This is a genomic window from Pseudomonas sp. BIGb0558 (genome assembly GCF_024807515.1).
Classification (GTDB): Bacteria; Pseudomonadota; Gammaproteobacteria; order Pseudomonadales; family Pseudomonadaceae; genus Aquipseudomonas; species Aquipseudomonas yamanorum_A.
The window spans coordinates 170,799-226,337 of the sequence record NZ_JANUEW010000001.1 but is presented as its reverse complement, the minus strand read 5'-3'; the positions used below and the strand labels follow the sequence as shown (position 1 = coordinate 226,337).

Here is a 55,539-nt window from a genome sequence, read left to right as displayed (position 1 = left end):
CGCCGGGCAGCCCGCCAAGGGCCGTGCGCTGGTGGGTTGCGTCGGCTCCGGCGACCTGGAAGTGCTGCTGGAACCGGGCACTGCCGGCACCCTGACGATCCAGGTGCAGACCTCGGTCAATGGTGCGCAGCTGCGTTGGCAGCACCTGTTTGAACGGATCTTCCAGGAACAGACGCCGCCCGCACTGAACATCGATATCCACGACTTCGGCGCCACCCCCGGCGTGGTGCGCCTGCGCCTGGAACAAGGCTTCGAGGAGATCGGTCATGACTGACTTGCTCAACACCCACAGCTTCGTCGAACTCGGCGCCCGGCAGCGGGCCAAGGCCTTGCTCGACGCGGGCAGCTATCGCGAATTGATCGATCCGTTTCAGCGTGTCATGTCGCCCTGGCTGAGCCGCCAGGGCGTGGTGCCTCAGGCCGACGACGGCGTGGTGATCGCCAAGGGCAGCATCGCCGGTTTGCCGGTGGTGATCGCGGCTATCGAAGGCAATTTCCAGGGCGGCAGCCTCGGTGAAGTCGGCGGCGCAAAGATGGCCGGCGCACTGGAACTGGCCGCTGAAGACAACCGCAACGGCATCCCGACCCGCGCCATCCTGCTGCTGGAAACCGGCGGCGTGCGTTTGCAGGAAGCCAACCTCGGCCTGGCCGCGATTGCCGATATCCACGCCGCGATTGTCGACCTGCGCCAGTACCAGCCGGTGATCGGCGTGGTGGCGGGCAGCGTCGGTTGTTTTGGTGGCATGTCCATCGCGGCGGGCTTGTGCAGTTATCTGCTGGTGACCCGCGAGGCACGCCTGGGTTTGAACGGCCCGCAGGTGATCGAACAGGAAGCCGGCCTTGAAGAATACGACTCCCGCGATCGGCCTTTCATCTGGAGCCTGACCGGCGGTGAACAGCGCTTTAACAGCGACTTGGCCGACCGTTATGTGGCCGACGATGTGGCGCAGATTCAGCAGCAAGTCACTGAACTGCTGCATCAAGGCTTGCCGGAAAAACAACGCAGCCGTCAGGTCGAACATTATCTGGAACGCCTGGCTGCACTGAACGCCGAACCGCAAATCGACCCGGCGACGGTTCGCGATCTGTATCAGGGAGAACGCTCATGAGAGGTTTGCAGTGGTTCAACGCATTGAGCGGCGATGCTACGCCGGTGAGCGGTTTGCCGAACTCGCTGAAAGTCGCTGACGGTGTACTCGGTGATCAACCCGTGCGGTTTATCGCGGTGGTCACTGACCCGGAAAACCGCTTCCCCCGCGCGCGCAATGGTGAAGTTGGTTTGCTCGAAGGCTGGGGCTTGGCCAAGGCGGTTGATGAAGCGATCAATACGGGCGACAAGCGCCCGCTGATTGCCATCGTCGATGTGCCGAGCCAGGCCTATGGGCGTCGCGAAGAAGCCCTGGGCATCCATCAAGCCCTGGCCGCCGCCGCCGACAGCTATGCCCGTGCCCGTTTGGCCGGTCACCCGGTGATCGCGCTGTTGGTAGGCAAGGCGATGTCCGGTGCATTCCTCGCCCATGGTTACCAGGCCAACCGCCTGATTGCCCTGCGCGACCCCGGCGTAATGGTGCATGCCATGGGCAAGGCCTCGGCGGCGCGGGTGACCCTGCGCAGTGTCGAAGAGCTGGAAGCCCTGGCCGCCAGCGTGCCGCCGATGGCTTACGACATCGACAGCTATGCCAGCCTCGGTTTGCTCTGGGAGACCTTGTCGGTCAGCCAGATCGAGCAGCCAACCGCCGAAGACGTAGCGCGGGTCAGCGATTGCCTGGTGCACGCGATCAAGGACGTAGAGGCGGGCGGCCGTGACTTGAGTGGTCGCCTGGGCGCCACCAATCGCGCCGCCTCCAGCCACGTGCGCCAACTGCTGCGGGAGCAATGGTGAACGCTCACGACTTGCTCTGGGGCATGACCCCGGCGCATGCGCCCGCCGATGCGCCGGCCTGGGTGCTGGAAGCGTTGGCCGCCGGGCATCCGGTGGTGGTGCGGCGTGCCATTGCGCCGCCGGGCCAGGTGGCGGTGGGTGTACGCGGGCGCTTGCGCGAGCAGCGCTTCGCCGGCGTGATGCCGATGACTGCCGTGCAACGATGCGTGGTGCCGGAAGACCTGCGTGACGTGATTTCGCCACGGGATTTGCCGGCGTTGCAGGCCCTCGCTCAACTGCGCCCGGTGTTGGCGAAGGAGAGCTGGGGCGTCACCGGCAGCGCGGGTTTCGAGCTGGCCAGCGGTATTGAAGCGCTGCACGCCAAGAGTGATCTGGATTTGATTTTGCGCACACCCGAGCCGCTTGATCGCGGTGATGCAGAGGACCTGCTGGCGATACTGGACACCGCGGTGTGCGCCGTGGACCTGCAACTGCAAACGCCTTTTGGCGCGGTCGCCTTGCGTGAGTGGGCCGGTGGTTCACGTCGCGTACTGCTGAAAAATGCCAGCGGCGCGCAGTTGGTGATCGACCCATGGCAGGCCGTGGCATGAGCAGCCTGCTGGCGTTCCCGGGGCAGGGCGCCCAGCGTGTGGGCATGCTCCAGCAGCTGTCGCGCGCGGTGCTGGACGAAGCCAGTGCAGCCTTGAACGAGGACGTGTTGAAGCTTGATTCCGCCGAAGCGCTGGCCTCGACCCGCGCTGTGCAACTCTGCCTGTTGATTGCCGGCGTCGCCAGTGCGCGCTTGCTGGAACACACACCCGATTACGTAGCTGGCCTGTCCATCGGCGCCTATCCGGCTGCCGTGATTGCCGGCTCACTGGACTTTGCCGACGCGCTGAAACTCGTCGGCCTGCGCGGCGAATTGATGCAACAGGCGTATCCCCACGGCTATGGCATGACCGCCCTTATCGGCCCGGACCTGTCCACCGTCGAAGCCTTGCTCGCCCAGGTCCACAGCCCGCAAACCCCGGTGTACCTGGCCAATATCAATGCCGACAACCAGACGGTCATTGCCGGCAGCGACGAAGCGATGAAAGCAGTTGCCATTCTGGTGCGCGGCAACGGCGTCGCCAAACGCTTGGCCGTCAGCGTGCCGTCCCATTGCGCGCTGCTGGAAAAACCCGCCGAGGCCCTGGCCGAAGCATTCGCCCAAGTGACGCTGAAAACGCCGGCCATTACCTACCTGAGCAGCACCCGCGCCCGGCCGATCCATAACACCGAACACCTGAGGGACGACCTGGCTTTCAACATGTGCCGCGTCGTCGACTGGCGCGGCACCGTGCAAAGCGCCTACGAGCGTGGGGTGCGCCTGCACATCGAACTGCCTCCCGGCGCCGTGCTCACGGGCCTGGCGCGCCGGGTGTTCGAGCAAGGCACCGTCATCGCCTTCGAAGGCGCCCGCCTGGACACCTTGCAGGCCTTGCTGCGAGAGGAGGGAAACCATCACCGATAGAGCTCCACCAAGGCTGATGCTGGTCGGTCAAGAGATAGAGCGGGTCACCAATGACCTGTGGCGAGGGAGCTTGCTCCCGTTGGAGTGCGCAGCGCTCCCAGGATTTCAGGGCCGCTACGCAGCCCGACGGGAGCAAGCTCCCTCGCCACAGGTACGGTATTCATCTTTATCGGATCGGCATTGCCGCCCAAGGCTTTCGAAGCACAAAAACAACAATTTCGATGAAGCACTTTGAGGACAACCATCATGATTATTTACGGTGTGGCGTTGCTGGCGATCTGCATGTTGGCAGGCGTGATTCTGGGAGACATGCTCGGCGTTCTGCTAGGCGTCAAATCCAACGTGGGCGGGGTGGGGATCGCGATGATCCTGCTGATCTGCGCCCGGCTGTGGATGCACAGGCACGGCGGCATGACCAAGGAATGCGAGATGGGCGTGGGCTTCTGGGGTGCCATGTACATCCCGGTGGTGGTGGCGATGGCGGCCCAGCAAAACGTGGTGACCGCACTGCACGGCGGCCCGGTGGCGGTGCTGGCGGCGATTGGTTCGGTGGTGGTGTGCGGTTGCACGATTGCCTTGATCAGCCGTACGCACAAGGGCGAACCGTTGCCCGATGAAGAGCCGCTGATTGCGGCTGCACCTGTCGCGGGAGGTCGCTGATATGTGGGAACTCATTGAGAAAGGCCTGGCCAATAACGGGCTGGTGACGGCGTTTGCATTTGTTGGCGTGGTGATGTGGATTTCGGTGGTGTTGTCCAAGCGCCTGACGTTCGGACGCATCCATGGGTCGGCCATCGCGATTGTGATCGGGCTGGTGCTGGCGTGGGTCGGCGGTACGCTCACCGGTGGGCAGAAAGGCCTGGCGGACGTGGCGCTGTTTTCCGGGATCGGGTTGATGGGCGGTGCCATGCTGCGGGACTTTGCCATTGTGGCCACGGCGTTTGAAGTGCAGGCCACCGAGGCGCGCAAGGCCGGCCTGATCGGGGCGATTGCGCTGCTGTTGGGCACGGTGTTGCCGTTCATTGTGGGCGCGAGTATCGCCTGGGCATTTGGTTATCGCGATGCGATCAGCATGACCACCATCGGTGCGGGCGCGGTGACTTACATCGTCGGGCCGGTGACCGGGGCGGCGTTGGGTGCAAGCTCGGATGTGGTGGCGTTGTCCATTGCCACCGGGTTGATCAAGGCGATCCTGGTGATGGTCGGCACGCCCATGGCGGCACGCTGGATGGGCCTGGATAACCCGCGCTCGGCCATGGTGTTTGGTGGTCTGGCCGGCACGGTGAGCGGCGTGACGGCGGGCCTGGCGGCGACGGACCGGCGGTTGGTGCCGTATGGCGCGTTGACGGCCACCTTCCACACCGGGCTTGGGTGCCTGTTGGGGCCGTCGGTGCTCTACTTCATCGTGCGCGGAATTGTCGGCTAGATCCAATGGCCTCATCGCAGGCAAGCCAGCTCCTACAGTTGACCGAGTACTCCCAGGCAACTCGGTCAACTGTGGGAGCCGGGCTTGCCCGCGATAGCGGTCTCAAGCCTGGCGGTTCGCGTACATCCGGCACTCTGCCAACAGCGCGAGCAAGTTCGGGTCGCGCTCCTTGGCTTTCAGAAACACCACGCCAATGTGCTGCTGCAAGCGGTAGCGCGGTTGCAGGGGAATCAGCTTTACCCGGTTCTCGTACACCGCCGCAATCCGTCCCGGCAGCAGCGCATACCCCACGCCCGAGCTGACCATGCTCAGCAGGGTGAAGATGTCGTTGACCTGCATCGCCACTTTCGGCTCGAACCCTGCCTGCTTGAACACGCGGTTGCCATCCTGGTGGGTGGCGAATCCTTGGGTGAGGGTGATGAAGGTGGCGTCGCGCACGTCCGCCAGGTCGATTTCCTGTTCGCGGTCGAAAGGCGAATCTGCCGGCGTGGCGAGGAAGATATCGTCGGAGAACAGGGCGATCTGCTCGCAGTCCGGGTCGTTGGCGTGCTCGTCGAGGGAGATCAGGATCGCGTCGACTTCCATGTTCTTCAGCTTGTACAGCAAGTCGAAATTGGAGCCGAGGATCAGGTCGATATTGAGTTCGCTGCGGCGGATCTTCAGGCCCATGATCAGCTGCGGCACGGTCTTCACCGTCAACGAGTACAGCGAACCCAGCTTGAAGCGCTCGGCGGAGAAACCGGCGGCCTCGCGGGTCACCCGCACGCTGTCCACCACATCCTGCACCAGCTTCTGCGCGCGCTCTTCCAGCACATAGGCGCTTTCCAGTGGCGTGAGGTTGCGCCCTTCGTGCTTGAACAGCGGGCAGCGCAGGGCGTTTTCCAGGGAGTGGATCGCCCGGTGCACGCTGACGTTGCTGGTCTGCAATTCAGCCGCCGCCCGCGCCAGGTTACCGGTGCGCATGAACGCCAGGAAGATCTCCAGTTTCTTGAGGGTGAATTCTTCGTCGATCAGCATGGCCGTGACTCTTGTTCGAATGCCGTCGATTGTGCCCCTAAAACCAGTTCACTCCCAGCCATGCACTGCACAGGCCCAACACCACGCCGAGGATGATCAGCCAGATCGCATTGAGCCGCGTGTAATACACCACGGCGGCGCTGGCGAGGGTCAGTACCAGGCTGGTGGCGTTGTTTTCCAGGCTGTTCATCAGGATGTAGCTGGCGGCCAGGATCAGCCCGATGGAGATCGGCAACAGGCTGCCTTTGACCCGCTGCACCCACGGCGTGTTGGTGTGTTTCTCCAGCCAGCCGGCGCCGACGTAGGTCAGCACCGAGCAGGGCACCAGCTTGGCGGTCAGCGCCACCAGCGCCCCCGGCAACCCGGCGGCTTGCTGGCCGATAAATACCAGGAACATGCCGTTGGGCCCGGGCAAAGCCTGGGACAAGGCGAAGAAGGCGACGAACTGGGCGTCGGTGATCCAGTTCATGTCGGTGACGGTGTAGCGGTGGATATCGCTCAGGGCCACGGTGTTGCCGCCAATCGCCATCAGCGACCACAGCGCGCATTGGATCATCAGGTGGAACAGTACGCTCTGCATCAGCCGGCCACCTTCTGCTTGCCCATGAAACTCAAGGCCAGGGAGCTTGGGATGCAAATCAGCAAGACCATCCACAACGGCAGCACCAGCACCGCCATCAACACGAAGGTCAGGACGAACGCGCTGTAATTTGCCAGGGTGCGCGGCATGGCCTTGAGCAGGCGCAAGGTGGTGCCGAGCATCAGCCCGGTGGCGATCGGCATGACCGCACCGAAGATCTGTTGCACCACGTCATGGCTCCACCATTTGGCATAGGCGAAGCCGGCCAGCACGGTGATCAGCGAGGGGAACAGATACAGGCCGACTACGGTCACAACCGCACCCGGCAAGCCGTGCAGGCGCCGGCCGTAGATGATGCCGACGTTGGCGATGTTCGGGCCTGGGAAGAACTGGCCGGTGGTCAGCAGCTCGTTGAAGCCTTGCTCGCTGACCCACTGCCGGCGGTCGACCATCATCTGCCGCGCCCAGGGCATCACGCCGCCGAAGCCGAACAGGCCGACCATGGCGAAGTTGTAAAACAACTGCCACAGATTGGGATGAGGCTGGGCAGGTTCGAGGTCAGGCATGGGGATTACCGATGAGGTGCTTTTATGTAGGAGCTGGCTTGCCGGCGATAGCGGTATATCAGCAGCAGATGTAGGGCTGACCCACCGCTATCGCCGGCAAGCCAGCTCCTACAGGATGAAGCGAATCATCCATCGGCGTGTGCATTTGGGCAAATGAAGAAAGGTTGTTACCTGATATTGACCGGGTGACGTCAGAATGGTCTGGGTGATAACGGTTATTCGAGGTGAGTGACACATGTATCACGGGGAACGATTCAACGCCTGGAGCCATTTGCTCGGGGCGGTTGCGGCTTTTATTGGCGCAGTGTGGATGTTGGTGGTGGCCGGTATGGACGGCAGTCCCTGGAAGATTGTCAGCGTGGCCATTTACGGTTTCACGTTATTGGTGCTGTACAGCGCGTCCACCGTGTACCACAGCGTGCGCGGGCGCAAAAAAGCGATCATGCAGAAGGTTGATCACTTTTCGATCTACCTGCTGATCGCCGGCAGCTACACCCCGTTTTGCCTGGTGACGCTGCGCGGGCCGTGGGGCTGGACGCTGTTCGGGATTGTGTGGGGGCTGGCGGTGATCGGCATCCTGCAAGAGATCAAGCCCCGCTCCGAGGCGCGGATCCTGTCGATTGTGATCTATGCCGTGATGGGCTGGATCGTGCTGGTGGCGGTCAAGCCGCTGATTGCTGCGCTGGGGCCTACCGGGTTTGCCTGGCTGGCGTCGGGCGGGGTGCTGTACACCGTGGGCATTATTTTCTTTGCCCTGGAGGACCGCCTGCGGCACTCCCACGGGATCTGGCATTTGTTCGTGATCGGCGGCAGCCTGCTGCATTTTGTGGCGATCATGGGGTACGTTTTATAGCCGGTCCAGTTGCTCCTGGGCGCGGCTGCCGAAAATCTCCAGCAGGCTCGCCAGCATGTGTGGCGGCGGTTCGTCGGCGCGGGTCAGCGCATACAAGGTGATGGGCAGCGGCGGCGCCAGCGGGCGAATGCAGGTGGTGGCCGGGGACGCGCCGAGGGCGGTGAACGGGTCGATCACTGCCAGCCCGGCGCCCGACTCGACCATGGCCCTGGCAAGTGAATAGGTCTGCACCGCGATGCTGACCCGGGGCGGCGGATCCACTGCCTCCAGGTAGCTGTCCAGCTTCGCCGACAACGGGTCGGCGCTGGACAGGCCAATCAACGGCGCGCCCGCCAAAGCCATCAGCGGCAGCGGCTTGCCCAATTCGTTTTCCCTCCAGTAACCCAGCGGCGCCAGCGCCACCAATACGCCGTGGGCCAACGCCTGGGCGCTCAGCCCCGGGTGATCGGGCGGCTGCAGGGTCAACGCCACATCCACTTCACGCATCAACAGGTTTTGCACCAGCTCGCGGCTGTGGGCGCTGGACAGCTCGCAGGCGATGTCCGGGTAGCGTTGGGTCCATTCGCGAATGGCCGGCGGCAGCAACGATAAGGCCAGCGCCGGTGTTGCGCCGATACGCAAGCTCTGGCCCGGCTCGCGGCGCAGGTTTTGCGCCAGGCGCCGCACGCCTTGCAGGCTCTCGGTCACCTTGTCGACTTCCCGCTCCAGCGCCAACGCTTCCGGCGTCGGTTGCAGCTTGCCGCGGATGCGCAGGAACAGCGGGAACCCCAACTGCAACTCGGCGTGTTGCAGCACCTTGCTCACCGCCGGTTGCGAGACATGTAGCAGCTGGGCAGCGGCGCTGATGGAGCCGGTCTGGCGGATGGCCTGGAAGATTTCGATATGACGCAAGCGCATGGGCAGTCCATAACCTTTGTTTATGGGTGACCCATCTTTATTCATTGTCCCGCCGCTGTCACCTGCCCCTAACCTTCAACCCAGACAACACAGGGTTAAGGAACGGACATGGCTCAGCAGGTTTGCATCATCGGTGGTGGGGTTATCGGCCTGGCGAGTGCCTACGCCCTGGTGCGTGCCGGTATGCAAGTGACGGTGGTCGAGGCCCGGGAAACCCTGGGCAGCGAGACCAGTTTCGCCAACGGCGGGCAGTTGTCCTATCGCTATGTCGCGCCCCTGGCCGACAAGGGCGTGCCGCTGCAAGCCATCGGCTGGATGATGCGCGGTGACTCGCCGCTGAAGCTGCGCCCACGCATGGACCCGGCCCAGTGGCGCTGGATGGCGTCATTCCTGGGGGCCTGCCGTGGCTCGGTGAACCAGCGCAATGCGGCCCATCTGCTGCGCCTGGCGTCCCTGAGCCAGAACACCCTGCAACGCTGGCGTGAAGAAGACCAACTGGGTGACTTCCACTGGCGGCGCAATGGCAAGTTGGTGACCTTTCGCACACTCGACAGCTATGAGCGCGCACTGAATAAAGTGACCGACCCGTTGCAACAGCAAGTGCTCTCGGCGGCGGACTGTGAACGGCTGGAGCCGACCCTGGACGGCGGCAGCTTTTTTGGCGGCATCTACACGCCCAACGAAGAGGTGGGCGACTGTCATGCCTTCTGCCAGCAGTTGGCGGCGCGGCTTGAAGCGTCGGGGCGCTGTACGTTCCTGCTGGGGCGCAAGGTGACGCGCATCCATCATCACGCAGGCCGTGTGCACTCGATTGAAATGGGCGATGAGGCGATGTCTGTCGAACACCTGGTGCTGGCCGCCGGGCACCGCAGCCCCGAGCTGGCCTTGCCTGGCATGTCGTTGCCGTTGTATCCCCTCAAGGGCTACAGCCTGAGTGTGCCGATCGGCGCGCAGCATCGGGCACCGAACATCAGCATCACCGACTACGACCGCAAGATCGTCTACGCGCGCATCGGCGAGCAGTTGCGAGTGGCGGCGATGGTGGACATCGTCGGCTTCGACACCCGCCTGGAGCCCAAGCGCCTGGCGCTGATTAAACGCCAGGCCCTTGAGACTTTCCCGCTGGCTGGTGATTACCAGCATGCGGTCGAATGGGCCGGCATGCGCCCGGCCACACCCACCGGCGTGCCGCTGATTGGCGCCAGCGCCTGCAGCAACCTGTGGCTTAACCTTGGCCACGGTGCACTCGGATTTACCCTGGCCTGCGGCAGCGGGCAGGTGCTGGCCGAGCTGATCGGCCGGCACACCCCTTCCATTGACATGCAGGGCTTCGCGCCCCGCGCCGCTTGAGGATGCCTCGATGACCATCACCCGAATCAACAGTAATAGCCGCCTGTCTGGCGCCGTGGTTTTCCAGGAACTGGTGTTCCTTTCCGGCCAGGTGCCGGGCGAAGGGCGGGACGTGAAGACCCAGACCGAGGAGGTGCTGGCCAAGATTGATGCGCTGCTGGCAGAGGCGGGCAGTGACAAGGATCATCTGCTGAACGCGACCATCTACCTGAACAATATCGAGGACGGGTTTGCGCCGATGAATGAAGTCTGGTCCGCCTGGCTGTCGCCGGGGCAGGCGCCGACGCGGACCACGTTGCAGGCACAACTGGCCCGGCCCGATGTGCTGGTTGAGATCAGCGTCATTGCTGCCCGCCGTCCATAAACAACTGGAAAAACCAACGGAGAATAACAATGCAAAAAATCCTGTTGATGAGCTTCACCTTGTTGATGTGCATTCAGGCCCATGCTTCTGAAGCCCCACTGGAAGGCACGCTAAGCAAGATCGCCAACGCCAAGAGCATCACCCTCGGCTACCGCGATGCCTCCGTGCCTTTCTCCTACGTCGGTGACCACAGCGGCAAGCCCATGGGCTACTCGGTGGAACTGGCGAACAAGATCGTCGAACGCATCCAGCAGAAAACCGGGGTGCCGAAGCTCAACGTGAAATACAACCTGGTGACCTCCCAGACCCGCATCGCCCTGGTGCAAAACGGAACGGTGGACCTCGAGTGCGGCTCCACCGGCGTGACCGCCGAGCGGCAGAAGCAGGTGGCGTTTTCCTACGGGTTTATCTATGTGAAGGGCCAGTTGCTGACCGCCAACGACAGCGGCATCAAAAGCTTCGCCGACCTGCGGGGCAAGAACGTGGTGACCACCGCCGGCACCACCAACGAGCGTTTCCTCAAGAGCTACAACGTTGATCACAAACTGAACATGTCAGTGATCAGCGCCAAGGACCATGGTGAAGCCTTCCAGATGCTGCAATCGGGCCGGGCGGCGGCGTTCTACATGGACGACGCGTTGCTCTACGGCGAGCGCGCCAAGGCCAGGGACCCGCATAAGTGGGTGGTGGTCGGGGAAGAACAGTCGCGGGAAATCTACAGCTGCATGGTCCGCAAGGACGACCCGCAGTTTCTCGCGGTGGTCAACGAAACCCTGGCCGGGCTTTACAGCTCGGGGGAGATCAACGGGATTTACCAGCGCTGGTTTGAACAGCCGATTCCGCCCAAGGGCTTGAACCTGGAGTTCCCGATGACCAGCGAGTTGAAGGCGATTATTGCCAAGCCGGTGAGTGACCCGGTGGAATAGTGGAGTGGAAACCCGATCAAAATGTGGGAGCTGGCTTGCCGGCGATAGCGGTGCATCAGCAACAAATGTATGGCTGACCCACCGCTATCGCAGGCAAGCCAGCTCCCACATTTGATTGGGTTTGCAAAGCCTAGTTAGAAGTCGCCCCACAATTGCTGGGCTACCGACAGTGCCACGACTGGCGCTGTTTCGGTACGCAGCACACGTGGGCCCAGGCGTGCCGAATGGAAACCCGCCCCTTGTGCCGTCTCGACCTCTGCGTCGGTCAAGCCACCTTCCGGCCCGATCAGGAAGGCCAGGCTCCCAGGCTTGGCATGGCTCACCAGCGGCTCGGCCACCGGGTGCAGCACCAGCTTCAAATCCGCCTCGGCCTGTTTCAGCCAATCCGCCAGCAACAGCGGTGGATGAATCACCGGCACCCGCGAACGACCGCATTGCTCGCACGCGCTGATCGCCACCTGGCGCCAGTGCTGCAAGCGCTTGTCGGCGCGTTCGTCCTTGAGGCGCACTTCGCAGCGGTCGCTGAAGATCGGGGTGATTTCATTCACTCCCAGCTCGGTGGCTTTCTGGATCGCCCAGTCCATCCGCTCGCCACGGGACAGGCCCTGGCCAAGGTGAATCTGCAACGGCGATTCGACCTGCCCGGCGAAAGCTTCGATGACTTGCACCACCACGCGTTTTTTACCGACTTCCAGCAAGCTGGCGCGAAACTCCTGGCCGGAGCCGTCGAACAGTTGCACGGCGTCGCCTTCGCTCATGCGCAATACGCGGCTGATGTAATGCGCCTGGGCCTCCGGCAACTCATGGTCGCCAAGGCTCAGGGGGGCGTCGACAAAAAAGCGGGACAGTCTCATTTCTGTTCTCGGAAGAAATACAAAACCTGTGGGAGCCGAGCTTGCTCGCGATGACGCAAGCCTTGGCACCCGATTAATCAAGTGAACTCAATCAACCCGGATCACGAAACCCCGGGTGGAAATCCTTGGGCACCGCCACGCTGACCTTGCTGTTGGTGGCGATATCGATCCCTTCGCTGGCCACTTCAGCCAGGAAGTCGATCTGCTCCGGGGTGATCACGTACGGCGGCAGGAAGTACACCACGCTGCCCAACGGCCGCAGCAACGCGCCGCGCTCCAGGGCATGTTCAAACACCTTCAGGCCACGGCGTTCCTGCCACGGGTAGGCGGTCTTGGTGGCCTTGTCCTGCACCATCTCGATGGCCAGTACCATGCCGGTCTGGCGTACCTCAGACACGTGAGGATGGTCCACCAGGTGCGCGGTGGCGGTCGCCATGCGCCGGGCCAGGGCCTTGTTGTTCTCGATGACGTTGTCTTCTTCGAAGATATCCAGGGTCGCCAGGGCCGCCGCACACGCCAGCGGGTTGCCGGTGTAGCTGTGGGAATGCAGGAAGGCGCGCAGGGTCGGGTAGTCGTCGTAGAAGGCGTCGTACACATCGTCGGTGGTGACCACGGCGGCGAGCGGCAGGTAGCCACCCGTCAGCGCCTTGGACAGGCACAGGAAGTCCGGGCGGATGCCGGCCTGTTCACAGGCGAACATCGTGCCGGTGCGGCCGAAGCCCACGGCGATTTCGTCGTGGATCAGGTGCACGCCGTAGCGGTCGCAGGCCTCGCGCAGCAGCTTGAGGTACACCGGGTGGTACATGCGCATGCCGCCGGCGCCCTGGATCAGCGGTTCGACGATCACGGCCGCCACGGTGTCGTGGTTTTCGGCGAGGGTCTGCTCCATGGCCAGGAACATGGTCCGGGAGTGTTCTTCCCAGCTCATGCCGTCGGGGCGCAGGTAGCAGTCCGGGCTCGGCACCTTGATGGTGTCCAGCAGCAAGGCCTTGTAGGTTTCGGTGAACAGCGGCACATCGCCCACCGACATCGCGGCGATGGTTTCGCCGTGGTAGCTGTTGGTCAGGGTGACAAAGCGCTTTTTGTTCGGCAGGCCGCGGTTGAGCCAATAGTGAAAGCTCATCTTCAGCGCGACTTCGATGCACGACGAACCATTGTCGGCGTAGAAGCAGCGGGTCAGGCCTTCGGGCGTCATCTTCACCAGGCGCTCGGACAGCTCGATCACCGGCTGGTGGCTGAAGCCGGCGAGGATCACGTGCTCCAGCTGGTCCACCTGGTCCTTGATGCGCTGGTTGATGCGCGGGTTGGCGTGGCCAAACACGTTGACCCACCAGGAACTGACGGCATCGAGGTAGCGTTTGCCTTCGAAGTCTTCCAGCCAGACGCCTTCACCGCGCTTGATCGGGATCAGCGGCAGTTGCTGGTGGTCTTTCATCTGGGTGCAGGGATGCCACAGCACGGCGAGATCGCGTTGCATCCACTGATTATTCAAACCCATGTTCATTCTCCTCGAAGCGGCTCGCGGCAGGCGCGGGCGAAACAATCGCGCAAGCCTATGCAATGCAGGGCTGTGTCACAACCCAATTGCATGCTTGTAGGGCAAATCGCAGTAAACACAGGACGGTCTGTCACGTTTCTTGGGAATAGTCCTTAATCTCTTGTTAACTTACTGTGCATAGGCTCTTGATCGTATTTCTCGATATTTCAAAGCGAAAATTTCCGCTTTAATTCGATAGGTAAATCGATAGTCTTGGCCATAGCTCTTACGGGATTTGGGACATGCAACTACGTAATTCACCGGCCCGCTACGGCTGGGTCAGTATTGTTTTGCACTGGGGTGTGGCCCTGGTGGTGTTCGGTCTGTTCGCGTTGGGCCTGTGGATGGTCGGTCTCGACTACTACAGCACCTGGCGCAAAGACGCCCCGGACCTGCACAAGAGCATCGGCATCACGCTGTTCGCCATCATGCTCGTGCGCATCGTCTGGCGTCTGGTCAGCCCGCCGCCGCCACCGCTTGCCAGCTATAGCCGTATGACACGCCTGGGGGCTGCGTTTGGCCACGCATTCCTGTATCTGGGGCTGTTTGCCGTGATGATCGCCGGTTACCTGATTTCCACCGCAGACGGTGTCGGGATCCCGGTGTTTGGCCTGTTTGAGATTCCTGCACTGGTTTCCGGGCTACCGGACCAGGCAGACACTGCAGGCGTGGTGCATTTGTACCTGGCCTGGGTATTGGTGGTGTTCGCCGGCCTCCATGGTGTGGCAGCGTTGAAACACCATTTCATTGATCGTGATGTGACCCTGGTTCGTATGCTGGGGCGCAAAGCCTGATGTTCAACCTCGACTCACAAGGAATAGAAAGCATGTTGAAAAAGACTCTCGCCGCTCTGGCCATTGGTTCTGCTCTGCTGACTGCCGGTCAGGCGATGGCAGCTGACTACGTTGTCGACAAGGAAGGCCAGCACGCCTTCGTTGACTTCAAGATCAGCCACTTGGGCTACAGCTTCATCACCGGTACCTTCAAGGACCTGGACGGCAAGTTCAGCTTCGATGCCGCCAAGCCTGAAGACAGCAAGATTGAGTTCAACGTCCGCACCGCCAGCGTGTTCACCAACCACGCCGAACGTGACAAGCACATCGCCAGCAAAGACTTCCTGGACGTTGGCAAGTTTGCCGATGCCAAGTTCGTCTCCACCAGCGTCAAGACCACCGGCAAGAATGCCGCTGGCCAAGTCACTGCTGACGTGACCGGCGACCTGACCTTCCACGGCGTGACCAAGCCAATCGTCGTCAAGGCCACCTTCCTGGGTGAAGGCAAGGATCCATGGGGCGGCTACCGTGCCGGCTTTGAAGGCACTACCTCCTTCAATCGCCAGGACTTCGGCAAGCAGATGGACCTGGGCCCAGCGTCCAACACGGTTGAGCTGTACGTGACGTTTGAAGGTGTGAAAGCGAAGTAATGCTTCGTATGTAGGAGCCGGCTTGCCGGCGATGGGGCCGCACCGTATGTGACGTTCTCAAGATCGTCATCGCCGGCAAGCCGGCTCCTACAGTTTTCAAGCTTCAATGAAAAATGCCCCGGATCTCGCGATCCGGGGCATTTTTTATGCAGCGCTGAAAATCAGCGGTTGCGGGTCAGCAACGCCGGTTTCTCCCCACGTGGACGGCCCGGCAGTTGATCCAACTGCTCAGGTGTCAGCGTGCGATCACTTTTCGACTCTTTGTGGATGATCTTCGGTGCCGGGCCGCCGCGCGGGTTTTGCACCGCTGGCTCCGACAAACGAGGTTGATCATCACGGGCCGGGCGACGGTTGCGCGACTCTTCGCGACGGGCCTGGCCGTCACGGGGTGCACCGTTGCGCGGGCCGCTGCGCTTGGCCGGCGGGGTGCCGGTGGTAGCGCCGTTGCTGCTGCGCGGACCGTTCTGGCGACCTTGTGGCTGGCCACCGGTGCGTGGTGCGGAACCTGCGCCTGCGCCCTGGGCTGGAGCGCCTGGACGACGACCACGACCCTGGGCCGGCTTGGCCTGGGGCACGTAGTCAACGCGGTTACCGAAGTTGTCCACGTCGTCGTCCAGAAACTCGTCCGGGGCACGGTCGGCGGCAGCACGTGGCGGCTGGCTCGGCTGGCGCTGTTCGCGGGCCGGGGTGCCTTCACGGGGCTTTTGCTCACGGGCCGGGCGTTCGCCACGGCCATTGGTCGCAGCCTTGTCCTTGCCGCCCTTGTCCTTGCCCTTGTCTTTACGACCGCCACCACCACCGCCGCCGTTCGGGCCATCGCCCTTAGGACCGCGTGGGTTGTTGCGCGGGTTACGCACGTCCGGACGCTCGCGCACTTCAGGCTTCTCGGCCTCAACGGCGCTGGAGTCGAAGCCCATCAGGTCGCCGTCGGCGATTTTCTGCTTGGTCATGCGCTCGATGCTTTTCAGCAGTTTTTCTTCGTCCGGTGCGACCAGGGAAATGGCCTCGCCCGAACGACCGGCACGGCCAGTACGGCCGATACGGTGCACGTAGTCTTCGTCGACGTTTGGCAGCTCGAAGTTGACCACGTGTGGCAACTGGTCGATGTCCAGGCCGCGAGCGGCGATGTCGGTGGCCACCAGGATGCGCACTTCACCGGCCTTGAAGTCGGCCAGGGCTTTGGTGCGGGCGTTCTGGCTCTTGTTGCCGTGGATCGCGACGGCGGTGAGGCCGTGCTTGTCCAGGTACTCGGCCAGGCGGTTGGCGCCGTGCTTGGTACGGGTGAACACCAGCACCTGTTCCCACGCGCCGGCGGTGATCAGGTGGGCCAGCAGGGAACGCTTGTGGGCAGCGGGCAGGCGGAACACGCGCTGCTCGATACGCTCCACCGTAGTGTTCGGCGGCGTGACTTCAATGCGCTCGGGGTTATGCAACAACTTGCCCGCCAAAGCGGTGATGTCGTTGGAGAACGTGGCCGAGAACAGCAGGTTCTGGCGTTTGGCCGGCAGGCGGGCGAGGACCTTTTTCACGTCATGGACAAAGCCCATGTCGAGCATGCGGTCGGCTTCGTCCAGCACGAGGATTTCCACGTGGGACAAATCGACGCTGCCTTGGCCGCACAGGTCGAGCAAACGACCCGGGCAGGCAACCAGTACGTCGACACCACGGGACATGGCCTGAACCTGTGGGTTCATGCCGACGCCGCCGAAGATGCAGGCACTGACGAACTTCAAGTCGCGGGCATACAGCTTGAAGCTGTCATGCACTTGGGCGGCGAGTTCGCGGGTAGGGGTCAGGACCAGTACGCGCGGTTGGCGCGGGCCATGACGCTGGGATTTGTCCGGGTGACCGTTGGGGAACAACCGCTCCAGGATCGGAAGGGCGAAACCGCCGGTTTTACCAGTACCTGTCTGAGCCGCAACCATCAGGTCGCGACCTTGCAACACGGCGGGAATGGCCCGCTGTTGCACCGGAGTAGGCTCGGTATAGCCCGCTGCCTCGATGGCGCGGACTAAAGCCTCGGAGAGACCGAGGGAAGCAAAGGACATGAGTAATCCTGTTTTAGTTAGGGCTTGGCCCAGAGGGATAGTCTTGCCTGGCGTGAATGGCGTTTAGATGAACGCAATCCCGTCCGGTCCTGCTGGGGCTGGCGGGCACTCAGACGGCTCGCGCGGGCTTGAAAGCTGCGCTGTAGCGGGGTCGGGTGCCTTTTGCAAGACCGAAGCGTCCGGGCGTAAGCCTGGCGGAAAGGCCGGAGTATAACAGAGCAATCACTCTGCGCTGCTTTCCTGCTGCTCAACGGTGCTCGCGGGCAGGGCCAGGGCGCTGGTTTGAGGGCTGCTGCCTGCATATTTGGCGCTCAAGGCCGCGTAGGCCGGCTCTTGCTTGAAGCGTTTGAGTTCGGCGGCAAAGCGTTGCACCAGCAAATCCATGCCGGCCCCACGGCGCACGGCCAGAAATTGCGGCTGGTGGCTGATCACCTGGGGCGCCTGGGTGATCTGGTCCTCAAGCCCGAGGGCCTTGAGCACATGCTGGCCGACCCGGCGGTCGGTGATCACCAGGTCGATCCGCCCAAGGGCCAGTTTGCCGAAGTTGGCCTCGTGGCTGGCGGCCGGCTCCTGCTTGAACAGGGTGGATTCGCTGAACTCGGCGCCGTAGAGGTAGCCGGGCGAGGTGCCGATGGTCAGGCCGCGCAGGTCGTCGAAGGTCTGGAACGGATGCGGGCGATCATTGGCGTAGAACAGCACGAACTCCACATCGGACAACGGCTCGCTGGGGTACAGCAATACATTGTCCCGTTCGTGGCTGTGGAAAATATCCAGTGCGCCATCAGCCTGGCCTTGGTCGAGCATCGCCAGGCAGCGCTTCCAGGGCAGGAATTGCCAGTCCACATCGATGCCCAGGCGCTGGAACACGATCACCGTGGTCTCGTAGTCGAGCCCGCGCATGGTGCCGTTGTCGTCATACACGTACGGCGCCCAGGGCTCGGTGACAATGCGTAATTTCTCGCCGTGGGCGCCGAGGCTCAGGCAAGCGAAAAGAACAGCGGTCAACAACCGGAAAGTGACAGGCATGCCCTGAGATTACGACTGTCGCGGGCTAAAGAGAAGCTCTGGCACAGTGATCTGCGGGCGGCTGGCGGATTACCGGCCTGGAGTTTTGATCAGGTGTTCGTAGATCGCCTCGCGGCGCTCGCCGAGAATCAGGCGCACCACGGGATTGGCGAACCAATGCTCCAGCAGATGGGCGTCAACGGGCTTGCCCTGGCGCTCTTCCTGATTTTGTCGGGCCTTGTCCCACCAAACCGGGCCACACGCCTGGTCGAACTCGTTTTCATGTTCGTAGCAGCCGTAGAGGATTTCCCGGATGAACTGCTGCTGATGCTTGGGCAATGCCAGGGTGATCAGCTTGTACATCAGGCGTTGCAGGCGCGGCGGGCGGGGCAGGTGGGCCGACACCTGGCGCGTGTCGTCCAAAGCCGTGACGCTGGTGGGGTTCGTCGCATGTTTGGCGATCCACGCCTTGACCTTGGCCCGGAACAGCTGCTTGCGGCTCCAGTAGTGGTGGATCAGGTCCGGGCATTCACGCACGTTGAGGGTGCGATAGGCCGCGATGGACAGGCAGAACTCTTCCAGGGTGTAGGCGCCCTGGGCATGGGGAAACAGTTCGTCCATCAACTCGATCGAGCGGTCGAGGATGTGCGCGTCCTGCTGCGTCAGGCCCATGACCCCGGAATTGAGGGTCATCATGTCGTCGTCGGCCACGCCCATGTCCAGCAGGCGCTGGTACAAGGCGCTGTACAGGATGCTTTCGTGGTTGTCGCCGTACTTGGTATAGAAGGCGTTGCACAGCAGGGTGCCGGGCTGCACGCGCTCAAACAGCGCCAGGGGCGAATGGTGGAAAAACGTGTCGGTGTCGATCAGCAGCGCCACTTCGGATTCTTGCAGTACTTGCCGCAGCACCACGTGCTTGGTGCGAAAGTGGTAGCCATGAGGTTCGCACCAGCGTTTGCGCGTGGCTTCGTCCAGCGGGCGCACCGTCACCGGCAACAGGCGATAGGGTTCGGGGTTGTCGCTGAAGACCTGGATGTCGAGGCCGGCATCCGGCGTATCCCGCAGAAAGGCCAGGGCGCTGGCGATGCTGAATACGGCTTCCTGATGGTAAGTCTCTGCGCCGAACACGAGGTAGACCAGTTGCGGGCGGGACATCGGGGTGGCTGTATTCATGAACTGCAGAATTCCGTGTACGTTTAGAACGGCAAAGGCCCTCATTATGAGGGCCTTGGCATTTCGGGACAGACCTTAGCGTGGCAGCTTCAGGTTGTTCCAGACAGCGAGGCTTGGCTCAGCCTGGTTCAGGGTATAGAAGTGCAGCCCTGGTGCGCCACCTTGCAACAATTGTTCACACATTTCGCTGATGACCTGTTCGCCGAACGCCTGGATGCTCTTGACGTCGTCGCCGTAGGCTTCCAGTTGTTTACGAATCCAGCGTGGGATTTCCGCGCCGCAGGCGTCAGAGAAACGCGCCAGTTTGCTGTAGTTGGTGATCGGCATGATGCCCGGCACGACCGGGATGTTCACACCCATCGCCTGTACACGCTCAACGAAGTAGAAGTAGCTCTCGGCGTTGAAGAAGTACTGGGTGATCGCACTGTTGGCGCCGGCGTTGGCTTTGCGCACGAAGTTCTGCAGATCGTCTTCGAAATTGCGTGCCTGGGGGTGCATCTCCGGATAAGCGGCCACTTCGATATGGAAGTGATCACCGGTTTCTTCACGGATGAAGCTCACCAGGTCATTGGCGTAGCGCAGCTCGCCGCTGGCCATGCCCATGCCGGACGGCAGGTCACCGCGCAGGGCGACGATGCGCTTGATGCCGGCTTGCTTGTATTGGGTCAGCAGGCTGCGCAGGTCGGCCTTGCTGTCGCCCACGCAGGACAAATGCGGAGCCGCAGGTACTTTGATTTGGCTTTCCAGCTGCAGCACGGTGTTGATCGTGCGATCGCGGGTGGAGCCGCCGGCACCGTAGGTGCAGGAGAAGAAATCGGGGTTGTAGCTGGCCAATTGCTTGGCGGTCGCCATCAGTTTTTCATGCCCAGCATCGGTCTTGGTCGGGAAGAACTCGAAGCTGTAGCGGCGGTCTTGGGACATGGTCATACCTATGGAAACTCATAAAGCCAGAAGGTGCACACCGTCAATGTGGGAGCGGGCTTGTGTGGGAGCCGGGCTTGCCCGCGATGCAGGCACCTCGGTGCGTCAGTCACACCGAGGTGATGCTATCGCAGGCAAGCCAGCTCCCACTTAAAGCCGGTGCCTACAGTAGGACTTAGTAGCGGTAAGCGTGCGGCTTGAACGGACCTTCAACCGTCACGCCGATGTAGTCGGCCTGGGTCTTGGTCAGTTGAGTCACCACGCCGCCGAAGCCGCGGACCATTTCCAGGGCCACTTCTTCGTCGAGTTTCTTCGGCAGTACTTCCACGGTCAGGCGCTCGGCTTTCTGGGCTGGCGACAGGTCGGCGTATTTCTGGCCGAACAGGAAGATCTGGGCCAGTACCTGGTTGGCGAACGAGCCATCCATGATGCGGCTTGGGTGGCCGGTGGCGTTGCCCAGGTTGACCAGACGGCCTTCGGCCAGCAGGATCAGGTAGTCATCGTTCTGCGGGTCGAAATCACCAGCGCCGGTACGGTGAACCTTGTGTACCTGTGGCTTCACTTCTTCCCATGCCCAGTTCTTGCGCATGAAAGCGGTGTCGATTTCGTTGTCGAAGTGACCGATGTTGCACACCACGGCGCGCTTTTTCAGGGCCTTGAGCATGTTCGAATCGCACACGTTGACGTTACCGGTGGTGGTCACGATCAGGTCGATCTTGCCCAGCAGGGCCTTGTCGATGCTCGCTTCGGTGCCGTCGTTCTGGCCGTTGATGAACGGCGAAACCACTTCGAAACCGTCCATGCAGGCTTGCATGGCGCAGATCGGGTCAACTTCGGACACTTTAACGATCATGCCTTCCTGGCGCAGGGACTGGGACGAACCCTTGCCCACGTCACCGTAGCCGATCACCAGGGCTTGCTTGCCGGACAACAGGTGGTCGGTGCCGCGCTTGATCGCATCGTTCAGGCTATGACGGCAGCCGTACTTGTTGTCGTTCTTGCTCTTGGTCACCGAGTCGTTGACGTTGATGGCCGGGATTTTCAGCTCGCCCTTGGCCAGCATGTCCAGCAGGCGGTGTACGCCGGTGGTGGTTTCTTCGGTCACGCCGTGGACGCGGTCGAGGATCTGCGGGTACTTCTTGTGCAGCAGCTCGGTCAGGTCGCCGCCGTCGTCGAGGATCATGTTGGCATCCCATGGCTTGCCATCCTTGAGGATGGTTTGCTCCAGGCACCACTCGTACTCTTCTTCGGTCTCGCCTTTCCAGGCGAACACGGCGATGCCGGCAGCGGCGATAGCGGCAGCGGCCTGGTCTTGAGTCGAGAAAATGTTGCAGGACGACCAGCGTACTTCGGCACCCAGGGCAACCAGGGTTTCGATCAGCACGGCAGTCTGGATGGTCATGTGGATGCAGCCGAGAATCTTCGCGCCCTTGAGCGGCTGCTCAGCGGCGTACTTGCGACGCAGGCCCATCAGGGCTGGCATTTCGGATTCGGCGATAAAGGTTTCGCGACGGCCCCAGGCAGCGAGGGACATGTCGGCGACTTTGTAGTCGGTAAAACCTGCAGGCGTGATTACAGCGCTCATGAAGAGCCTCCATTCGTAGTGTGCGAATGGGCGCCGTTGTGCGTTTAGTATCCAGCTGGCTAACCAGGCCGGACAACGCCCCATCCGAGCCTGACAGGTCGAGCCTGCTGCAGCGCCCCTCGGACAGGTGGCGGGAGAACGGTATCAATCGAAGATGACCGTTTTGAAGCGGAGGCGATTATAGCCGCCTGCGCCTGACTTCTAAAGCCTTTCTGTCGGCGGCATGAAGATCGCTCATGGGGCTGATAGGCAATGGCTCATAGAGCTTGGGCCCGGCCTCTGCCATGATGTTGCCCATCATTTCGCAACACGCTTTGGAGTGAACATGAACTTCCACACCCGCAAATGGGTAAAACCCGAAGACCTCAACCCCAACGGCACTCTGTTCGGTGGCAGCCTGCTGCGCTGGATCGACGAAGAAGCGGCCATCTACGCGATTGTCCAGTTGGGCAACCAGCGGGTGGTGACCAAGTACATCTCCGAAATCAACTTCGTCAGCGCCTCGCGCCAGGGCGACATCATCGAACTGGGCATCACCGCCACCGAGTTCGGCCGCACCTCCATCACCCTGACCTGCGAGGTGCGCAACAAGATCACCCGCAAGAGCATCCTGACCGTGGAAAAAATGGTCTTCGTCAACCTGGGTGAAGACGGCTTGCCGGCGCCCCATGGCCGCACCGAGATCAAATATGTGAAGGATCAGTTTCAGGAAGACGGCCTCAGCGAATAACGTCGTGCGGGCGTGACTTGTTTTGCAAGACGCTTCCGGATGGATCGTTCCAGGCTCTCTCGTCACACAGGACTACACCCTGTAGAGAGAGTCGACATATGGAATTGTTAAACCCTGCTCAATCTTTATTCCCTCCAACGTCGCCAGGCGCTGCCCGAGACATCGTCGGCAGTGGTCTGGCAGCGGCGGCCGACACGGCCTTGGCACCTGTAGTCCAAAGGCGTGATCACCCGACCATTCAACCGCAAGGTACGCAAACCTCCCTGGTAGAGGGGGCAGGCGAACGCAAGCTGGCGTTGAGTCGCTACCAGAATGGTGTTGTGCAAGTGACGCTGTCCCCACCGCCGATCACTCAACTGGTCCTCAGTGGCGGCGGTGCCAAGGGCATTGCCTATCCGGGGGTGGTCCGGGCGCTTGAAGATAAAAACGCCTTGAAGGATATCCGCACTATTTCAGGCTCATCTGCCGGCGGTATTTCGGCAGCCCTTCTGGCCAGTGGGATGGGGGCCAAGGACTTCGACACGCTGTCGGACCGTCTCGAATTGCCCAAGCTGCTGAACAGCAAACACGCCATTCCCGCTTGGCTGCAGGATGCGAGCTCGAGTGTCGGGAAGGTGGCGGGCAAGGTCAGCAGCCTGGCAGAGGTTTTGTTTAACGTGTTGCCACGCCTTGGCTCCAAGGCCGAACCCCTGGAGGCATTGGTGCGCGACGAGTCGCGAAAGACGGTGCTGGCGCACATTGCCGATTTGCCCAGGGACCAGCGCACACCACAAATCCTGGCGATTGCGGACAAATTAAGTGCGGGCGGCGCGACGACGTTCGGTGATTTGCAGGTGTTGAGCCGGCATATCCCGGCAATCAAAGAGCTCAATATCACGGGTACCGGCTTGTTCGATGGCCGACCGCAATTGGTGGTGTTCAATGCCAGTCTCACGCCGGACATGGACATCGCGCGCGCCGCGCATATTTCGGGGGCGCTGCCGGTGGTGTTCAAGGCGCCGCAGGAGCAAGGGCATGGGTTTCAGGAAAACGGCGAGAAAACCTTCTTTCAGGATGGCGGCCTGCTGCTCAACACTCCCGCCACTGACTTTTTCCAGCGCACGTTTCCCGCCAGTGCACTCGCCGATACTGAACAACTGATCTTGAAGTTCGACGGTGATGAGCCCGCGGCGGTGCGCGGCAGTCGCCTTGACGGTTTCAAGGACGGGTTTCTCGGGGTCCCGAACGCGGCCAATCATGAGCTGATGGCCTCGAAACTCAATGTCATGAAGGATCAGACGGTCGTTATGCCATTGAAGACCGGGATGGGTGACTTCAGCGGATTTCTCAACGGCACGATCAATTTCACCATGCCGCTGGAGGTCAAGAATCACCTGCAGGAACTCGCAAGGGCTGCGGTGAATGCCCATATGGAAAAACGCTCTGAAGTGCGGGAGCAGTATTTATTCGGCTCGATTGAAGGTGCTGTGTTGGCCATGAGCGATTCCATGCTTGCCAGCGTAAAGGACGCACTTGAGCAGGACGAAGCGTCCAGTGACGTACTGCGTTTTCGAAACGAAGCCCGGCAGGGGCTTGCCATGCTTGATAAGGCTGTCGCGTCGGCCAATACCGGCGATCGGCTGCAAATGACGCCTGAATTGGCGTCGGCGTTGCGTAACCTGGACGCCCTGGCCAGCCGCCTGGAATACGTCGAGTGGCTGGGAGTTCGCCTCAATGATGCGGACAAGCCCAATTTTCAGCAGCTGCTGCAAGCGCCGCATCAGAACGCCTCAAGGGTCCTGGCCAGTGCCATCAGCGAAATGAAAAAGCGCAATATCGCGGTGATCGCCGACAACTTCACTCGGGAGGTTCTCTATCCCTCGTTGTTTCGCCCGGGCCAGCCGGATTCGAATGTCGCCCTGCTGCGTCGGGTTGAACACAACCTGGGCCGGGCAACGACGCCGGCCCAGGTCAACCAGGCGCTCGATGACATCGTTGAAAACTACGTGGCACGTAATAAACCCTGGTCGCAGCCGGGGCGCTCCACGACAGTGGAAATGGCCAAGGCATGGCGCCTGGCGGTTTAGTGGCTGAACAGTCCTGAACGCCGCGTGTCGTAGCTAAAAGCACACAACGGATTCAGGAACGCCATGGCCACTGAAAAAGACGGCAAGACCCCCAACCTGTCGCAGGAAGAGCAGCACGACGTCGACAAGAACCAGCCGCCTCGCGCGGCGGTTCTGCACGAAATCATCCGCACCCAAGGCGACCAGGAACTGGAGCGTACCGTGGCGGCACTGTGGTGGTCGGCGCTGGCCGCCGGCCTGACCATGGGGCTGTCTTTGATGGGCATGGGTTTGCTCAACTCGCGGCTGCCGGATGGCGAAGGGTTCAAGGTGATTGCCAGTTTTGGCTACTGCGCAGGCTTTCTTGCGGTGATTCTCGCGCGCCAGCAACTGTTCACCGAAAACACCCTGACGGCGGTGTTGCCGGTGATGAGCAAGCCCTCCCTGGGCAATGCCGGGCGCCTGTTGCGGCTGTGGACAGTGGTGCTGGTGGGCAACCTGTGCGGCACCCTGCTGGTGGCCTATGTGATGCTGCACCTGCCGATCTTCGACACCAAGACCGACCTGGCCTTCCTGGAAATCGGGCGCAAGGTCATGGAAAACGACCCCGGGCAGATGTTCGCCAAGGGCATCGTGTCCGGCTGGATGATTGCCACCATGGTCTGGATGATCCCGTCCATGGAAAGCGCCAAGCTCTGGATCATCATCCTGATCACCTACCTGATGGCGCTCGGGGATTTCACCCACATCGTGGTGGGCTCGGCGGAAGTGTCGTACCTGGTGTTTGCCGGCGAGTTGCCGTGGAAAGACTTCTGGCTGATCTTTGCCGGACCGACGCTGGCGGGCAATATCATCGGCGGCAGCTTCATCTTTGCGCTGATCAGCCATGCGCAGATTCGCAGCGAAAGCAGCCTGCCGGGCAAGGTTGCCGACCCGCGTCACCCTCAGAAGATCAGCAAGGAGCCGTAAGCCGATTCGTCATAAATGAATGGCAAAGTCGCGGCGCGGCTTTTCATTCATCAAGAAGGATCTTTATGCGGGCTTCCCCTCTTTTCCCATGGCGCAGGCTATTGGGGCTGGTGCTGGTATCAGGTGTGTTGGGTTCTGCGCAGGCCAGGGAGGATGGTGCAGACCCCTCCGTGACCGTCGAGAAAATGGCTCAGTCATTTGTAATCAACGCCGACGGCAGCTATGTGCAGGACTACGAGTCCGTGATGCGCATCAACGAAGAACGTGGCATACGGTCCCGGGCGCAGCAGCCGGTGAGTTACAACCGTTCTCTGGATACGCTGGAGATTGTCGAGGCGTTCACCCAAAAGCCTGACGGACGCAAGGTGGCGGTGAGTGCAGAGCAGATCAAGGAACAGCAGGAACGGGCTTCCGCCGATTCACCCATGTTCCAGGACTCCCGGATCAAGGTGGTGATCTTCCCCGAGGTGGCGGTGGGTGATCGCCTGACCCTGCGTTACCGGCTCGTGCGCAAGACCGCACTGTTCCCCGGCGAATTTATTGACTCCGCATCGCCAAGCCTTTATCCGATGGAGCAGTTCAACCTCACCTACGATTTGCCGGCGGATAAACCACTGTACGTCGACGCCAAAGGATTCAACGCTTCCACGCCGGCGGCCGCGCCCGGGCGCAAGGTGTATCGCTGGGACTACGTGCCGGCGGAAAAAACCCGACCCGAGCAAGGCGCCGTGGCCTACATGGATTACGGCCAGCACCTGGCGGTCTCGACCTTCCCGAGTTACCGGGCGTTGGCCAAGGCCTACGATGCCCGGGCTACCGTCGAAGTGACCCCGGCCATCACCGCATTGGCGAACCAACTCACGGCCAACCTGCCAACACCCCGGGCCAAGGCGTTGGTGTTGAGTGACTGGGTACGCCGGAACATCCGGTATGTGGCGGTGTACATCAATGCGGGCGGAGTGGTTCCCCACGCTGCGCAGTCGGTGCTGGAAAACCGCTACGGTGACTGCAAGGACCATGTGGCCCTGCTTGAAGCGTTGCTCAAGGCCGTCGCCATTGAAAGCACCCCGGCGCTGATCAGCTACGGCAGTGCGTACACCTTGCCCAAGGTCGCGGCGTTGAGCCCGATCAACCACGCAATCACCTATATCCCCAGCCTGGACCTGTTCCTGGATTCGACCGCGACCGGCACGGCCGCCGGTTACCTGCCCAACCCCGATCTGGACAAGCCGGTGTTGTTGACCCGTACCGGCGAGATGGGCCATACGCCAGCGACCCAGTCTGGCAAGGAATCCAATGAGCTGGTGTTCAAGGTGGATGACAGCGGTGCGGCAGACTTTACCCTGGCCAAGCGTCTGGAAGGGTGGCGCGCGGAGTTTGCCCGTGCCTGGATCAAATCGATGAAGCCGGCGGACCGTGATTTGATGATCCAGAAAATTCTGCACGGTTATGGCCAGGCGGGCAGCGGCACCCTGCAAACCGACGCCCTCGACAGCGACGCCCCAAGCTTCAATGCCATGATGGTGGGGCGTACGGACAACCTGGTGAATGTGCCAGGCCCGATCGGGGTGCCAGCATTGAGCAGCCTGGGCGGAGGGATTGCCCAGGAGGTGTTTGGCTTTGCTGTGGAAAAAGACCGCACGCAGGCCTTCACCTGCATTTCCGGAGAGACCCGTGAGACGGCCCGGTTCGAGTTTCCCAAGACCCTCAATATTCTGGCGGTGCCCAAGGCGGTGTCGCTCAAGGGCGCCGGCTTCGAGTACAGCGCCACCTATTCCCGGGAGGGCAACACCGTGCTGATTTCACGCACGGCCAGGTTTGCCCACCCGCAAGCGGTGTGCAGCGCCGAACTCTTCGCGCAGATGAAACCGGTGATCCGGGCCATGGCCAATGACCTGAAGAGCCAGATCATCGTGCAGACGCTTTGACCGTCAGCTTCAGTGGTGAGCCTCGGGAGCAGGCTCATCCTTGGTCACATGCTTGACCAGCTTGCCGATGCTCAAGCCCTGCAACAGGATCGACGACAGCACCACGATGTAGGTGATGCTCAGCAGCAAGTCACGCTCCGGGCCCAGCGGCAGGGCCAGGGCCAGTGCCACTGAAACCCCGCCGCGCAAGCCGCCCCACGTCAGGATGCGGATGGTGCCGCGAGGCACCGTGCGCCAGCGTCGCAACAGCAGGATCGCCGGGGCCACTGTCAGCAGGCGTGACAACAGGATTGCCACGGCCAGCAAACTGGCCGCCAGCACGTGCAGCCAGTTGAATGGCAACAGCAAAAGCTCCATGCCGATCAGTGCGAACAGCAGCGCGTTGAGCATGTCATCGAGCAGTTCCCAGAAACCGTCCAGGTAGCGCCGGGTCATGTCGTTCATCGCCAGCTTGCGGCCCAGGTTGCCGATGATCAGCCCCGCGACCACCATCGCAATCGGCGCCGAGACGTGCAGTTCGGTGGCCATGGCCGAGCCGCCGATCACCAGGGCGAGGGTCAGCATCACTTCGATCTGATACTGCTCGATGCTCTTGATCATCAAGTACACGATGTAGCCGATCAGCCCGCCGAACACCACGCCACCCATCGCCTCATGGGCAAACAGCATGGCCGTGGCGCCGACCGTGGGCGTCTCGCCCAACTGCGCGATGCCCAGCAAAACGGTGAACACCACCACCGCCGTGCCGTCGTTGAACAGCGACTCGCCGACGATCGTGGTTTTCAGCGGTTTGGATGCGTTGGCGGTCCGCAGCACGCCGAGCACGGCAATCGGGTCGGTGGGGGAAATCAGCGCGCCGAACAGCAGGCAGTACAGGAAGCTCACGTGCCAGCCGAACAAGGCAAAGATGTAGTAGGCCAGGCTGCCGATCACCACGGTGGCGATCAATACGCCGAAGGTGGCGAGCAGGCCGATGGGCCAGCGGTAGCTGCGCAGGTCGCTCAGGTTGACGTGCAAGGCGCCGGCGAACAGCAGGAACGAGAGCATCCAGTTCATCAGCAAGTCGCCGAAGTCGATCTGGCCGATCAACTGCTGGATGCGCTCTTCAAGGCCGGGGTAACCGATAAAGCTCAAGCCTTGCAGCAGCAGGGAAAACATCAGCGCCGTTACCATCACGCCGATGGTGGGCGGCAGGCCGATGAAGCGGTAGTTCACATAAGTGAGCAGGGTGGTCAGGCAAATAAACGCAGCGACAAGTTCAAGCATCCGGGGTCCTTGGATGGGGAGTGAGTAGTGAGTTGGATAGGTGGACCGCAGTGAGGCGGCGACGTTGCAAGCAGATGGAGAAAAGTGCCGTGAGGCATACGTATGCCCACGCTCGGGTCGATGAGGATCGGGCAGCAGCAAAAAATTATGGGTAGAGGTCTTTGCGCAACTGAGTGCGGCGTGGTTGGCTTTAGTATAAACAGGTGCTGACATATGGCGCATCAATTCTGCTGTTTCTGACTGGGGAGTCACGAGTGATTGCAACAGCTCTGGTACTGGTAGCGGCGCTGCTGCATGCGACGTGGAACACCTTGATCAAATTCAGCGGCGAGCGCCTGTTGGTGATCGCCTGCATGGACACCGTGGCGTTGCTGTTTGTCTTGCTGGCGGTAGGTTTCGTGTCGTTGCCGCCGCTGGAAATCTGGCCATGGATCATCGCCTCGGCACTGTTTGAACTGCTCTATCGCTACCTGCTGATCCAGGCCTATCGGGTGGGCGACCTGGGATTGGTGTACCCGCTGATGCGCGGGCTGTCGCCCCTGGTGGTGCTGGTGCTGACGCTGGTGTTTGCCGGTGAGGTGCTCAGCACCCAGCAGATCCTCGGCATTCTGCTGATTCCGTTCGGCATGCTGTGCCTGTTGTGGCAGGGTGGCGGCGGTGACCGGTTGCCGTGGTCGATGCTGCCGGTGGTGGCATTGATCGGGCTGTGCATCGGCTGCTACACCTTCCTCGATGGCCAGGCATTGCGCCGTTGGTCACACCCGCTGGATTACCTGGTGTGGCTGACGCTGATCAGCGCCTGGCCGTTTCCGTTGCTGGCGGTGGTGCGCAAACGGGCAGCATTCGTGCTGTTCTGGCGCACACAGTGGCGGCTGGGGCTGAGCGTCGGGTTGTGCGTGTTGTTGAGCTACGCTCTGGTGCTTTGGGCCATGCAATTGGGCTCGATTGCCGAGGCTGCCGCGCTGCGGGAAGTCAGCGTGATCCTGGTGGTGCTGTTCGGCATGCGTTACCTGAAAGAACCTTTCGGCCGCCCGCGGCTCATAGCCTGTGGGTTGGTGCTGATCGGCATGTTCGTGATGAAACTCTAACCGTCGGATAAAACTAAAAAAGGAATGAGTTATGACAGTCGCTTTCTGGTGTGTGTTGATCGCAATCTTCCTGCCGTACCTGTGCACCGGCGTGGCCAAGTTCAGCGGCGGCAAGTTCGGGCCCCGGCAGAACCATGACCCGCGAGCGTTCCTGGACACCCTTGAAGGGTTCGCCAAGCGCGCCCACAGTGCGCAACTCAACAGTTTTGAAGTAACGCCGGCCTTTGCGGCGGCGGTGATCATTGCCCATTTGGCAGGCGCTGCATCGCTGGTGACGATCAACGTGCTGGCGGTGCTGTTTATCACCAGCCGTCTGCTCTACATCATCTGCTACCTGGCGGACTGGGCGATCCTGCGGTCAGTGGTATGGGCGGTGGGGATGGCGTTGATTGCGAGTTTCTTCTTCGTCTCGATCTAAAGCCTGACGCTGTTCAAGTGTGGGAGCGGGCTTGCCCGCGATGCAGTCAACTCGATGTGTCAGTTACACCGAGGTGATGCTATCGCAGGCAAGCCAGCTCCCACAGAGTTCAGTGGTGTTATTCAGCTCCCTGTCGGCGCATCCGGCACTTTCGGCAGCGCCGCGCCTTTGGGCCACAGCATCCAGATCTGCCCCTGCTGCTTCATGTTGCCCGCCAACTCGCCTGCGGCATCACCGGTTCCCCAAAACAGGTCGGCCCGCACTTCGCCGGTAATTGCACCGCCGGTATCCTGCGCGGCCACCGGGCGGGCAATCGGCGCACCATCCGGTCGCGTCGTCGACAACCACAACAGGCTGCCCAGCGGAATCACCTTGCGGTCCACTGCCACGCTGTAACCCGCCGTCAGCGGTACGTTCAGCGAGCCACGGGGGCCTTCGTTGCTGTCGGGGCGTGCGCTGAAGAATACGTAGCTGGGGTTGCTCGCCAGCAATTCGGGAATGCGCTGCGGATGAGCCTTGGCCCAGGCGCTGATGGCGCCCATGGTCACGTCTTCTTTTTTCAACTCGCCTTGCTCCACCAGCCAGCGGCCGATAGGGCGGTACGGGTAACCGTTCTGATCACCGTAACCGACCCGCAATTGGCGGCCGTCGGCCAGCTGAATGCGGCCCGAACCCTGGATCTGCAGGAATTGCAGGTCCATCGGGTTGGTCAGCCAGGCGATCGGCTTGGCGGTGGAACCTTGCTGGTTGATGGTGCTGGCATCGTCATAGGGCTTGAGTACCCGGCCTTCCAGGCGACCGCGCAGGCGCTTGCCCTTGAGTTCCGGGTAGATGCTGTCCAGGTTGACGATGATCAGGTCGTCCGGCACGCCGAACACCGGTACATGGGCGGTGGGCGTTTCGGTGAGGCTGCCGGGGTAAACCGGCTCGTAGTAGCCGGTGATCAGGCCGTTGGGGCTATTGTCGGCCGAGCGCAAGCCGTAGACGTCGAGGTTGGCCTTGAGGAAGTCACGAATCGCCACGGCGGTTGATGGCACGCTGGCAGATGCCGCGCAGGTCGTGCCCCACACCGGGTCAGCCTTGAGCCGTTGGCAGGCGCTGCGCCAGGACTCGAAGCCGGCTTGCAGGTCGCTGTCCGACACGGCCGGCAGGTTTTCCCAGGTAGCGCCGACGTAGGTCGCAATGGCATGAGGCTTGGCTTTCTCGTCCTTGCCGGTGTCGCAACCGGCGAGCAACGCGATCATTGGCAGAGCCCACGCCAGGCGGCGACTCCAGGGTTTAAAGCGGGTATTCATACACATAGTTCCTGAAGCGATTGCCCGCGCCGGTCGGCGTTTGAGCAACCCTTATTATTAATAGGGGTATTGGTCTTTGCGGGCCGGGCGAGGATACTGGCCGCCGTTTCCCGTGACCTTGAGCCATCATGACTTTTAAAAGACTGACCGTTGTATTGCTGGCCTGCCTGACATTGTCCGCCTGCGGCGGGGTTGACCCGAACTCGCCCCTTGGCCAGCGCAAGGCGATTTTCAAGCAGATGCTCAAGACCGGCGAAGACCTGGGCGGCATGCTGCGTGGGCGCATTCCGTTCGATGGCGCCAAATTTGCCGAAGGCGCGGTCAAGCTCGATGCGTTGTCCCATGAACCGTGGAAACATTTCCCGAGCGTGCGCGAAGAAGACCACACCAGCGCCAAGGACGAGGTGTGGCAGAAACAGGCACGTTTCCAGGAAATGGCCCGAACCCTTGAAGCGGCCACCGGTGAATTGGTGATCGCCAGCCAGGTCCAGCCTTACAAGGCCAGCAACCTTGGCCCGGCCGTGCAGAAAGTCGAAGATGCCTGCACCGCGTGCCATAAACAGTTCCGCGATCACTGAGGCGTCTTACTTGTCCAGTTCGTCCAGGGCTTCCTGCAAGTCCTTGCGTGACTGGGCCAGCTTGTCCTTGCGCTTGTTGATCTTGTCGGAATCACCCTTTTTCATGGCCTTGTCGAGGTCGGCCTGACGGCGGCTGACTTCGTGCTTGGCGTCGAGCACCTTGTTTTCGCGCTCCTTCTTCAAGGAGGCGTCGGTGCAGTTGGCGGTGACTTCACTCAAGGCTTTTTCCAGGCCGGCTTGTTGCTCGCTGTTGCCGTGGGCCTTGGCTTGTTCGATCTGGGTACTGATGGCCTGGCGCTTGGCGGCGCAGCCGGTGAGTGGCGGGGCTTCCTCGGCGGCCAGCAGTGGCGTGGCCATGAAGGCAGCAACGGTCAGCAGGGCAAAAGGTGCAAGAAACTTCATAAACGCTCCATGGGAAACAAGGTCGCAATCAGGTGGGCAGGATGAATTCTGCCGTCACCGGGTATGCCGCTGGGCGGAGGTCAAAAACCTTCTATCCCGGCGGCCCGTAATGTTTCACTCAAGGCCTGCACCTGCGGGTCGCGAAAAAAAGCGCTCAGTTGCGCCGCGCGGCCCGGGCCAATGCCGTCTTCGGCCAGCCAGGCTTGAGTGTCTTTGGCGGCCAGGGTTTGCCAGCCGCCTTGCAGATTGTTGCGGGCCGTGGGCGGTACTCCCAGGGCCTTCAGCCATTGTGCGAACGGTCGCTGCCGGGCGCTGCGCAAGCTGTCGAGCAAACGCGCACTGCTGCGTTCGCCGAAGCCATCAATGTTAGCAAGCTCTGCCTCATCCAGGGTTAACCAATCGAGCAAGCCACCGATTAGACCGGCCTGGATCAAGCTGTTCCAGGTTTCGCGGCCGATATGCGGCAGCGCCAGGCCCTGGGCGCCGCTCAGCCAGGTCAGGCGCGCCAGCAACTGTTCTTCGCAGCCGGGGGCCAGTTGCCAGCAACTCAACGGGTGGAAGTCCTTGGCCTGCGGGACCTGCAATTCGGCCCGTGAATGGCTGCGCAGGATGACGTGGTCCAGGCGCGGGATGACTTGCCCGGCGAGGCTGATGGACACCTGGTCGCCAGGGCGAATATCCAGTTCCTGCCAGCGTTTCAGGGACCCCACACTGACCCGGCTGATTTTCCGGTCATCGAGCAGTACCGGCTCCAGCTCCAGGATGGAAGTGATGCGCCCGGTGCGGCCGATCTTGAAGTGCACCTTGCTTACATGGGCCAGTGCCTTGACCGTCGGGTACTTCCAGGCGACCGCCCAATAGGGCGCGCTGACCCGCCAGCGTTCCGCCGGCGGCCGTTGGCTCTGGTGCAACACCACCCCGTCACTGGCGAAGGGCAGTGGGTGGCTGTACCAATAGCTGCGCCAGTGCGCCGCATCGGTGATGTTCTTGATCGGCTGGCTGTAGCGCCCGCTATCGGTGAACCCCCATCGCGCAAGCTGGCTCAGCGTCTCGGAAAAATCTCCGGGACCTTTGGGCCAGGCCCACACAAACAGACCGATATTGGCCGCCTGCGCCTCGCTCAACTGCCGACGGTTCATCAGCCCGGCCACTTTGCTGCGGGCGCCGAGGCCCCCTTCGTCCGCCTGCACATGGTCCCTCAGCCGCCAATAGAGTTCGCCTTGCAACAGCACGTCAACGGGCTCGGACAACTGCTGGACGATTCCGGGAATCCGGCGGGCGGAGGCTGACCAGTCCTGCCCCAACTGGCCATCGCCGCGACTGATGACCCGGCTCAGTCGGCCCTTGCGGTAAACCAGGGTCACGGCGACGCCATCGACCTTGGGCTGCACCCACACATCCTGGCGAGTGCTCAGCCAGGCCTGGACGGCGTTATCGTCCAGCAGTTTTTCCAGGCCGGTGTGTGGCGTCGGGTGGGGGATCGTGCCTCGTGCGCTGCCCAGCGGGTTGTCCGTGACTGCGACGGAGGGGGCAAAGCAGCTGCGCCATTGGGCAAGGCGCTGGCGGGCCTGGTCATAGAGCTCATCGCTGATCAATGACTGGCCGAGCCGGTGGTAGCTGTCATCCCAATGGCGAACCTGTTGCGACAGGGTGGCGATCTGGGCTTGCGCGTGATCGGTGTCCCAGTCGGGGCACTCCCGTGCCCACGCAATCAGTGGCGAGAAACTGAGTAAAAAGACAAGCAGTAGGCGCATAGGCGACATCATCATGAGCATCCTTGCTCTGAAAGGGCGCCCAGCCTATGCCATCCCTGCGGGCATAAAAAAGCCCCGCAGTCGCGAGGCTTTTTACCCGATGTTTCTGCTTACTTGAACAGACCGCCCAGGGCTTTCACTTTGTCGTTGCTGTCAGCCTTGGCCTGCTGCTTTTGCTGGCCGGCATCGAGCTTGTCCTGGGACTCGCCGACTTTTTTGCAACCTTTGTTGACTTGATCCAGGGCAGCCTGCATGGCCTTCACTTTCATGTCTTCGCCATTGGCTTTGGCAGCGTCGACCTTGGCTTGCAGGTCTTTGCCCTGTTTTTCGCAGTCGCCGGCAGACACACCCAGTTGCGAAGTCAGGCCGCTGAGTGCGCTCAGGTCGGCGTGCGCCGGCAGGGCGAACAGGCTGAGCAGAAGGGCGGCAGGGGCGAGTGTGGAAATGCGCATGAAAACCTCAATGTTCGATTGCCTGCGCGCTTATGGCTCCCGGGCAGGCGCAGTGCAATATCCAGTAAGAGGTGAAGGCCCGGGAGGGCGCGGATTCTAGAGGGCCATTATTTGGCCTGCAAGCATTGGATCCAAAAAACGTGAACATCGCCCGCAAATCATCCGGCAATAAAAAGCCCCGCCGGGATAACCCGGCGGGGCTTTGTGTACACCGTAATGCTTACAGGCCGGCGGCAGTGCGCAGGTCGTTGGCGCGGTCGGTCTTTTCCCAGGTGAACGTGGTGAAGGTGTCGTTGCCGACGGTCTTCTGTTCAGGGGTGCGACCGAAGTGGCCGTAGGCCGCGGTTTCCTGGTACATCGGGTGCAGCAGGTCGAGCATGGTGGTGATCGCGTAAGGGCGCAGGTCGAAGATCTCACGCACCAGCTTGACGATCTTGTCGTCGCTGATCTTGCCGGTGCCGAAGGTGTTCAGCGAGATCGACGTAGGCTGGGCCACACCGATGGCGTAGGACACCTGGATCTCGCAACGCTCGGCCAGGCCGGCTGCCACGATGTTCTTGGCCACGTAACGACCGGCGTAGGCAGCGGAACGGTCAACCTTGGATGGGTCCTTGCCGGAGAACGCGCCACCGCCGTGACGGGCCATGCCGCCGTAGCTGTCGACGATGATCTTGCGACCGGTCAGGCCGCAGTCACCCACCGGGCCGCCGATGATGAACTGGCCAGTCGGGTTGATGTGGAACTGGGTGTCTTTGGTCAGCAGTTCGGCCGGCAGCACGTGCTTGACGATCAGTTCCATGACGCCTTCACGCAGGTCGGCGTAGGAAACGTCCGGGTTGTGTTGGGTCGACAGTACGACAGCGTCGATTGCGACGACTTTGCCGCCTTCATAACGGCAGGTCACCTGGGACTTGGCATCCGGGCGCAGCCATGGCAACGCACCCGATTTACGGGCTTCGGCCTGGCGCTTCACCAACTGGTGGGAGAAGGTGATCGGTGCTGGCATCAGCACGTCGGTTTCGTTGCTGGCGTAGCCGAACATCAGGCCCTGGTCGCCGGCACCCTGATCTTCAGGTTTGGCGCGGTCGACACCCTGGTTGATGTCCGGGGACTGCTTGCCGATGATGTTCATCACGCCGCAGGTCGCGCCGTCGAAGCCGACGTCGGAGCTGTTGTAGCCGATATCGATGATCACATCACGAACGATCTGCTCCAGGTCGACCCAGGCAGAAGTAGTGACTTCACCGGCGATGATCGCCACGCCCGTTTTCACCAGAGTCTCGCACGCCACTCGGGCGAACTTGTCTTCAGCGATGATAGCGTCCAGCACCGCGTCAGATATCTGGTCGGCGATTTTGTCCGGATGCCCTTCAGACACGGACTCGGAGGTGAAAAGGGAGTATTCGCTCATCTCGATGTTTTCCTGATATTTACCGATGGTGAGTGTCGCCAGCCGGCCGCTGAAAATGGCGGACCTGAATCTGGAAACCATTACGTAAACCTACATAGAGGCTTTCCCCGGGAACGAGTCCCGCAGCGGTGGCCCAGCGGGCCAAATCGTCCTGTTCAAAACCCAGCCAGAGATCACCGCAGGCCTCCCTGGCCCAACTCTGGTTGTGGCTGCATAAATCCGTAATCAGCAGGCTGCCGCCTGGTTGCAGCAAATTCGCCATCTGCTTGAGGGCTTCTGCCGGGGCGGCGAAATGGTGCAGGACCATGTTCAGCACCACGCAGTCGGCCCGCAGGCTGGTGTCATTCAGGGCGTCCGCCAACTGCAGGCGGACATTGCCCAGCGCCTCGCGCTCACACAACTGGCGGGCCAGCTCCAGCATCGCCGGGCTGTTGTCCAGCGCCGTGACCTGATGAAAGCGCCGCGCCAGCTCCGGCAGGAAACCGCCGTCGCCGGGGCCCACTTCAACTGCCGTGGCCTCATCACTGAAGCTCAGCTTGTCCAAAAGTGCCAGCACGCTTTCGCGGTACTGCGCCAACCCGGCGATCAGGTCCTGCTGGGCGCGAAACTTCTCTGCTACCCGTGAGAAAAAATCCTGGCTGGCTGCTGCGCGTTGGCCGTGCACCTGGCTGATACGCGACTGCACGTCAGCCGGCAGGGCCAGGCTGTCGATTTCTTCCAGCAGCGCGGCGTGGAGCTTGCCGCCCAACTGTTCGGTGTGGGGCAGGGCGCGACGGTAAAAAATCGCATTGCCTTCGCGGCGGGTGGCCACCAGGTCAGCCTGGGCCAGCACCTTCAAGTGGTGGCTCATGCCGGACTGGCCGATGGCGAAGATTTGCGCCAGCTCCAGCACCCCGAACGAATCGTTGGTCAGCGCACGCAGCACATTCAGGCGCAACGGATCGCCGCCGGCCTTGCACAGGGCTGCCAGCTCGTCGCTGTCATCGGGGCGAATGGAAGGTGCGCTTGAGTTCATAGGCCAGCAGTCTAGAGACGGTGGGAAAACCTCGCAAGGCCAATATCAAAAAGTTTTGATATTGGTCGATAATCGGTGGTTATAAGCAGCCGCTATAACCCATAGACGAAGTGCTGAACGGTTTCTCCAGCCAATCCACAGGAAAAACACCCTCAAGTGACTATCTGTCATTGCCCCGAGGGCCGTGGCTGAGGGAAAATGCCGATCCTTTTTTCCGTTTCTTTTATTCAACTCCAGGAGATCAGCGATGCCCAGCCGTCGTGAGCGTGCCAACGCCATTCGTGCCCTCAGCATGGATGCCGTGCAAAAAGCCAACAGCGGCCATCCCGGTGCCCCGATGGGCATGGCGGATATCGCCGAGGTACTTTGGCGTGACTACTTGAAACACAACCCGAGCAACCCGTCGTTCGCCGACCGTGACCGCTTCGTGCTGTCCAACGGCCACGGCTCGATGCTGATCTACTCGTTGCTGCACCTGACCGGCTACGACGTCACCATCGACGACCTGAAAAACTTCCGCCAGATCCACAGCCGCACCCCGGGCCACCCGGAATACGGCTACACCCCGGGCGTGGAGACCACCACCGGTCCACTGGGCCAGGGTTTGGCCAACGCCGTGGGTTTTGCCCTGGCTGAAAAAGTCCTGGGCGCGCAGTTCAACCGCCCGAACCACAACGTTGTCGACCACCACACCTACGTGTTCCTGGGTGATGGCTGCATGATGGAAGGCATTTCCCACGAAGTCGCTTCCCTGGCCGGTACCCTGGGCCTGGGCAAGCTGATTGCCTTCTACGATGACAACGGCATCTCCATCGACGGCGAAGTCGAAGGCTGGTTCACCGACGACACGCCAAAGCGTTTCGAAGCCTACAACTGGCAGGTGATCCGCAACGTCGACGGCCACGATCCTGAAGAGATCAAGACCGCCATCGAAACCGCCCGCAAGAGCGAGCAGCCGACCCTGATCTGCTGCAAGACCACCATCGGCTTCGGTTCGCCGAACAAGCAAGGTAAAGAAGACTGCCACGGCGCCCCACTGGGTGACGCGGAAATCGCCCTGACCCGTGCTGCGCTGAAATGGAACCACGGCCCGTTCGAAATCCCGGCTGACATCTACGCCGAGTGGGACGCCAAGGAAGCCGGCCTGGCTGCCGAAGCCGAGTGGGACCAGCGTTTTGCTGCCTACTCCGCCGAATTCCCTGAATTGGCCAACGAGCTGGTACGTCGCCTGGCCGGTGACCTGCCTGCCGACTTCTCGGAAAAAGCCGCGGCCTACATTGCCGAAGTGGCAGCCAAGGGCGAAACCATCGCCAGCCGTAAAGCCAGCCAGAACACCCTGAACGCGTTCGGCCCGCTGCTGCCTGAGTTCCTCGGCGGTTCGGCCGACCTGGCCGGTTCCAACCTGACCCTGTGGAAAGGTTGCAAAGGTGTTTCGGCGGAAGACGCCAGCGGCAACTACATGTACTACGGCGTACGCGAGTTCGGCATGAGCGCCATCATGAACGGTGTTGCCTTGCACGGCGGCCTGGTGCCTTACGGCGCGACCTTCCTGATGTTCATGGAATACGCGCGCAACGCGGTACGCATGGCGTCGTTGATGAAGAAGCGTGTGATCTTCGTCTACACCCACGACTCCATCGGCCTGGGCGAAGACGGCCCGACGCACCAGCCGGTCGAGCAATTGACCAGCCTGCGCACCACGCCGAACCTCGACACTTGGCGCCCATCGGACGCGGTCGAATCGGCTGTGGCCTGGAAGCACGCTATCGAGCGTAAGGACGGCCCTTCGGCGCTGATCTTCTCCCGTCAGAACCTGCAGCATCAAACCCGCGACGCGGCGCAGATCGAAGGCATCAGCCGTGGTGGCTACGTGCTCAAAGACTGCATCGGCGAGCCGGAGCTGATCCTGATCTCCACCGGTTCCGAAGTGGGCCTGGCGGTTCAGGCGTACGACAAGCTGACCGCCGCCGGTCGCAACGTGCGTGTGGTTTCCATGCCGTGCACCAGCGTCTTCGAAGCCCAGGACGCCGACTACAAGCAATCGGTGCTGCCGTTGCAGGTCAGCGCGCGTATCGCCATCGAAGCGGCTCACGCCGACTACTGGTACAAGTACGTGGGCCTGGAAGGCCGCGTGATCGGCATGACCACCTACGGTGAGTCGGCGCCGGCGCCAGCGTTGTTCGAAGAGTTCGGTTTCACCCTGGAAAACATCCTGGGTCAGGCTGAAGAGCTGCTGGAAGACTAAAGCGCGTCCCCTTGTAGGAGCGAGCTTGTTGTGGCGAGGGAGCTTGCTCCCGCTGGGCTGCGAAGCGGCCCCAAGCCGTGCGATCGAGATGTGTCAGATACACCTCGTCAGCCGGTCTGGGAGTGCTTCGCACTCCAGCGGGAGCAAGCTCCCTCGCCACACCAGCCAGCTCCTACAATGGTTTGTGTCGCCCACAATGCGAGAACCCCATGCCTCAACCGCGTCCTTACAAAGTTGCACTCAACGGCTACGGCCGGATTGGTCGTTGCGTCTTGCGTGCTCTGTTCGAGCGAGGGGCGGCGGCCGGGTTTGAAATTGTTGCGATCAACGATCTGGCCGACATGGCCAGCATCGAATACCTGACACGCTTTGACTCCACCCACGGCCGGTTCCCCGGCGAAGTGCGGGTCGAGGACGACTGTCTGCATATTAATGGCAACTGCGTGAAGGTATTGCGCAGTGCCACCCCCGAAGGCATTGACTGGGCGGCGCTGGACGTCGACCTGGTGCTGGAATGCTCCGGTGCCTATCACACCCGTGCCGATGGCCAGCGTTTTCTCGACGCCGGCGCGCCACGGGTATTGTTCTCCCAGCCGATGGCCAGCGAGGCGGATGTCGACGCCACCATCGTCTACGGCGTGAACCAGGACTGCCTGACCGGCGCCGAATTGCTGGTGTCCAACGCCTCCTGCACCACCAACTGCGGCGTGCCGCTGTTGCGCCTGCTGGACCAGGCGATCGGCCTGGAATATGTGTCGATCACCACCATTCACTCGGCGATGAACGATCAGCCGGTGATCGATGCCTATCACCACGAAGACCTGCGCCGTACCCGTTCGGCGTTTCAGTCCGTGATTCCGGTGTCTACCGGGCTTGCCCGCGGTATCGAGCGACTGTTGCCGGAACTTGCCGGGCGAATCCAGGCCAAAGCCGTACGGGTACCGACGGTAAATGTGTCGTGCCTGGATATCACCATGCAAACCGTCAGCGACACCGACGCCGGCGAGGTCAACCGGATCCTGCGCGACGCCGCCACCAGCGGCCCGCTCAAAGGCCTGTTGGCCTACACCGAGTTGCCGCACGCCAGCTGTGATTTCAACCACGACCCGCATTCGGCCATCGTCGATGCCAGTCAGACCCGTGTTTCCGGCCCACGGCTGGTGAACATCCTGGCGTGGTTCGACAACGAATGGGGTTTTGCCAACCGTATGCTGGACGTGGCTGATCACTACCTGCAAACCGCTTCCCCAAAATCCGCTCTCTAATTCAAAGACTCTCAGGAATTGCCACCCATGACCGTGTTGAAGATGACCGACCTCGATCTGCAAGGTAAGCGCGTACTGATCCGCGAAGACCTCAACGTCCCAGTCAAGGACGGTGTCGTCACCAGCGATGCGCGAATCCTGGCCTCGCTGCCGACCATCAAGCTGGCCCTGGAAAAAGGCGCGGCTGTGATGGTCTGCTCCCACCTGGGTCGCCCGACCGAAGGTGAGTTCTCGGCAGAAAACAGCCTCAAGCCTGTGGCCGAGTACCTGAGCAAGGCCCTGGGCCGCGACGTGCCGCTGGTCGCCGACTACCTGAACGGCGTGGACGTGAAGGCTGGCGACATCGTGTTGTTCGAAAACGTGCGCTTCAACAAGGGCGAGAAAAAGAACAGCGACGAACTGGCCCAGCAATACGCTGCCCTGTGCGACGTGTTCGTGATGGACGCCTTCGGCACCGCTCACCGTGCCGAGGGTTCGACCCACGGCGTGGCCAAGTTCGCCAAAGTCGCCGCAGCTGGCCCGTTGCTGGCTGCTGAACTGGACGCACTGGGCAAGGCCCTGGGCGCTCCGGCCCAACCGATGGCCGCCATCGTTGCCGGCTCCAAGGTGTCCACCAAGCTCGACGTACTCAACAGCCTGAGCCAGATCTGCAACCAACTGATCGTCGGCGGCGGCATTGCCAACACCTTCCTGGCCGCTGCCGGCCATCCGGTGGGCAAATCGCTGTACGAGCCGGACCTGCTGGACACCGCCCGCGCCATCGCCGCCAAGGTCAGCGTACCGCTGCCGGTGGACGTGGTAGTGGCCAAGGAATTTGCGGAAAGCGCCGAAGCCACCGTCAAGCTGATCGCTGATGTGGCCGCCGACGACATGATCCTGGATATCGGCCCGCAAACTGCAGCGAACTTCGCTGAACTGCTGAAATCGTCCCAGACCATCCTGTGGAACGGTCCGGTGGGCGTGTTCGAGTTCGACCAGTTCGGCAACGGCACCAAAGTGCTGGCCCACGCCATCGCTGAAAGCTCGGCCTTCTCGATTGCCGGTGGTGGCGACACCCTGGCGGCCATCGATAAATATGGCGTTGCTGACCAGATCTCCTACATTTCTACCGGTGGTGGTGCGTTCCTCGAATTCGTCGAAGGCAAGGTACTGCCGGCCGTAGAAGTGCTGGAAAGCCGGGCCAAGGGCTAAGGCACTTGCTGAGGAAAAGGAGCATTCCGATGATCAAGTCGTTGGCACTGGTGATCGCAGCAGGCCTGTTGGCCGGCTGCGGCAGCACGCCGAAAACGCCGCCGGAGTCTGAAAAGGCCGGGGCGGCGCGGCAAAAGAGTTGCTACCAGGCTGACTGGCAAGCCGAAACCATGCCGGTGATCAACAAGCGCATCGGGCCCGACGGGTTGGAGAAATACGATTCCCCGCCCAAAGGTCAGGAACAGGGTTGCCCTTGACGGGTCTGATTCAATAACCGACAGCAGCGGTGGCCCCAGGTCGCCGCTTGAGGATTGGCAATGAAAGGCGTTTTCGCCCTGGCAGCACTGGCTTTATTGGCCGGATGCACCAACCTGAACATGTTCGACAAGCAGGCCGAGCCAGCGGACAAGTGGACCACCTGGACGTGTGACAGCCAGGCGCAAGTCAACTGGCGCTTTGCCGACCAGGCCCGCACGCAGGTGGATGTACGCCTGGGTGGTTCGGACCAGGTTTACCGCCTCAAGCAGGAAGTGGCGGCCTCGGGCGTGCTGTACAGCGACGGCCAGTTGGCGTTTCACACAAAAGGTGAGGAAGGCCTGGTTTACTGGGTTGCCACCGATGATTTGATCGGGCGCGGCTGTAAAGCTCAATAACACGCCGCGATCACCTGTAGGAGCCGGCTTGCCGGCGATAGCGTCAGTCGCCTGACAGCAATAACGATTCAGCAGGCCAGGCTTTGAAAGCCTGACCTTCAATAACTTGAATAGCAGCCGCCGCTACGGCAGGCTTGCACGATTAACGACCCTCGACCGGGAGAGAGACTCACAATGGCACTTATCAGCATGCGCCAGATGTTGGACCACGCAGCCGAATTCGGCTATGGCGTTCCAGCCTTCAACGTCAACAACCTTGAGCAGATGCGCGCCATCATGGAAGCCGCTGACAAGACTGACTCTCCAGTGATCGTCCAGGCTTCGGCCGGTGCGCGCAAATACGCCGGTGCTCCGTTCCTGCGTCACCTGATCCTCGCCGCGATCGAAGAATTCCCGCACATCCCGGTGTGCATGCACCAGGACCACGGCACCAGCCCTGACGTGTGCCAGCGCTCCATCCAGCTGGGCTTCAGCTCGGTGATGATGGACGGCTCCCTGGGTGAAGACGGCAAGACCCCGACCGACTACGAATACAACGTACGTGTTACCCAACAAACCGTGGCCATGGCTCACGCCTGCGGCGTTTCGGTTGAAGGCGAGCTGGGCTGCCTGGGTTCCCTGGAAACCGGCATGGCCGGTGAAGAAGACGGTATCGGCGCCGAAGGCGTGCTGGATCACAGCCAGATGCTGACCGACCCGGAAGAAGCCGCCGACTTCGTGAAGAAGACCCAGGTTGATGCCCTGGCCATCGCCATCGGCACCAGCCACGGCGCCTACAAGTTCACCAAGCCACCTACCGGCGACGTGCTGGCGATCGACCGCATCAAGGAAATCCACAAGCGCATCCCCAACACCCACCTGGTGATGCACGGTTCTTCCTCGGTACCGCAAGAGTGGCTGGCGATCATCAACCAGTACGGCGGCGACATCAAAGAAACCTACGGCGTGCCGGTTGAAGAAATCGTTGAAGGCATCAAGTACGGCGTGCGCAAGGTCAACATCGACACCGACCTGCGTCTGGCATCCACCGGTGCGATGCGTCGCCTGATGGCCACCAACCCGAGCGAATTTGACCCACGTAAATTCTTCGGCGCTACCGTGACTGCCATGCGTGACGTGTGCATCGCGCGTTACGAAGCCTTCGGTACGGCGGGCAACGCTTCGAAGATCAAGCCGATCTCGTTGGAAGCGATGTACCAGCGTTACCTGAAAGGTGAGTTGAACGCCAAGGTCAACTAAGCCCTACGCGTTAATGAAAAAGCCCGCAGCGATGCGGGCTTTTTTGTGGCTGAAATCTGGTCAGGCGACTGTGGGTGTGTCGAAGCCGCGGTATTCGATGACGCGGAATACGTCGCTAACGTCCTGCACCAGGATGCGGGCGGTGTTGAGGCGTTCGCGCAGGCAGGCGTTCAGGTCCGGTAGCGGAGCTTCGCTGTCGATCAGGAGTACGGGGTATTCGGTGGCTGTTTCGGTGCAAGGGGTGAAGCGGCGCCCCGATTCACCGCAACGGCCCTGTAGGACACACCGAACCCATGTGGGAGCCGGGCTTGCCCGCGATGGCGGTGGGTCAGCCAACTTATTCTGTGACTGATACACCGCCATCGCGGGCAAGCCCGGCTCCCACAGGGATAAGTGGTGTTTAAGCGATTGTGTTAATCACCGAACGATCCGCAGGTCCTATAGGACGATACCTACGGCATAGGTGGGGACTTAGTTTTCCACCAACACCTTCGGATTCGAGTTACCCCACACCGTATACAGATCCGCCAGCAACGCCCCGTTGATGTCTTCAACTTCCGCCTGGCTGGTCTCAACCGCGCCTTGCTTGCCGAACAACACCACCTCATCACCACTCTTCACGGTCGGCACGTCGGTGACATCCACCATCAGCGTGTTCATCGACACCTTGCCCACCACCGGCACGCGATGGCCGTTGATCAGCACCACGCCCTTGTTGGTAAACGCGCGGCGGTAGCCGTCGGAATAACCCACGGTGATGTTCGCCAGTTTCGAATCCCGCGCCAGGGTGTAGGTGCGGTCATAACCCACGGTGTTGCCCTTCGGATAGCTATTGACCGAAGCCACGTGGGACTTGAACTGCATCACCCGCTTGTATTCGGTGAACGACGGTACGGTGTCACCAAACAACAACCCGCCCGGGCGCACCATGTCCAGCCGCGACTCGGGCACTTCCAAAGTGGCGAAGGAGTTGGCGGCGTGCAGGGTGATCTTGCTGCGGTCGAGTTGGGCGACGTTGATCAGCCAGTTGGCCTGCTCGTTGAACGCCTTGAGCCCGGTACGCACGTCGGCGGCGTCTTCGACGGCGAAGTGGGTCATGATCGCCTTCACTTGCAGGTTCGGCACCTTGGTGATCGCTACGGCGTCGCGGCGGCCCTGGGCGGTGGTCATTTCCACGCCATTGCGGCTCATGCCGCTGGAGTTCAGGCCCAGGTGTACCACCAGCGGGCGGCCGTGGTTTTCGGCGATCAGGCTGGCGCGTACGGCGAAGTCCAGGTTGCCCACCAGTTCCTCGACGTTGTATGGCAGCGCGGCTTCCAGTTCGCTCAGGGCGGCGGTGCGTACGCGGATCAGTTGGCCCTTGAAGCCGCTTTCACGGACCACGCGGGCTTCTTCGTTGCTGGCGATGCCGACGCAGGGCACGCCCAGTTTGATCACCGAAGGCATCAGCAAACCGATGCCGTGGCCGTAGGCATCAGCCTTGAGCACGGCGCAGATTTTCGATTTGTCGGCGAGGCTGGCTTGCAGGGTGCGGATGTTGTTTTCGAAGGCGACTTTGTTGATTTCGACCCAGGCATTGCTGTCCTGGATATTGACCTGGGCCACCCCGTCGGCCATCGACAGTGGCGGGGCGGCGAAGGCCGGGTTTTGCAGCAGAGCCATGCCCAGAGAGAGGGCGAGCAGGGTGCGGGAAAAGGGCATTGGGCAGTCTCCATGACTTTCTTATAGGGGGTAGTGCGCGTGCGCGGCGCCATACTCGGATTGTCCTACAAGAAAGTCGAGACCCTGGGTCGCGGTTCTGTCCTAAAGCGTCGTGGGACCGGTCGCTGAAGCGAATCAGCGTCAGTCGTGGTCAATGTCCAGCTTGGCAAATGTCACCCGGGCGCCTTCCTTGCTGTTGCCACTGTTGTCCTGCACATAGGCGCCGGCCTTGAAGTACAGCGGTTGTTTGCCCCACGCCGCGCCAATGCGTTCGTTCCATTGCCCGCTGGCGGCGTCGACACTCAACAGGCCGGCTTTATTCAGGTGGATGACGTAGGTGAAGTTGCGGTCCAGCGGTACGTTTTCGGCAACGATGATCACCCGGCCTTCATCTTCAGTGGGGCGCATGCGCACCTTGGCGACGATGTTACCGGTCTGGGTTTTTTCCTTGTACTGATACTCGACCTTGATCAGCGGTTTCTGGCTGTCATAGGCGTGGATTTGACCGATGACGATCTTGCCGGACGACGGCACCTGGTTCACCGCCAACGTGGCGCGCAGGAAGTTGTCGGCGTCGCTGTAGAGCCAGTTGCGCAGGCGGCCATCGGCGTAGGTTTCCCGCAGTTCGCTGCGGGGGTAAACCGCGTTTTCGGTGCGTGTGCCGGTGACCGGGGTCCAGAACTGCACACTGCTGCCTTCGGCCTGAAAGTATTGGTCCTTGAACCCACTGAGCAGTTTCGGGGTGTCGATGGTCGAGGGCGGGGAGCCGACGGGGATGCTCAGGTTCCAGGTGGACAGATCAATCATTGAAAGCGCCTTAAACAGGGAGAGAAGGTTGCGGCTCGAGAGCTGGCACTTTCTTTATAGGTGGCTGGAAATGGATTGTTAATGATTTTGTGGCGGTTTGTTGGCGCCAGGTAAATGTCAAAAAGCCATGTTTCCCGTAAATCGCGGGCTGTAGACACCGACCGTTAGTCGGTTGCCTGAACTTTGGCGTCATGATGGCACCGTCATGGCTTCTGCTTTAAGGGATCCGGGGCTAGAGTGAGTCCTTATTGTTTATCCGGTTTTGTCGCAAAAATGACCGGAGTGACGCCGACGACAGAGAAGCAGCAATGGAATGCGCTCCAATCAAGCCCCGCGATGGTTGTTCAGTGCTTTTGGTGGTCGATGACTATCCCGAAAACCTGATCAGCATGCGTGCGCTATTGCAGTGTGAAGACTGGTATGTGGTAACCGCAGCGTCCGGGGTTGAAGCCCTGGGATTGCTGCTCGAGCACGACGTCGACCTGGTGTTGCTGGATGTGATGATGCCCGGCATGGACGGGTTCGAGGTGGCCCGCCTGATGCGGGGCAGCCAGCGCACGCAGATGACCCCGATCATCTTTCTCAGCGCCCACGCCCAGTCGCCGGCGGCGATGCTGGAGGGCTATGCAAGCGGCGCCATCGACTATCTGCTCAAACCCTTCGACCCCAATATCCTCAAGCCCAAGGTCCATGCCCTGCTGGAGCACCAGCGCAACCGCCGTGCGTTGCAGCGCTTGAGCCATGACCTGGAGTCGGCCCGGGCCTTCAATGCCTCGGTGCTGGACAACGCCGCCGAAGGCATCCTGGTGGTGGGCGAAGACGGAGTGATCAGCTACGCCAACCCGGCCATTTCGCGATTGCTGAATGCGCCGGTGGCGCAGATTCAGGGCGCCGAGTTCCTCGGGTTCCTGCAAAAACCCCATGTGCCCGGCTGGGCCGACTCGGCCTTGTATGAAGGCTACAAGCGCGGCGAAACCTGGCGCCTGCACGATGCGATCCTGCGCACCGCGCCGGGCCAGCAACTGCCGGTGGCCATGTCGTGCGCGCCGTTGCCGGCCGAGCAGAAAGCCATGGTGGTCACCGTGCTGGACATGTCCGAGGTGCGCCACCTGCATCAGCAGCTGGAGTTCCAGGCGGTCACCGACCCGCTGACCGGCCTGCTCAACCGGCGTGGGTTTCACCAGGCGGTAGACAATGTGCTGTTGCGCAGTGAGCGTAACGAGCAGTCGCTGGTGCTGCTGTACCTGGACCTGGACGGGTTCAAGCGGGTCAACGATTCCCTGGGGCACGACGCCGGTGACCGGGTGTTGCGCTGGGTCTCGGAGCAGTTGAAGGCGTGCCTGCGTTCCTACGACATTCTCGGGCGCATGGGCGGGGATGAATTCACCGCGCTGCTGGAGCTGGAATTTCCGGAGCAGGCGGCGAAAATTGCGGAAAAACTGATCGAACGGGTGTCGATCTGTCAGCAGGTCGACGGCCTGGATGTGATGCTCGGCGTCAGTATCGGCATCGCCACCTTCCCGGACTGCGGCTCGGATCTCAATGGCCTGCTGCGGGCGGCGGACGTCGCCATGTACGAAGCCAAGCGCGCCGGGCGTCAGCAATATCGTTATTACGATCAGGAAATGAATGGCCGGGCCCGCTCGCGGCTGATGCTCGAAGACAGCGTGCGCAGCGCCATCGAGAGCAAGGATTTCACCCTGGTGTACCAGCCGCAGGTGTCGTTGCACGACGGCCATCTGCGGGGCGTGGAGGCGCTGTTGCGCTGGCAGCATCCGAGTGTCGGCGATGTGCCGCCGGGGCTGTTTTTGCCGTTGCTGGAAGAGGCACGGCTGATCAGTCAGTTGAGCACCTGGATCTACCAGCAGGTGGCCGCCCAGCGGCAGGCATGGAAGGCCGTGTTCAGTGATGAATTGGTGCTGAGCGTGAGCTTGAGCAGCAGCCAGTTCAACATGCCGAACCTGGCCGGCCAGCTGCAGCAGGTGCTGGAGCGACATGGGCTGCAAGGCCGCCAGCTTGAGGTGGAGGTCAGCGAAGAAAGCCTGATGCACAACCTGGAAGAGTCCACCAAGCAGCTCAAGCTGTTGCGCCAGGCCGGCGTGCGGATTGCCCTCGATGACTTCGGCGCGGGCAACTGCTCCCTGGCCCACCTGCGGGACCTGGAGTTCGACACCCTCAAGCTCGACCCCAAGCTGATCGCACGGCTGCCCGGCTCTTCCCGGGATGCGGCGATGGCGAAGAGCATTATCGAACTCTGCCGGCATTTCGACCTGTTGGTGATTGCCGAGGGCGTCGAGACCCAGGAGCAGGCGCAATGGCTCAAAGCCAACGGCTGTCAGTTCATCCAGGGGCCGCAGGTGGCGCCGCCGTTGATGGCCGATGAAATCGCCAACTGGCGCCTGCGCGCAGCGCTACGCTGAATTCGCTACACTGGCGCCTATTCAAATACCCGTTGTTGACCCCATGACCGCGCTGAAATACCTCCAGGCCTACCCCGCAGCATTGCAGGAACAAGTGCGCCAGTTGATTGCCAAGGACCAACTGGGCGACTACCTGACGCAGCGCTACCCTGAACGGCACGGCGTGCAGAGCGACAAAGCCCTGTACAGCTACGCCCAGGCCCTGAAGCAGGAACACCTGCGCAACGCGCCGGCCATCGACAAAGTGTTGTTCGATAACCGCCTGGACCTGACCCACCGAGCCCTCGGCCTGCACACCACCATCTCCCGGGTGCAGGGGGGCAACCTCAAGTCGAAGAAAGAAATCCGCATCGCCTCGCTGTTCAAGGAAGCCGCGCCGGAGTTTCTGCGGATGATCGTGGTCCACGAACTGGCGCACTTCAAGGAATCGGACCACAACAAGGCGTTCTACAAACTCTGTGAATACATGTTGCCGGGCTACCATCAGGTGGAATTTGACCTGCGGGTGTACCTGACCTGGCGGGACCTGCAGGGCAAGCCCTGACCTTCAAAGGCGATCGAGCATGGATGTGAGCAAGACCAAAAGCAGCTTCTACCGGCGCCTGTACGTGGCGTACCTGATCGACAGCCAGTTGGCCAGCAGCGTCCCGGCGCTGACCGAGGCCACGGGCATGCCTCGGCGCACCGCCCAGGACACGATTGCGGCGTTGGCGGACCTGGACATTGTGTGTGAGTTTGAACAGGAAGATGGCGCTCGCAATCATGCCGGGCGCTATCGGATTCGTGATTGGGGCGCAATTGATCGGCGCTGGATCGAGGCGAACCTGGCGAGCATTAAACAGGTGTTGGGTTACCCCTGAGACACCGGTTGCCTGTCCCGACGCCATCGCGGGCAAGCCCGGCTCCCACAGTTGATCGAGTGCTTATGTGGGAGCCGGGCTTGCCCGCGATGGCGTTCTAAGCGCGGCGCATGCCTATATGTGGAATGTCATCCTCAAGGTACTCCTCACCCGCCACCACAAACCCGTACCGCCCGTAATACCCCTGCAGATGCGCCTGGGCCGACAGATAGATCGGCACCTCAGGCCATTGCTTCTCGGCCTGCCGGAGGGCCTCATCCATCATCTGGTGGCCCAGCCCGGTGCCCCGTGCGCCCGGCGCGACAATCACCCGGCCAATCACCACATCACCGCCCTGTGATTCAGGGTCAAGCAGGCGCAGGTAGGCTTGCAACTGACCGTCATCCCAGGCCATCAGGTGATGGGTGTCACCGTCCAGATCCTGGCCATCAATGTCCTGGTACACGCATTTCTGCTCGACGACGAAGACCTCCGAACGCAGGCGCAAAATGGCGTAGAGCTGCTCCTTGCCCAGGTCACTGTGGTGTTTGCAGACCCATTCGACTGTCATGGTGTTCTCTCGGCTAATTGTCTGCTCAGGATAGTAAGCGTGCAGGCGACGAGTGTCTAAATTGCGATTTTTTGTGAGTGGCGTCAATTTGCCATCATTCAGTGCATTCGCGGCTGTCTTCTTTGTGTAATCTGCAGGGCAGGCTCATTGATGAGCTACTGTTAAATCCTCGGGTTTGCCCCCGGGGTCAGGCCATAGAATGCCCGCCAAGGACTTGAGCATGCCGCGATTTTCTCGTGCCGTTGCTTTGATCGGTTTGTTGTTGCTGGCCCAGACGGCGGCGGCAGAACGCTTGCGCCTGGTGGCGGATGCCTGGCCGCCGTTTACTGACTCCACCCTGGTCAATGGCGGGTTGGCCACCGACCTCGTGACCACCGCCCTGGCCCGCGCCGGCTACGCCAGTGAGTTTGAACAGGTGCCTTGGGCCCGGGCGCTGATGGGTGTGGGCGATGGGCGGTACGATGTGCTGGTCAATGCCTGGTACGACGAGGCGCGTACGCAATTGGGGCAGTTTTCTGACGAGTATCTGCTCAACCGGGTGTTGTTTCTGAAGCGCCGTGACGATTCCATCGAATACCAGAACCTGCAGCAACTCCACGACTACCCCATCGCAGTGGTGCGCGGTTACGCCTACTCGGCGGCGTTCGATGCCGATCCGCAATTGCAGAAAGTCCCGGTGCATAACTTCGCCATGGCCGTGCGCATGCTGGCGGCGCAGCGGGTGCGGTTGACGGTGGAGGATGAGTTCGTTGCCCGCTACTACCTGGCTCGGGAATCGGCCGCTGTGCGCAATGCGGTGGAGTTCCTGCCGGTGCCGCTGAGCGAAAACAGCCTGCACATTCTGGTCAGCCTGAAAAATCCCCGGCATGAGGAGATTGTTGCCGGGTTTGATCGGGAGATTGTCAGGATGAAGGCGGATGGCAGTTATGCGCGGTTGATGAAGCAGCATGGGATGTAGTGAGGCTAATGGCCCCATCGCGGGCAAGCCCGGCTCCCACAGTTGGCCGCACTTCAAAGGTGGAACTCGGTCAACTGTGGGAGCTGGCTTGCCTGCGATAGCGATTCAGGCCTCGCTGGTGTCTTTGATCAGGTGAGCCGCCAAGGTGCGCAACGGCCCCAACTGCCGGCAGATCAACGCCAATTGCGTCTGCACCAACCGTTGCCCCTCATCAATCTCATCCGGCATCTGCTCCAGCTCTACCGCCAACGCTTCCTCCGCATCACTCTGGATCGCGATCGGCTGCTTGTTGGCCAGCCCCGTGGCGATCTCGTCGATGCTCGCCGCCAGCGTCTTGCCCGCACCTTCGATCAAGTGCTCGCGCATCTCGGCCGGCAGCTGGGTTTCCCGGTGTGCACCGAGCCCCGACAGGTAGCTGAGCAGCGTGTGTGACAGCACCAGGAACCTGAACCCCACGTCCGCTTCCTTACGGAAGTGCCCCGGCTCCATCAACATGTTCGCCAGGGTGGTGGACAGCGCCGCATCGGCGTTGTGGGCGTTGCGCCGGGCCAGGCGGTAAGCCAGGTCGTCGCTTTTGCCGGCGGCGTACTGCTGCATGATCTGGCGCAGGTAGATGCTGTTGCAGGTCAGGGTGTTGGCCAGCACCTTGTTCAGGCGTCGACCTTGCCAGTCCGGCAGGAACAGGAACACCGCCAGCCCGGCGATCAGGCTGCCGAGCAAGGTATCGAACAGCCGTGGCAGGAACAGCCCGTAGCCGTCGCCCACCTGGTTGAAGCAGAACAGCACCATCAGCGTGATCGCCGCGGTCGCCAGGGTGTAGCGGGTGGTGCGGTTGATAAAGAACACCAGGCCGGCGGCGATGGCGAACATCGACTGGATCAGCGGGTTGGGGAACAGGTCGAACAGCGCCCAGGCGATGGTCAGGCCGATGGCGGTGCCGATGATCCGCTGGCCCAGCTTGCGCCGGGTGGCGCCGTAGTTCGGCTGGCACACGAACAGCGTGGTGAGAATGATCCAGTAGCCCTGGGACGGGTGGATCAAGTGCACCATCCAGTAGCCGATACTCAGCGCCAGGGGCAGACGCAGGGCGTGGCGGAACAGCAAGGACGTCGGCGTCAGCTGCGTGCGCAGGCGTGTCCACATTTCCTTGAGGTTGCGCGGTGCACGGTCCAGCAGGCTGCTGTCGGTGGCATCGGCCAGGCTGTCGGGGTTGGCGGCGTCGCCCAGCAGGCGATCCAGGGTCGAGAGGTTGGCCGCCAGGGCACGCAGGGAGCGCAGCAGGCCGCGCCAGGCCGGGTTGCTCTGGATGCGCAGGTGTTCCAGGGAGGCATTCAGGTCGCCCAGGGCTTCGGCGAAGCTGTCGTCATAGACGAACGGCTGGCGCAGCTGGATCGATTCGGCGAGGGTCTGGCAGGCTTTGCCTTGCTGGCGCAGCAGGCGCTGGCAGCGGAACAGCACGTCGCTGTGGAAGAAGGCTTCGGCGAGGGCGTTGTAAGGGTAGTGCGAGGAGCTGGCGCGTTCGTGGATGTCCTGGGCCAGGAAGTACAGCTTGAGGTAGCGGCTGACCTTGGAGCCCGGGCGGCCATTGCCGACGCGGTGCAGGATGATTTCCTTGGCGGCGTTCAGCGCCGCCACCACCCGGCCGTTTTGCTGGGCCAGTTCCAGGCGCCGCGCTTCCACATCCAGCTGGCGGATCGGCTCGAACAGCGACGACTTGAGCTTGAGGTAACGCCCCAGCTCGCGAAACAGCCGTGCCAGGCTCTGCTGCACCGGCTGGTTGGAAAACAATACCTGCCACAACACCGAGAGCGCGCCGTACCAGGCAGCACCAGCCACCAACAGCAAGGGTTCATGCCAGAAGTCGGTAACGGCGCCACCGCGCTGGTCCACGCCGATCATGGTGTAGACCGACAGAATCAGGGTGGCCGAAGCAATCGCCCCATAGCGCTCGCCCAGCGCGCCGAGCATGGTCAGGCCGAAGCTTGAGAGCGCCAGGAAAATCGCGAAGATCCATGGGTAGGGGAACAGCAGTTCGACGGACAGCGCGGCGGTGCTGAAGCACACCAGCGTCACGGCGAGGGCGTTGAGGCGGCCTTGCCAGTTGTCATCGGTCTCGGCCAGGGCGCTGGCGATAATCCCCAGGAACAACGGGATCAGCAGCGCCATTTCATTCTGGTACCAGCACAGCGCCATGCTGCCGGTCAGGGCGATGAATACCCGTACGCTGTAACTGAACTTATCCAGTGCCCAAAGGCGCCGCATGGACTGCTTGAAGGAGGTCGATGACATGAAGTCTGGGGTCTTCCGGGACGATGTCGCTAAATTGAGCCAGTAATGACGCCACGGCAAGCGTGGCGATCACATCCAACAGCAAAATTTATTACAGGCATTCTCTCAAGAACACCCCAAACCAATGTGGGAGCTGGCTTGCCTGCGATGGCGGTGTGTCAGTCAATCAGGATGTTGAAGGTGCCGGCCTCATCGCAGGCAAGCCAGCTCCCACAGTTTGACCGAGTACATCCTTGAATCAGGCAAATTGTGCCGCGGCATACCCGGAAGCCCACGCCCACTGGAAGTTGAACCCACCCAGGTGACCGGTCACATCCAACACTTCCCCGATAAAGTACAAACCGGGGCTTTTCAGGGATTCCATGGTCTTGGACGAAACTTCCCGCGTGTCCACCCCACCCAGGGTGACCTCGGCGGTGCGATAGCCTTCGGTGCCCGCCGGTACCAGCTGCCAACTCCCCAGTTTGCCGGCGATGTCGGCAATCTCTGCATGGGTGTACTGCTTCATCGGCTTGGAAACGAACCAGGTTTCGGCCAGCAGGTTGGCCATCTTCTTGGTGAAGATCTCGCCCAGCAGGGTTTTCAGCTCGCTGTTCGGGCGCTCCACCTGTTGCTCCTGCAGCCAGGCGTGGGCGTCGTGGTCGGGCAACAGGTTGATTTCCACGGTGTCGCCGGGTTCCCAGTACGAGGAAATCTGCAAGATCGCCGGCCCGCTCAGGCCGCGGTGGGTAAACAGGATGTTCTCGCGAAAGCTCTGGTCGTTGCAGCTCACCAGGCAGTCCACGGACGTGCCGGACAGCTCGCCGCACAATTCCTTGAGCTGGTCGGTGATGGTGAACGGCACCAGCCCGGCGCGGGTGGGCAGCAGTTCATGGCCGAACTGTTTGGCGACCTGGTAACCAAACCCGGTGGCCCCCAGGGTCGGAATGGACAGGCCGCCGGTGGCGATCACCAGTGACTCGCAGCGCAACTCACCCAGTGTGGTTTGCAGCTGATAGCCGCTGTCGACCTTGGCAATCTCCTGCACCGACGTGTCCAGGTGCATGCTCACGCCCACTTGGATGCACTCATCCAGCAGCATCCCGAGGATGTCGCTGGACTTGTTGTCGCAGAACAGCTGGCCGAGTTTTTTCTCGTGGTACGGCACGCCGTGCTTGGCCACCAGCCCGATGAAATCCCACTGGGTGTAGCGGGCCAGGGCGGACTTGCAGAAGTGCGCGTTGTGGGACAGGAAGTTGGCCGGCTCGGTGTACATATTGGTGAAATTGCAGCGGCCACCGCCGGACATCAGGATTTTTTTGCCGGCCTTGTTCGCGTGGTCGATCAGCATCACCTTGCGCCCACGCCCGGCGGCGGTCAGCGCGCACATCAAGCCTGCGGCGCCGGCGCCAATGATCACAACTTCGGTCGAACGCACAGCAATGTCCTCAAAAAAATACTGATCTGAAATGCAATCAAATGTGGGAGCTGGCTTGCCTGCGATGCAGCCGACTCGGTCTGTCTGTCAGATCGAGTTGATGCTATCGCAGGCAAGCCAGCTCCCACATTGATTCGGTTCCTTCAACAGGAACGCGGTGTTTTTACAGGATGCGCACGCGCAACGAACGGCCTTTGATCTTGCCGTCATTCAAACGCTGCAGCGCCTGCTTGGCGATCCCGCGTTCCACGGCCACGAACGCCTGGAAATCAAAGATCGCGATCTTGCCGACCTGGGCACCGGGAATCCCGGCGTCACCGGTCAATGCGCCAAGGATGTCACCCGGGCGAACCTTGTCTTTACGGCCAGCGGCAATGCACAGGGTGCTCATCACCGGCAGCAACGGGCCGCCGCTCTGAGGCTTGAGGTTGTCCAGCTGGTCCCAGTTCAGCGGCGATTTCTGCAACTGCTCGATGGCCTGGGCGCGGTGGGCTTCGGACGGTGCAACCAGGCTGATAGCGATGCCGGTCTCACCGGCACGGCCGGTACGGCCCACGCGGTGGATGTGGATTTCCGAGTCGCGGGCCAGTTCGACGTTGATCACCATGTCCAGTGCATCAATGTCCAAGCCACGGGCGGCCACGTCGGTGGCGACCAGTACCGAAGTACTGCGGTTGGCGAACATCGCCAGCAC

Annotated in this window: 54 protein-coding genes, 1 pseudogene and 1 riboswitch (2 of these 56 running past the window's edge); of the genes and pseudogenes, 30 read left to right on the top strand and 25 right to left on the bottom strand. The window is 61.6% G+C overall.

Annotated features, from left to right (window positions below; genetic code table 11):
• The 7 genes from M2400_RS01025 to madM all read left to right on the top strand — a co-directional run.
• Positions 1 to 274, top strand: partial view of a malonate decarboxylase subunit delta gene (locus tag M2400_RS01025; protein ID WP_003216806.1) — the 3' portion only. It extends 26 nt beyond the left edge of the window; 274 of the gene's 300 nt are visible here — the last part of the coding sequence; its start codon lies off the left edge, out of view; it ends in the stop codon at positions 272 to 274.
• Complete coding sequence (locus tag M2400_RS01020) at positions 267 to 1,109, top strand: biotin-independent malonate decarboxylase subunit beta (protein WP_259195579.1); 843 nt, start codon at positions 267 to 269, stop codon at positions 1,107 to 1,109. The genes M2400_RS01025 and M2400_RS01020 overlap by 8 nt, the downstream gene beginning before the upstream one ends.
• Positions 1,106 to 1,882 carry a biotin-independent malonate decarboxylase subunit gamma gene (gene mdcE, locus M2400_RS01015; protein ID WP_177043124.1) on the top strand — a complete coding sequence of 259 codons (777 nt, stop codon included), beginning with the start codon at positions 1,106 to 1,108 and terminating at the stop codon, positions 1,880 to 1,882. The genes M2400_RS01020 and mdcE overlap by 4 nt, the downstream gene beginning before the upstream one ends.
• Entirely contained in the window at positions 1,876 to 2,472 is a 597-nt protein-coding gene (locus M2400_RS01010; protein ID WP_259195580.1) for a malonate decarboxylase holo-ACP synthase, read from the top strand. The genes mdcE and M2400_RS01010 overlap by 7 nt, the downstream gene beginning before the upstream one ends.
• The gene (mdcH, locus tag M2400_RS01005; RefSeq protein ID WP_259195581.1) at positions 2,469 to 3,374 is read left to right on the top strand and encodes a malonate decarboxylase subunit epsilon; all 906 of its coding nucleotides are present in this window, start codon (positions 2,469 to 2,471) and stop codon (positions 3,372 to 3,374) included. Before M2400_RS01010 ends, mdcH begins: the two co-directional genes overlap by 4 nt.
• A 246-nt stretch (positions 3,375 to 3,620) precedes the next feature.
• Positions 3,621 to 4,034: a malonate transporter subunit MadL gene (gene madL, locus M2400_RS01000; protein ID WP_010167643.1), complete on the top strand. Its 414-nt coding sequence runs from the start codon at positions 3,621 to 3,623 to the stop codon at positions 4,032 to 4,034.
• 1 nt (position 4,035) lies between these two features.
• The gene (gene madM / locus M2400_RS00995) at positions 4,036 to 4,800 is read left to right on the top strand and encodes a malonate transporter subunit MadM (RefSeq protein ID WP_003216820.1); all 765 of its coding nucleotides are present in this window, start codon (positions 4,036 to 4,038) and stop codon (positions 4,798 to 4,800) included.
• A gap of 102 nt (positions 4,801 to 4,902) precedes the next feature.
• Here the strand turns inward: madM and M2400_RS00990 are convergent, their stop codons facing one another.
• The 3 genes from M2400_RS00990 to M2400_RS00980 are packed head-to-tail and all read right to left on the bottom strand — an operon-like array spanning position 4,903 to position 6,963.
• Positions 4,903 to 5,817, bottom strand: coding sequence for a LysR substrate-binding domain-containing protein (locus M2400_RS00990; RefSeq protein WP_010167642.1), 915 nt, complete (start codon positions 5,815 to 5,817; stop codon positions 4,903 to 4,905).
• Between the two features lie 37 nt (positions 5,818 to 5,854).
• A complete protein-coding gene (locus M2400_RS00985; RefSeq protein ID WP_177079257.1) occupies positions 5,855 to 6,397 on the bottom strand; it encodes a chromate transporter in 543 nt (180 codons plus the stop codon).
• Positions 6,397 to 6,963: a chromate transporter gene (locus M2400_RS00980; protein ID WP_259195586.1), complete on the bottom strand. Its 567-nt coding sequence runs from the start codon at positions 6,961 to 6,963 to the stop codon at positions 6,397 to 6,399. Before M2400_RS00980 ends, M2400_RS00985 begins: the two co-directional genes overlap by 1 nt.
• A gap of 235 nt (positions 6,964 to 7,198) precedes the next feature.
• Here M2400_RS00980 and M2400_RS00975 point away from each other — a divergent pair, with 235 nt between their 5' ends.
• The gene (locus M2400_RS00975) at positions 7,199 to 7,816 is read left to right on the top strand and encodes a hemolysin III family protein (protein WP_177043129.1); all 618 of its coding nucleotides are present in this window, start codon (positions 7,199 to 7,201) and stop codon (positions 7,814 to 7,816) included.
• On the opposite strand, the gene M2400_RS00970 is transcribed toward M2400_RS00975, so the two are convergent.
• Entirely contained in the window at positions 7,811 to 8,713 is a 903-nt protein-coding gene (locus M2400_RS00970) for a LysR family transcriptional regulator (protein WP_259195587.1), read from the bottom strand. The two genes, M2400_RS00975 and M2400_RS00970, sit on opposite strands and share 6 nt — an antisense overlap.
• 108 nt (positions 8,714 to 8,821) lie before the next feature.
• Here M2400_RS00970 and M2400_RS00965 point away from each other — a divergent pair, with 108 nt between their 5' ends.
• From M2400_RS00965 to M2400_RS00955, 3 genes are read left to right on the top strand one after another with little or no spacing between them, the layout of a single operon-like run.
• Positions 8,822 to 10,063 carry a D-amino acid dehydrogenase gene (locus tag M2400_RS00965; RefSeq protein ID WP_259195588.1) on the top strand — a complete coding sequence of 414 codons (1,242 nt, stop codon included), beginning with the start codon at positions 8,822 to 8,824 and terminating at the stop codon, positions 10,061 to 10,063.
• Between the two features lie 10 nt (positions 10,064 to 10,073).
• A complete protein-coding gene (locus tag M2400_RS00960) occupies positions 10,074 to 10,427 on the top strand; it encodes a RidA family protein (RefSeq protein WP_177043132.1) in 354 nt (117 codons plus the stop codon).
• A 47-nt stretch (positions 10,428 to 10,474) separates the two neighbouring features.
• A complete protein-coding gene (locus M2400_RS00955) occupies positions 10,475 to 11,353 on the top strand; it encodes a transporter substrate-binding domain-containing protein (protein WP_371321477.1) in 879 nt (292 codons plus the stop codon).
• A gap of 134 nt (positions 11,354 to 11,487) precedes the next feature.
• Here the strand turns inward: M2400_RS00955 and M2400_RS00950 are convergent, their stop codons facing one another.
• Together M2400_RS00950 and M2400_RS00945 are read right to left on the bottom strand one after the other, a co-directional pair.
• Positions 11,488 to 12,207 (bottom strand): 16S rRNA (uracil(1498)-N(3))-methyltransferase, encoded by a 720-nt coding sequence (locus M2400_RS00950; protein ID WP_259195589.1) that lies wholly within the window; start codon positions 12,205 to 12,207, stop codon positions 11,488 to 11,490.
• Positions 12,208 to 12,298: 91 nt separating this feature from the next.
• Positions 12,299 to 13,705, bottom strand: a complete 1,407-nt coding sequence (locus tag M2400_RS00945; protein ID WP_259195591.1) for an adenosylmethionine--8-amino-7-oxononanoate transaminase — start codon at positions 13,703 to 13,705, stop codon at positions 12,299 to 12,301.
• 281 nt (positions 13,706 to 13,986) lie between these two features.
• Here M2400_RS00945 and M2400_RS00940 point away from each other — a divergent pair, with 281 nt between their 5' ends.
• Entirely contained in the window at positions 13,987 to 14,538 is a 552-nt protein-coding gene (locus M2400_RS00940; protein ID WP_063026565.1) for a cytochrome b, read from the top strand.
• A gap of 32 nt (positions 14,539 to 14,570) precedes the next feature.
• Positions 14,571 to 15,167, top strand: coding sequence for a YceI family protein (locus M2400_RS00935; protein WP_010167625.1), 597 nt, complete (start codon positions 14,571 to 14,573; stop codon positions 15,165 to 15,167).
• Positions 15,168 to 15,328: 161 nt separating this feature from the next.
• Here the strand turns inward: M2400_RS00935 and M2400_RS00930 are convergent, their stop codons facing one another.
• The 5 genes from M2400_RS00930 to ahcY form a co-directional block, all read right to left on the bottom strand.
• Positions 15,329 to 17,215, bottom strand: a complete 1,887-nt coding sequence (locus tag M2400_RS00930) for a DEAD/DEAH box helicase (protein ID WP_017476487.1) — start codon at positions 17,213 to 17,215, stop codon at positions 15,329 to 15,331.
• A 222-nt stretch (positions 17,216 to 17,437) separates the two neighbouring features.
• Positions 17,438 to 18,241 carry an ABC transporter substrate-binding protein gene (locus M2400_RS00925; RefSeq protein WP_177043136.1) on the bottom strand — a complete coding sequence of 268 codons (804 nt, stop codon included), beginning with the start codon at positions 18,239 to 18,241 and terminating at the stop codon, positions 17,438 to 17,440.
• A 69-nt stretch (positions 18,242 to 18,310) separates the two neighbouring features.
• Positions 18,311 to 19,393: a hypothetical protein gene (locus M2400_RS00920; protein ID WP_177112512.1), complete on the bottom strand. Its 1,083-nt coding sequence runs from the start codon at positions 19,391 to 19,393 to the stop codon at positions 18,311 to 18,313.
• A 75-nt stretch (positions 19,394 to 19,468) separates the two neighbouring features.
• Entirely contained in the window at positions 19,469 to 20,314 is an 846-nt protein-coding gene (gene metF / locus M2400_RS00915; protein WP_177112513.1) for a methylenetetrahydrofolate reductase [NAD(P)H], read from the bottom strand.
• Positions 20,315 to 20,489: 175 nt separating this feature from the next.
• On the bottom strand, positions 20,490 to 21,899 hold the full coding sequence (ahcY, locus tag M2400_RS00910; RefSeq protein WP_003216850.1) for an adenosylhomocysteinase: 1,410 nt from the start codon (positions 21,897 to 21,899) through the stop codon (positions 20,490 to 20,492).
• A gap of 21 nt (positions 21,900 to 21,920) precedes the next feature.
• Positions 21,921 to 22,026, bottom strand: a riboswitch (S-adenosyl-L-homocysteine riboswitch).
• Between the two features lie 198 nt (positions 22,027 to 22,224).
• On the opposite strand from ahcY, the gene M2400_RS00905 reads away from it, so the two are divergent.
• The 4 genes from M2400_RS00905 (at position 22,225) to M2400_RS00890 (ending at position 27,571) form a co-directional block, all read left to right on the top strand.
• On the top strand, positions 22,225 to 22,629 hold the full coding sequence (locus tag M2400_RS00905) for an acyl-CoA thioesterase (RefSeq protein ID WP_034128915.1): 405 nt from the start codon (positions 22,225 to 22,227) through the stop codon (positions 22,627 to 22,629).
• Between the two features lie 98 nt (positions 22,630 to 22,727).
• On the top strand, positions 22,728 to 24,695 hold the full coding sequence (locus M2400_RS00900) for a patatin-like phospholipase family protein (protein ID WP_259195596.1): 1,968 nt from the start codon (positions 22,728 to 22,730) through the stop codon (positions 24,693 to 24,695).
• 63 nt (positions 24,696 to 24,758) lie between these two features.
• Positions 24,759 to 25,643 carry a formate/nitrite transporter family protein gene (locus M2400_RS00895; protein WP_177043139.1) on the top strand — a complete coding sequence of 295 codons (885 nt, stop codon included), beginning with the start codon at positions 24,759 to 24,761 and terminating at the stop codon, positions 25,641 to 25,643.
• A 65-nt stretch (positions 25,644 to 25,708) separates the two neighbouring features.
• Positions 25,709 to 27,571, top strand: coding sequence for a DUF3857 domain-containing transglutaminase family protein (locus M2400_RS00890; RefSeq protein ID WP_259195602.1), 1,863 nt, complete (start codon positions 25,709 to 25,711; stop codon positions 27,569 to 27,571).
• 9 nt (positions 27,572 to 27,580) lie between these two features.
• Here the strand turns inward: M2400_RS00890 and M2400_RS00885 are convergent, their stop codons facing one another.
• Positions 27,581 to 28,837: a sodium:proton antiporter gene (locus M2400_RS00885; protein ID WP_259195603.1), complete on the bottom strand. Its 1,257-nt coding sequence runs from the start codon at positions 28,835 to 28,837 to the stop codon at positions 27,581 to 27,583.
• Positions 28,838 to 29,091: 254 nt separating this feature from the next.
• Between M2400_RS00885 and M2400_RS00880 the strand changes: the two genes are divergently transcribed.
• Both M2400_RS00880 and M2400_RS00875 read left to right on the top strand, forming a co-directional pair.
• Positions 29,092 to 29,925 (top strand): EamA family transporter, encoded by an 834-nt coding sequence (locus M2400_RS00880; protein WP_177043142.1) that lies wholly within the window; start codon positions 29,092 to 29,094, stop codon positions 29,923 to 29,925.
• Positions 29,926 to 29,956: 31 nt separating this feature from the next.
• Positions 29,957 to 30,343, top strand: a complete 387-nt coding sequence (locus tag M2400_RS00875; RefSeq protein WP_177043143.1) for an MAPEG family protein — start codon at positions 29,957 to 29,959, stop codon at positions 30,341 to 30,343.
• A gap of 122 nt (positions 30,344 to 30,465) precedes the next feature.
• On the opposite strand, the gene M2400_RS00870 is transcribed toward M2400_RS00875, so the two are convergent.
• Positions 30,466 to 31,638, bottom strand: coding sequence for a murein transglycosylase A (locus M2400_RS00870; protein ID WP_177043144.1), 1,173 nt, complete (start codon positions 31,636 to 31,638; stop codon positions 30,466 to 30,468).
• A 128-nt stretch (positions 31,639 to 31,766) separates the two neighbouring features.
• Here M2400_RS00870 and M2400_RS00865 point away from each other — a divergent pair, with 128 nt between their 5' ends.
• Positions 31,767 to 32,216 (top strand): cytochrome c, encoded by a 450-nt coding sequence (locus M2400_RS00865; RefSeq protein ID WP_177043145.1) that lies wholly within the window; start codon positions 31,767 to 31,769, stop codon positions 32,214 to 32,216.
• Between the two features lie 6 nt (positions 32,217 to 32,222).
• On the opposite strand, the gene M2400_RS00860 is transcribed toward M2400_RS00865, so the two are convergent.
• The 5 genes from M2400_RS00860 to M2400_RS00840 all read right to left on the bottom strand — a co-directional run bounded on the left by M2400_RS00860 (position 32,223) and on the right by M2400_RS00840 (position 37,250).
• The gene (locus M2400_RS00860; protein ID WP_177043146.1) at positions 32,223 to 32,618 is read right to left on the bottom strand and encodes a DUF1090 domain-containing protein; all 396 of its coding nucleotides are present in this window, start codon (positions 32,616 to 32,618) and stop codon (positions 32,223 to 32,225) included.
• 80 nt (positions 32,619 to 32,698) lie between these two features.
• Positions 32,699 to 34,372: an NAD-dependent DNA ligase LigB gene (gene ligB, locus M2400_RS00855; RefSeq protein ID WP_259195606.1), complete on the bottom strand. Its 1,674-nt coding sequence runs from the start codon at positions 34,370 to 34,372 to the stop codon at positions 32,699 to 32,701.
• Positions 34,373 to 34,482: 110 nt separating this feature from the next.
• On the bottom strand, positions 34,483 to 34,824 hold the full coding sequence (locus M2400_RS00850; RefSeq protein WP_177043147.1) for a DUF1090 family protein: 342 nt from the start codon (positions 34,822 to 34,824) through the stop codon (positions 34,483 to 34,485).
• A 220-nt stretch (positions 34,825 to 35,044) separates the two neighbouring features.
• Positions 35,045 to 36,235, bottom strand: coding sequence for a methionine adenosyltransferase (gene metK, locus M2400_RS00845; protein ID WP_003216863.1), 1,191 nt, complete (start codon positions 36,233 to 36,235; stop codon positions 35,045 to 35,047).
• 19 nt (positions 36,236 to 36,254) lie between these two features.
• Complete coding sequence (locus M2400_RS00840) at positions 36,255 to 37,250, bottom strand: metalloregulator ArsR/SmtB family transcription factor (protein ID WP_177112517.1); 996 nt, start codon at positions 37,248 to 37,250, stop codon at positions 36,255 to 36,257.
• 247 nt (positions 37,251 to 37,497) lie between these two features.
• Here M2400_RS00840 and tkt point away from each other — a divergent pair, with 247 nt between their 5' ends.
• From tkt to fba, 6 genes are all read left to right on the top strand, one after another.
• The gene (tkt, locus tag M2400_RS00835) at positions 37,498 to 39,495 is read left to right on the top strand and encodes a transketolase (RefSeq protein WP_177043149.1); all 1,998 of its coding nucleotides are present in this window, start codon (positions 37,498 to 37,500) and stop codon (positions 39,493 to 39,495) included.
• A 209-nt stretch (positions 39,496 to 39,704) separates the two neighbouring features.
• On the top strand, positions 39,705 to 40,760 hold the full coding sequence (gene epd, locus M2400_RS00830; protein WP_177043150.1) for an erythrose-4-phosphate dehydrogenase: 1,056 nt from the start codon (positions 39,705 to 39,707) through the stop codon (positions 40,758 to 40,760).
• A 27-nt stretch (positions 40,761 to 40,787) separates the two neighbouring features.
• Positions 40,788 to 41,951, top strand: coding sequence for a phosphoglycerate kinase (locus M2400_RS00825; protein WP_102605030.1), 1,164 nt, complete (start codon positions 40,788 to 40,790; stop codon positions 41,949 to 41,951).
• Positions 41,952 to 41,980: 29 nt separating this feature from the next.
• Positions 41,981 to 42,208: a hypothetical protein gene (locus tag M2400_RS00820; RefSeq protein WP_177131931.1), complete on the top strand. Its 228-nt coding sequence runs from the start codon at positions 41,981 to 41,983 to the stop codon at positions 42,206 to 42,208.
• Between the two features lie 60 nt (positions 42,209 to 42,268).
• Positions 42,269 to 42,604, top strand: a complete 336-nt coding sequence (locus M2400_RS00815; RefSeq protein ID WP_177120049.1) for an MliC family protein — start codon at positions 42,269 to 42,271, stop codon at positions 42,602 to 42,604.
• 174 nt (positions 42,605 to 42,778) lie between these two features.
• Entirely contained in the window at positions 42,779 to 43,843 is a 1,065-nt protein-coding gene (gene fba, locus M2400_RS00810) for a class II fructose-bisphosphate aldolase (protein ID WP_003177554.1), read from the top strand.
• Between the two features lie 60 nt (positions 43,844 to 43,903).
• On the opposite strand, the pseudogene M2400_RS00805 reads toward fba, so the two are convergent.
• The 3 genes and pseudogenes from M2400_RS00805 to M2400_RS00795 form a co-directional block, all read right to left on the bottom strand.
• Positions 43,904 to 44,095 (bottom strand): annotated as a pseudogene (locus M2400_RS00805) (fructose-bisphosphate aldolase); the annotation flags it as partial.
• Positions 44,096 to 44,314: 219 nt separating this feature from the next.
• Positions 44,315 to 45,544 (bottom strand): alanine racemase, encoded by a 1,230-nt coding sequence (gene alr / locus M2400_RS00800; protein ID WP_177120052.1) that lies wholly within the window; start codon positions 45,542 to 45,544, stop codon positions 44,315 to 44,317.
• Between the two features lie 141 nt (positions 45,545 to 45,685).
• Positions 45,686 to 46,351, bottom strand: coding sequence for a polysaccharide lyase family 7 protein (locus M2400_RS00795; RefSeq protein WP_177043155.1), 666 nt, complete (start codon positions 46,349 to 46,351; stop codon positions 45,686 to 45,688).
• A 308-nt stretch (positions 46,352 to 46,659) separates the two neighbouring features.
• Between M2400_RS00795 and M2400_RS00790 the strand changes: the two genes are divergently transcribed.
• Genes M2400_RS00790 through M2400_RS00780 form a run of 3 tightly spaced genes read left to right on the top strand, consistent with a single transcriptional unit; the run spans position 46,660 to position 49,631 of the window.
• Positions 46,660 to 48,771 carry a bifunctional diguanylate cyclase/phosphodiesterase gene (locus M2400_RS00790; protein WP_259195611.1) on the top strand — a complete coding sequence of 704 codons (2,112 nt, stop codon included), beginning with the start codon at positions 46,660 to 46,662 and terminating at the stop codon, positions 48,769 to 48,771.
• A gap of 43 nt (positions 48,772 to 48,814) precedes the next feature.
• Positions 48,815 to 49,315 carry a M48 family metallopeptidase gene (locus M2400_RS00785; RefSeq protein WP_010167569.1) on the top strand — a complete coding sequence of 167 codons (501 nt, stop codon included), beginning with the start codon at positions 48,815 to 48,817 and terminating at the stop codon, positions 49,313 to 49,315.
• A gap of 19 nt (positions 49,316 to 49,334) precedes the next feature.
• On the top strand, positions 49,335 to 49,631 hold the full coding sequence (locus M2400_RS00780; RefSeq protein WP_177043157.1) for a helix-turn-helix domain-containing protein: 297 nt from the start codon (positions 49,335 to 49,337) through the stop codon (positions 49,629 to 49,631).
• A 97-nt stretch (positions 49,632 to 49,728) separates the two neighbouring features.
• On the opposite strand, the gene M2400_RS00775 is transcribed toward M2400_RS00780, so the two are convergent.
• The gene (locus tag M2400_RS00775) at positions 49,729 to 50,181 is read right to left on the bottom strand and encodes a GNAT family N-acetyltransferase (RefSeq protein WP_177043158.1); all 453 of its coding nucleotides are present in this window, start codon (positions 50,179 to 50,181) and stop codon (positions 49,729 to 49,731) included.
• A 220-nt stretch (positions 50,182 to 50,401) separates the two neighbouring features.
• On the opposite strand from M2400_RS00775, the gene M2400_RS00770 reads away from it, so the two are divergent.
• Positions 50,402 to 51,139, top strand: coding sequence for an ABC transporter substrate-binding protein (locus tag M2400_RS00770; protein ID WP_259195612.1), 738 nt, complete (start codon positions 50,402 to 50,404; stop codon positions 51,137 to 51,139).
• Between the two features lie 105 nt (positions 51,140 to 51,244).
• Here the strand turns inward: M2400_RS00770 and yccS are convergent, their stop codons facing one another.
• The 3 genes from yccS to dbpA form a co-directional block, all read right to left on the bottom strand.
• Positions 51,245 to 53,428: a YccS family putative transporter gene (gene yccS, locus M2400_RS00765; RefSeq protein ID WP_177043160.1), complete on the bottom strand. Its 2,184-nt coding sequence runs from the start codon at positions 53,426 to 53,428 to the stop codon at positions 51,245 to 51,247.
• A 238-nt stretch (positions 53,429 to 53,666) separates the two neighbouring features.
• Positions 53,667 to 54,845, bottom strand: a complete 1,179-nt coding sequence (locus M2400_RS00760; RefSeq protein ID WP_259195613.1) for an NAD(P)/FAD-dependent oxidoreductase — start codon at positions 54,843 to 54,845, stop codon at positions 53,667 to 53,669.
• A gap of 163 nt (positions 54,846 to 55,008) precedes the next feature.
• Positions 55,009 to 55,539 carry the 3' portion of an ATP-dependent RNA helicase DbpA gene (gene dbpA / locus M2400_RS00755; RefSeq protein ID WP_237151081.1) on the bottom strand. 807 nt of this gene lie beyond the right edge of the window, so 531 of the gene's 1,338 nt are visible here — the last part of the coding sequence; its start codon lies off the right edge, out of view — the gene reads right to left on this strand; it ends in the stop codon at positions 55,009 to 55,011.

Coding starts and splice junctions, on each gene's coding strand:
- M2400_RS01020 (WP_259195579.1), top strand. CDS start 267: ATGACTGACTTGCTCAACACCCACAGCTTCGTCGAACTCGGCGCCCGG.
- mdcE (WP_177043124.1), top strand. CDS start 1,106: ATGAGAGGTTTGCAGTGGTTCAACGCATTGAGCGGCGATGCTACGCCG.
- M2400_RS01010 (WP_259195580.1), top strand. CDS start 1,876: ATGGTGAACGCTCACGACTTGCTCTGGGGCATGACCCCGGCGCATGCG.
- mdcH (WP_259195581.1), top strand. CDS start 2,469: ATGAGCAGCCTGCTGGCGTTCCCGGGGCAGGGCGCCCAGCGTGTGGGC.
- madL (WP_010167643.1), top strand. CDS start 3,621: ATGATTATTTACGGTGTGGCGTTGCTGGCGATCTGCATGTTGGCAGGC.
- madM (WP_003216820.1), top strand. CDS start 4,036: ATGTGGGAACTCATTGAGAAAGGCCTGGCCAATAACGGGCTGGTGACG.
- M2400_RS00990 (WP_010167642.1), bottom strand. CDS start 5,817: ATGCTGATCGACGAAGAATTCACCCTCAAGAAACTGGAGATCTTCCTG.
- M2400_RS00985 (WP_177079257.1), bottom strand. CDS start 6,397: ATGCAGAGCGTACTGTTCCACCTGATGATCCAATGCGCGCTGTGGTCG.
- M2400_RS00980 (WP_259195586.1), bottom strand. CDS start 6,963: ATGCCTGACCTCGAACCTGCCCAGCCTCATCCCAATCTGTGGCAGTTG.
- M2400_RS00975 (WP_177043129.1), top strand. CDS start 7,199: ATGTATCACGGGGAACGATTCAACGCCTGGAGCCATTTGCTCGGGGCG.
- M2400_RS00970 (WP_259195587.1), bottom strand. CDS start 8,713: ATGCGCTTGCGTCATATCGAAATCTTCCAGGCCATCCGCCAGACCGGC.
- M2400_RS00965 (WP_259195588.1), top strand. CDS start 8,822: ATGGCTCAGCAGGTTTGCATCATCGGTGGTGGGGTTATCGGCCTGGCG.
- M2400_RS00960 (WP_177043132.1), top strand. CDS start 10,074: ATGACCATCACCCGAATCAACAGTAATAGCCGCCTGTCTGGCGCCGTG.
- M2400_RS00955 (WP_371321477.1), top strand. CDS start 10,475: ATGAGCTTCACCTTGTTGATGTGCATTCAGGCCCATGCTTCTGAAGCC.
- M2400_RS00950 (WP_259195589.1), bottom strand. CDS start 12,207: ATGAGACTGTCCCGCTTTTTTGTCGACGCCCCCCTGAGCCTTGGCGAC.
- M2400_RS00945 (WP_259195591.1), bottom strand. CDS start 13,705: ATGGGTTTGAATAATCAGTGGATGCAACGCGATCTCGCCGTGCTGTGG.
- M2400_RS00940 (WP_063026565.1), top strand. CDS start 13,987: ATGCAACTACGTAATTCACCGGCCCGCTACGGCTGGGTCAGTATTGTT.
- M2400_RS00935 (WP_010167625.1), top strand. CDS start 14,571: ATGTTGAAAAAGACTCTCGCCGCTCTGGCCATTGGTTCTGCTCTGCTG.
- M2400_RS00930 (WP_017476487.1), bottom strand. CDS start 17,215: ATGTCCTTTGCTTCCCTCGGTCTCTCCGAGGCTTTAGTCCGCGCCATC.
- M2400_RS00925 (WP_177043136.1), bottom strand. CDS start 18,241: ATGCCTGTCACTTTCCGGTTGTTGACCGCTGTTCTTTTCGCTTGCCTG.
- M2400_RS00920 (WP_177112512.1), bottom strand. CDS start 19,393: ATGAATACAGCCACCCCGATGTCCCGCCCGCAACTGGTCTACCTCGTG.
- metF (WP_177112513.1), bottom strand. CDS start 20,314: ATGTCCCAAGACCGCCGCTACAGCTTCGAGTTCTTCCCGACCAAGACC.
- ahcY (WP_003216850.1), bottom strand. CDS start 21,899: ATGAGCGCTGTAATCACGCCTGCAGGTTTTACCGACTACAAAGTCGCC.
- M2400_RS00905 (WP_034128915.1), top strand. CDS start 22,225: ATGAACTTCCACACCCGCAAATGGGTAAAACCCGAAGACCTCAACCCC.
- M2400_RS00900 (WP_259195596.1), top strand. CDS start 22,728: ATGGAATTGTTAAACCCTGCTCAATCTTTATTCCCTCCAACGTCGCCA.
- M2400_RS00895 (WP_177043139.1), top strand. CDS start 24,759: ATGGCCACTGAAAAAGACGGCAAGACCCCCAACCTGTCGCAGGAAGAG.
- M2400_RS00890 (WP_259195602.1), top strand. CDS start 25,709: ATGCGGGCTTCCCCTCTTTTCCCATGGCGCAGGCTATTGGGGCTGGTG.
- M2400_RS00885 (WP_259195603.1), bottom strand. CDS start 28,837: ATGCTTGAACTTGTCGCTGCGTTTATTTGCCTGACCACCCTGCTCACT.
- M2400_RS00875 (WP_177043143.1), top strand. CDS start 29,957: ATGACAGTCGCTTTCTGGTGTGTGTTGATCGCAATCTTCCTGCCGTAC.
- M2400_RS00870 (WP_177043144.1), bottom strand. CDS start 31,638: ATGAATACCCGCTTTAAACCCTGGAGTCGCCGCCTGGCGTGGGCTCTG.
- M2400_RS00865 (WP_177043145.1), top strand. CDS start 31,767: ATGACTTTTAAAAGACTGACCGTTGTATTGCTGGCCTGCCTGACATTG.
- M2400_RS00860 (WP_177043146.1), bottom strand. CDS start 32,618: ATGAAGTTTCTTGCACCTTTTGCCCTGCTGACCGTTGCTGCCTTCATG.
- ligB (WP_259195606.1), bottom strand. CDS start 34,372: ATGCGCCTACTGCTTGTCTTTTTACTCAGTTTCTCGCCACTGATTGCG.
- M2400_RS00850 (WP_177043147.1), bottom strand. CDS start 34,824: ATGCGCATTTCCACACTCGCCCCTGCCGCCCTTCTGCTCAGCCTGTTC.
- metK (WP_003216863.1), bottom strand. CDS start 36,235: ATGAGCGAATACTCCCTTTTCACCTCCGAGTCCGTGTCTGAAGGGCAT.
- M2400_RS00840 (WP_177112517.1), bottom strand. CDS start 37,250: ATGAACTCAAGCGCACCTTCCATTCGCCCCGATGACAGCGACGAGCTG.
- tkt (WP_177043149.1), top strand. CDS start 37,498: ATGCCCAGCCGTCGTGAGCGTGCCAACGCCATTCGTGCCCTCAGCATG.
- epd (WP_177043150.1), top strand. CDS start 39,705: ATGCCTCAACCGCGTCCTTACAAAGTTGCACTCAACGGCTACGGCCGG.
- M2400_RS00825 (WP_102605030.1), top strand. CDS start 40,788: ATGACCGTGTTGAAGATGACCGACCTCGATCTGCAAGGTAAGCGCGTA.
- M2400_RS00820 (WP_177131931.1), top strand. CDS start 41,981: ATGATCAAGTCGTTGGCACTGGTGATCGCAGCAGGCCTGTTGGCCGGC.
- M2400_RS00815 (WP_177120049.1), top strand. CDS start 42,269: ATGAAAGGCGTTTTCGCCCTGGCAGCACTGGCTTTATTGGCCGGATGC.
- fba (WP_003177554.1), top strand. CDS start 42,779: ATGGCACTTATCAGCATGCGCCAGATGTTGGACCACGCAGCCGAATTC.
- alr (WP_177120052.1), bottom strand. CDS start 45,544: ATGCCCTTTTCCCGCACCCTGCTCGCCCTCTCTCTGGGCATGGCTCTG.
- M2400_RS00795 (WP_177043155.1), bottom strand. CDS start 46,351: ATGATTGATCTGTCCACCTGGAACCTGAGCATCCCCGTCGGCTCCCCG.
- M2400_RS00790 (WP_259195611.1), top strand. CDS start 46,660: ATGGAATGCGCTCCAATCAAGCCCCGCGATGGTTGTTCAGTGCTTTTG.
- M2400_RS00785 (WP_010167569.1), top strand. CDS start 48,815: ATGACCGCGCTGAAATACCTCCAGGCCTACCCCGCAGCATTGCAGGAA.
- M2400_RS00780 (WP_177043157.1), top strand. CDS start 49,335: ATGGATGTGAGCAAGACCAAAAGCAGCTTCTACCGGCGCCTGTACGTG.
- M2400_RS00775 (WP_177043158.1), bottom strand. CDS start 50,181: ATGACAGTCGAATGGGTCTGCAAACACCACAGTGACCTGGGCAAGGAG.
- M2400_RS00770 (WP_259195612.1), top strand. CDS start 50,402: ATGCCGCGATTTTCTCGTGCCGTTGCTTTGATCGGTTTGTTGTTGCTG.
- yccS (WP_177043160.1), bottom strand. CDS start 53,428: ATGTCATCGACCTCCTTCAAGCAGTCCATGCGGCGCCTTTGGGCACTG.